At 71.7% G+C, this 57,671-nt stretch carries 41 protein-coding genes and 1 tRNA gene (1 of these 42 running past the window's edge); 13 read left to right on the top strand and 29 right to left on the bottom strand.

Going from position 1 to position 57,671, the window contains the following annotated elements:
• Positions 1-95: 95 nt before the first annotated feature.
• Together ACG83_RS15295 and ACG83_RS15290 are read left to right on the top strand one after the other, a co-directional pair.
• On the top strand, positions 96-1,145 hold the full coding sequence (locus ACG83_RS15295) for an SPFH domain-containing protein (protein WP_054566884.1): 1,050 nt from the start codon (positions 96-98) through the stop codon (positions 1,143-1,145).
• Positions 1,145-2,080: a hypothetical protein gene (locus tag ACG83_RS15290; protein WP_054566883.1), complete on the top strand. Its 936-nt coding sequence runs from the start codon at positions 1,145-1,147 to the stop codon at positions 2,078-2,080. The genes ACG83_RS15295 and ACG83_RS15290 overlap by 1 nt, the downstream gene beginning before the upstream one ends.
• Here the strand turns inward: ACG83_RS15290 and ACG83_RS15285 are convergent.
• The 6 genes from ACG83_RS15285 to ACG83_RS15260 form a co-directional block, all read right to left on the bottom strand.
• Complete coding sequence (locus ACG83_RS15285; protein WP_235497920.1) at positions 2,066-3,799, bottom strand: chromosome condensation protein; 1,734 nt, start codon at positions 3,797-3,799, stop codon at positions 2,066-2,068. The two genes, ACG83_RS15290 and ACG83_RS15285, sit on opposite strands and share 15 nt — an antisense overlap.
• Positions 3,800-3,865: 66 nt before the next feature.
• On the bottom strand, positions 3,866-8,122 hold the full coding sequence (locus ACG83_RS15280) for an alpha-(1->3)-arabinofuranosyltransferase family protein (protein ID WP_235497974.1): 4,257 nt from the start codon (positions 8,120-8,122) through the stop codon (positions 3,866-3,868).
• Positions 8,123-8,588: 466 nt separating this feature from the next.
• Positions 8,589-9,911 (bottom strand): dolichyl-phosphate beta-glucosyltransferase, encoded by a 1,323-nt coding sequence (locus ACG83_RS42390; protein WP_235497919.1) that lies wholly within the window; start codon positions 9,909-9,911, stop codon positions 8,589-8,591.
• 1,305 nt (positions 9,912-11,216) lie between these two features.
• Positions 11,217-11,702: a ribose-5-phosphate isomerase gene (locus tag ACG83_RS15270; RefSeq protein WP_054566880.1), complete on the bottom strand. Its 486-nt coding sequence runs from the start codon at positions 11,700-11,702 to the stop codon at positions 11,217-11,219.
• Positions 11,703-11,819: 117 nt separating this feature from the next.
• Positions 11,820-12,488 (bottom strand): hypothetical protein, encoded by a 669-nt coding sequence (locus ACG83_RS15265; protein WP_054566879.1) that lies wholly within the window; start codon positions 12,486-12,488, stop codon positions 11,820-11,822.
• A gap of 131 nt (positions 12,489-12,619) precedes the next feature.
• Positions 12,620-13,825, bottom strand: a complete 1,206-nt coding sequence (locus ACG83_RS15260; RefSeq protein WP_054566878.1) for an AI-2E family transporter — start codon at positions 13,823-13,825, stop codon at positions 12,620-12,622.
• A 550-nt stretch (positions 13,826-14,375) separates the two neighbouring features.
• Between ACG83_RS15260 and pepN the strand changes: the two genes are divergently transcribed.
• Positions 14,376-16,931, top strand: coding sequence for an aminopeptidase N (gene pepN / locus ACG83_RS15255; protein ID WP_054566877.1), 2,556 nt, complete (start codon positions 14,376-14,378; stop codon positions 16,929-16,931).
• 111 nt (positions 16,932-17,042) lie between these two features.
• Here pepN and ACG83_RS15250 read toward each other — a convergent pair whose 3' ends face one another.
• The 6 genes from ACG83_RS15250 to ACG83_RS15225 all read right to left on the bottom strand — a co-directional run bounded on the left by ACG83_RS15250 (position 17,043) and on the right by ACG83_RS15225 (position 24,598).
• Positions 17,043-17,456, bottom strand: a complete 414-nt coding sequence (locus ACG83_RS15250) for a DUF5130 family protein (RefSeq protein WP_054566876.1) — start codon at positions 17,454-17,456, stop codon at positions 17,043-17,045.
• A complete protein-coding gene (locus ACG83_RS15245) occupies positions 17,443-17,895 on the bottom strand; it encodes a hypothetical protein (protein WP_054566875.1) in 453 nt (150 codons plus the stop codon). The genes ACG83_RS15250 and ACG83_RS15245 overlap by 14 nt, the downstream gene beginning before the upstream one ends.
• 82 nt (positions 17,896-17,977) lie before the next feature.
• Positions 17,978-20,491 (bottom strand): 4-alpha-glucanotransferase, encoded by a 2,514-nt coding sequence (malQ, locus tag ACG83_RS15240; RefSeq protein WP_054566874.1) that lies wholly within the window; start codon positions 20,489-20,491, stop codon positions 17,978-17,980.
• Positions 20,488-22,407, bottom strand: coding sequence for a HAMP domain-containing sensor histidine kinase (locus ACG83_RS15235; protein WP_054567246.1), 1,920 nt, complete (start codon positions 22,405-22,407; stop codon positions 20,488-20,490). Before ACG83_RS15235 ends, malQ begins: the two co-directional genes overlap by 4 nt.
• A 7-nt stretch (positions 22,408-22,414) precedes the next feature.
• A complete protein-coding gene (locus tag ACG83_RS15230) occupies positions 22,415-23,146 on the bottom strand; it encodes a response regulator transcription factor (RefSeq protein WP_054566873.1) in 732 nt (243 codons plus the stop codon).
• Between the two features lie 117 nt (positions 23,147-23,263).
• Positions 23,264-24,598, bottom strand: coding sequence for a mechanosensitive ion channel family protein (locus ACG83_RS15225; protein WP_054567245.1), 1,335 nt, complete (start codon positions 24,596-24,598; stop codon positions 23,264-23,266).
• A gap of 576 nt (positions 24,599-25,174) precedes the next feature.
• Here ACG83_RS15225 and ACG83_RS15220 point away from each other — a divergent pair.
• Together ACG83_RS15220 and ACG83_RS15215 are read left to right on the top strand one after the other, a co-directional pair.
• On the top strand, positions 25,175-25,711 hold the full coding sequence (locus tag ACG83_RS15220) for an HNH endonuclease (protein ID WP_006541435.1): 537 nt from the start codon (positions 25,175-25,177) through the stop codon (positions 25,709-25,711).
• A 234-nt stretch (positions 25,712-25,945) separates the two neighbouring features.
• Positions 25,946-27,610, top strand: coding sequence for an SDR family oxidoreductase (locus ACG83_RS15215; protein WP_054566872.1), 1,665 nt, complete (start codon positions 25,946-25,948; stop codon positions 27,608-27,610).
• Positions 27,611-27,773: 163 nt separating this feature from the next.
• Here the strand turns inward: ACG83_RS15215 and ACG83_RS15210 are convergent, their stop codons facing one another.
• Complete coding sequence (locus ACG83_RS15210; protein WP_054566871.1) at positions 27,774-30,092, bottom strand: SpoIIE family protein phosphatase; 2,319 nt, start codon at positions 30,090-30,092, stop codon at positions 27,774-27,776.
• A gap of 169 nt (positions 30,093-30,261) precedes the next feature.
• Between ACG83_RS15210 and ACG83_RS15205 the strand changes: the two genes are divergently transcribed.
• Positions 30,262-32,292 carry a glycoside hydrolase family 13 protein gene (locus ACG83_RS15205; protein ID WP_054566870.1) on the top strand — a complete coding sequence of 677 codons (2,031 nt, stop codon included), beginning with the start codon at positions 30,262-30,264 and terminating at the stop codon, positions 32,290-32,292.
• 134 nt (positions 32,293-32,426) lie between these two features.
• Positions 32,427-32,846, top strand: coding sequence for a globin (locus ACG83_RS15200; protein ID WP_054566869.1), 420 nt, complete (start codon positions 32,427-32,429; stop codon positions 32,844-32,846).
• Between the two features lie 220 nt (positions 32,847-33,066).
• On the opposite strand, the gene ettA is transcribed toward ACG83_RS15200, so the two are convergent.
• Positions 33,067-34,749, bottom strand: coding sequence for an energy-dependent translational throttle protein EttA (gene ettA, locus ACG83_RS15195; protein ID WP_054566868.1), 1,683 nt, complete (start codon positions 34,747-34,749; stop codon positions 33,067-33,069).
• A 180-nt stretch (positions 34,750-34,929) separates the two neighbouring features.
• Between ettA and ACG83_RS15190 the strand changes: the two genes are divergently transcribed.
• A complete protein-coding gene (locus tag ACG83_RS15190; RefSeq protein WP_054566867.1) occupies positions 34,930-36,408 on the top strand; it encodes a DUF1254 domain-containing protein in 1,479 nt (492 codons plus the stop codon).
• A 114-nt stretch (positions 36,409-36,522) separates the two neighbouring features.
• On the opposite strand, the gene ACG83_RS15185 is transcribed toward ACG83_RS15190, so the two are convergent.
• On the bottom strand, positions 36,523-38,697 hold the full coding sequence (locus ACG83_RS15185; protein ID WP_369812888.1) for a phospholipid carrier-dependent glycosyltransferase: 2,175 nt from the start codon (positions 38,695-38,697) through the stop codon (positions 36,523-36,525).
• A 160-nt stretch (positions 38,698-38,857) separates the two neighbouring features.
• A complete protein-coding gene (ssb, locus tag ACG83_RS15180) occupies positions 38,858-39,811 on the bottom strand; it encodes a single-stranded DNA-binding protein (RefSeq protein ID WP_083473269.1) in 954 nt (317 codons plus the stop codon).
• 420 nt (positions 39,812-40,231) lie between these two features.
• Here ssb and ACG83_RS15175 point away from each other — a divergent pair, with 420 nt between their 5' ends.
• Together ACG83_RS15175 and ACG83_RS15170 are read left to right on the top strand one after the other, a co-directional pair.
• Positions 40,232-41,113: an aldo/keto reductase gene (locus tag ACG83_RS15175; protein WP_054566865.1), complete on the top strand. Its 882-nt coding sequence runs from the start codon at positions 40,232-40,234 to the stop codon at positions 41,111-41,113.
• 243 nt (positions 41,114-41,356) lie between these two features.
• Positions 41,357-41,432 (top strand) — tRNA-Arg (locus tag ACG83_RS15170).
• Between the two features lie 66 nt (positions 41,433-41,498).
• Here ACG83_RS15170 and ACG83_RS15165 read toward each other — a convergent pair.
• The 7 genes from ACG83_RS15165 to ACG83_RS15130 form a co-directional block, all read right to left on the bottom strand.
• Positions 41,499-42,767, bottom strand: coding sequence for a site-specific integrase (locus ACG83_RS15165; protein ID WP_054566864.1), 1,269 nt, complete (start codon positions 42,765-42,767; stop codon positions 41,499-41,501).
• Between the two features lie 247 nt (positions 42,768-43,014).
• Entirely contained in the window at positions 43,015-43,314 is a 300-nt protein-coding gene (locus tag ACG83_RS15160; protein ID WP_054566863.1) for a hypothetical protein, read from the bottom strand.
• Between the two features lie 138 nt (positions 43,315-43,452).
• Positions 43,453-43,641 carry a helix-turn-helix domain-containing protein gene (locus tag ACG83_RS15155; RefSeq protein ID WP_054567243.1) on the bottom strand — a complete coding sequence of 63 codons (189 nt, stop codon included), beginning with the start codon at positions 43,639-43,641 and terminating at the stop codon, positions 43,453-43,455.
• A gap of 30 nt (positions 43,642-43,671) precedes the next feature.
• Positions 43,672-45,405: a replication initiator gene (locus ACG83_RS15150; RefSeq protein WP_054566862.1), complete on the bottom strand. Its 1,734-nt coding sequence runs from the start codon at positions 45,403-45,405 to the stop codon at positions 43,672-43,674.
• A gap of 223 nt (positions 45,406-45,628) precedes the next feature.
• The gene (locus ACG83_RS15140; protein ID WP_054566860.1) at positions 45,629-47,200 is read right to left on the bottom strand and encodes an FtsK/SpoIIIE domain-containing protein; all 1,572 of its coding nucleotides are present in this window, start codon (positions 47,198-47,200) and stop codon (positions 45,629-45,631) included.
• Between the two features lie 81 nt (positions 47,201-47,281).
• Positions 47,282-47,581, bottom strand: a complete 300-nt coding sequence (locus tag ACG83_RS15135) for a hypothetical protein (protein WP_054566859.1) — start codon at positions 47,579-47,581, stop codon at positions 47,282-47,284.
• Complete coding sequence (locus tag ACG83_RS15130) at positions 47,578-47,982, bottom strand: hypothetical protein (RefSeq protein ID WP_054566858.1); 405 nt, start codon at positions 47,980-47,982, stop codon at positions 47,578-47,580. Before ACG83_RS15130 ends, ACG83_RS15135 begins: the two co-directional genes overlap by 4 nt.
• 184 nt (positions 47,983-48,166) lie before the next feature.
• On the opposite strand from ACG83_RS15130, the gene ACG83_RS15125 reads away from it, so the two are divergent.
• A complete protein-coding gene (locus ACG83_RS15125; RefSeq protein ID WP_054566857.1) occupies positions 48,167-48,595 on the top strand; it encodes a helix-turn-helix transcriptional regulator in 429 nt (142 codons plus the stop codon).
• Between the two features lie 85 nt (positions 48,596-48,680).
• Here the strand turns inward: ACG83_RS15125 and ACG83_RS15120 are convergent, their stop codons facing one another.
• Positions 48,681-49,166, bottom strand: a complete 486-nt coding sequence (locus ACG83_RS15120) for a hypothetical protein (protein WP_054566856.1) — start codon at positions 49,164-49,166, stop codon at positions 48,681-48,683.
• Positions 49,157-49,432 carry a hypothetical protein gene (locus ACG83_RS15115; protein ID WP_054566855.1) on the bottom strand — a complete coding sequence of 92 codons (276 nt, stop codon included), beginning with the start codon at positions 49,430-49,432 and terminating at the stop codon, positions 49,157-49,159. Before ACG83_RS15115 ends, ACG83_RS15120 begins: the two co-directional genes overlap by 10 nt.
• A 230-nt stretch (positions 49,433-49,662) precedes the next feature.
• Between ACG83_RS15115 and ACG83_RS15110 the strand changes: the two genes are divergently transcribed.
• Positions 49,663-50,511 (top strand): helix-turn-helix domain-containing protein, encoded by an 849-nt coding sequence (locus tag ACG83_RS15110; RefSeq protein WP_054566854.1) that lies wholly within the window; start codon positions 49,663-49,665, stop codon positions 50,509-50,511.
• A gap of 6 nt (positions 50,512-50,517) precedes the next feature.
• On the top strand, positions 50,518-50,988 hold the full coding sequence (locus tag ACG83_RS15105; RefSeq protein ID WP_054566853.1) for an NUDIX hydrolase: 471 nt from the start codon (positions 50,518-50,520) through the stop codon (positions 50,986-50,988).
• Here ACG83_RS15105 and ACG83_RS15100 read toward each other — a convergent pair.
• The 4 genes from ACG83_RS15100 to ACG83_RS15090 form a co-directional block, all read right to left on the bottom strand.
• On the bottom strand, positions 50,976-51,524 hold the full coding sequence (locus ACG83_RS15100) for an HD domain-containing protein (RefSeq protein WP_054566852.1): 549 nt from the start codon (positions 51,522-51,524) through the stop codon (positions 50,976-50,978). The genes ACG83_RS15105 and ACG83_RS15100 overlap by 13 nt on opposite strands.
• Positions 51,525-51,901: 377 nt before the next feature.
• Positions 51,902-55,543 (bottom strand): NB-ARC domain-containing protein, encoded by a 3,642-nt coding sequence (locus tag ACG83_RS15095; RefSeq protein ID WP_083473268.1) that lies wholly within the window; start codon positions 55,541-55,543, stop codon positions 51,902-51,904.
• Between the two features lie 366 nt (positions 55,544-55,909).
• Complete coding sequence (locus ACG83_RS45405) at positions 55,910-56,068, bottom strand: hypothetical protein (RefSeq protein ID WP_161934764.1); 159 nt, start codon at positions 56,066-56,068, stop codon at positions 55,910-55,912.
• Between the two features lie 132 nt (positions 56,069-56,200).
• A protein-coding gene (locus ACG83_RS15090; protein WP_054566850.1) for a recombinase family protein crosses the window boundary here: on the bottom strand, positions 56,201-57,671 show its 3' portion. The gene runs 494 nt beyond the window's last position; 1,471 of the gene's 1,965 nt are visible here — the last part of the coding sequence; its start codon lies off the right edge, out of view; its stop codon occupies positions 56,201-56,203.

The raw sequence follows: 57,671 nt of genomic DNA, 5'->3' as shown, positions 1-57,671 counted from the left end.
TCCCCTTATCGTCACTTCGACGAGATCGAGCGACACCGGGCCTGACCAGCCGAGACACCGGCCATCAGGCCGGCCGTGAACACAAGGAGACCCCCATGGCCGACATCAGCCGCGCACTGTTCCTGCGCCACCTGCGGGGCACCCCGACGGCGTACGTCCGCCACCTGCGCGGCGGGCGGGCCCGGCACGAGGGGGTCGGGCTGACCTTCTGGTACCAGCCGCGCACCGCGGTGATCAGCGAGGTTCCGGTGGAGGACCGGGAGCTCCCGCTGCTCTTCCACGCCCGCACGGCCGACTTCCAGGACGTCACCGTGCAGGCCACCGTCACCTACCGGGTGGCCGAGCCCACGCTGGCCGTCAGCCGCCTCGACTTCGGCATCGACCCGGAGACGGGCGCCTGGCGCACGAACCCGCTGGAGCAGCTCGGTGGGCTGATCGTCGAGACCGCCCAGCAGCACGCCTTCGACCTGCTGGCCCGCACCACGCTGACGAACGCGCTGGTCGACGGGGTGCCGGCCGTCCGGGAGCGCATCGCGGCCGGGCTCGAGGGCGACCCGCGGCTGGCCGAGACCGGGGTGGCGGTCGTCGGGGTCCGCGTCGTAGCGATCCGCCCCGAACCGGAGCTGGAGAAGGCGCTGCGCACACCCACCCGGGAGCAGGTGCAGACCGAGGCCGACCGGGCGACCTACGGCCGGCGCGCCCGAGCCGTCGAACAGGAGCGCCGGATCGCCGAGAACGAGATGCAGAACCAGATCGAGCTCGCCCGCCGGGAGGAGGAGCTGGTCGCCCAGCGCGGCACCAACGACCGGCGGACCGCGACGGAGAAGGCGGCCGCGGCACGGATCGCGGTGGAGGCACAGGCCGAGCACGCCCGCCTCACCGCGGCCGGCGCCGCCGAGGCGGCCCGGCTGGCGGCCGCCGCCCGCGCCGAGGAGATCGAGCGGGTCGGCGCGGCCGAGGGCACCGCCGAGCGGGCCCGGGTCGAAGCCCTGCGCGACCTGGACAACCGGGCGGCGATGACGCTGGCCGTGCGTGACCTGGCCGGCAGGCTCCCCGACATCCAGGCGCTGACGATCACTCCGGACGTCCTCAGCGAGCTGCTGACCCGGCTGGCCGGCACCGCCCGCCCGGGCGGTGGCGCCTGATGGCGACGCTCGCCCCGCGAGTCGTTCTGGTGCATCGCCGCACCGAGTACGCCGAGCTGCTCGAACGGCACGGCACCGCCGGCCAGGCCGCGTTCTTCCTGGCCAGCCGGGGGCGTGACCTCACCGAGGTGCGGGCGCGTGACGCGGCGGTGACCGCGGCCCGCCGGGCGGCGATCGCGGCCGTCCCGGCCGACTGGCGCCACGGCGAGGTGGAACGCGCCGACCTCGACCGCTTCCTGTTCGCCCCCGACGACCTGATCGTCTGCGTCGGCCAGGACGGGCTGGTCGCCAACGTGGCCAAGTACCTCGACGGGCAGCCGGTCATCGGCATCGACCCGGAACCCGGGCGCAATCCCGGGGTGCTGGCCCGGCACCCGGTCGGCAAGCTCGGAGCCCTGCTCCAGATGGCGGCGGACACCCCGGCCGCGACAGCCGCGACAGCCGGGACCACCTCGGCCGTCCGCGCGGTGACCATGGTCGAGGCCAGATCCGATGACGGCCAGCGGCTGCTCGCCCTCAACGAGATCTACGTCGGTCACGCCTCCCACCAGACAGCCCGCTACGAGCTGGCCGCACCGGACCACACCGGCACCGTCCATCTGGAGCGGCAGGCGTCCTCGGGGCTGCTGGTCGGGACTGGCACCGGCTGCGGCGGCTGGTGTCAGTCGGTGTGGCGCCAGCGCGGCAGCCGCCTGGCTCTACCCCGGCCCGATTCGCCCGGTCTGGTCTGGTTCGTGCGGGAGGCCTGGCCGTCACCGAGCACCGGCGCCAGCATGGTCGAGGGCCTGCTTCCCGCGTCGGCCCGCATCGAGCTACGGGCCGAGTCCGAACGCCTGGTGGTCTTCGGGGACGGGATCGAGTCCGACACGATCACGCTCACCTGGGGGCAGCGGCTGTCGGTCGGCGTGGCCGAGCGCCGCCTACATCTGCTTTGACACCGCCGTGGCCAGTGCGGCCAGGCCCTCCTGGTAGATCTCCGCGAACCGGGCCACCCCGGCGGGGTCGAACAGGCGCCGGTGGTGACAGAAGGTCAGCCGCAGGCGGTCGCCGTTGCCGGCCACACAGATGATCAGTCCCTGTGGCATGCCGCTCGTACCGATGAAGGACAGGCTCCTGATCCGTGGGCCGCCCGCCGCGGCCGCCGCGTGCAGGTCGACCGGCCCAACGTTGCTCACCGCCAGGTGAGGCGTGAGGAAGGGGCGAGCCAGTGCCACACCGCCGCGCAGCACCGTCGTCCGCAGCGAGCTGGGCGTGGCCGCCGTGACGGCCCGCACCGCCGCGGTCATCCGCGTACCGGCCCAGCCTGCCGGGCCGTCCTTCGCCGCCGCGGTCTGATCCACCACGGCGGTCGCCAGCCGCAACGGCTCCCCTCGATCCGCCGCGGTCGAGGTGATCATCACCTGACCTGACCGGTTTCCCAGCTCTCGGGGCTCGGTCAGACCGGCGTCCCGCGCGGCGAGTGGCATGCGAACCCGCACGGTGCCGCTGCGGTGTCCGCACTCGCTGTTCCAGCGTTCCGCCGCCAGATGCGCGGCGGCGAGCAACTGATCGTTGACGGTCATCCGCCGCCCGTCCGCCAGCCGCAGCGGTCGCGGCACCGGCAGATCGACGGGGTACACGCCGTAACCCTGCGCGAGGCTCGGGCCGCGGGGAACAAGATGCCGTGCCAACGGCCGACGGCCGGATCCACCACCGGAGCCGGCCGATCCGACGCCATCCGCCGATCCCGCGAATCCGGCGGATTCCACGAATCCCGCGTGCGGGGGAGGCTCGGCCGCGGCCGCCGTCACGTCCACCGACGGCGTGCGCCGCGAGGTGTCCGCGGCGGGCTGCGGGCTGTTCCCCTCGCGCCGGGGAGTCAGCCCCGGCTGGGTCCGCTGCTGATGGGTCCACGCTCTCTGCTGGGTACGCGACCCCGGGTTCGGACGCCGGGCCAGCCGTCCACCGGCAGGTTCCGGACCGTCCACCGCGCAGCCGGCGAGGATCTCCTGGAACAGGGCCAGGGCGCTCATTCCGTCCAGCGCCGTGTGGTGCGCGACGATCCCGAGCACGTCCCCCTGCGGCCGGTGGGCGAGCAGCAGCCGCACCGGAGGCTCCCTGCGCAGGTCGAACGGGCGCGAGCACAGCGACTCGGCCGCCCGCCAGCTCGCGGGGTCCACGCCCGGCCCGTCGGTCGCCTCAACATGGATCTCGGATATTAGATCCACTGGTAGCCCTGATTCGGCCGGGAACTCCCACGCGGACGCGGTACCGAGACCGCCCGCGAGCCGCGCCCGGGCGATCGGATGGTTACACAGGGCGCGGTACAGCGAGCTGCGCAGCCGGGCCGGGTGGATGGCGGCGTCCGTCTCCGCGACCACTCCGACGGTGAGCGGTGAATGGCTGCGGTCGGAGGCGAGGATGAGCTCCTCGTCGAGGGTCAGCGCCCGCCCCTGCCCGGCACTCGACAGCCAGACGGCGGCAGGTTCCCGGTCGCCTCCCTCGGCGCGAGCACCGTCGGAGCCACGGTCACGCCCCCCGCCCACGCCCCGCGACCGGCCCCCACCGGCGCCGGGAACGGCCGCGGCACAGGACGGCTGCCGGGCGGCCGACGGCCCCTCCGAGGCTCGGTGGACGTCCTGGTTGCGGAGCAGGTTCCACGGACGCGTGGTCACGCGTCCGGGCTGGGACTCCGCTCCCGGCACGTCCCTACTGAGCGGGAACAACATCCATCCGACCCTTCAGCTCGGCCTGTGATCGTTTCCCCATGACTGCCGGGGCAGCCGCGATCTGGAGGCATGATCATCTGCAGTCATGAAACGCCCGAGATCCCGGCCTACGGGCGCGTCAGCCCCCGCCGCCGATCGCCGCGGCGCGCCGTTGCCCGCCGCGTGCGGCGCTTGTTCCTCCTGCGGCTCCTCGAGGGCACGCAGCCGCGGCGCTGCCGGCCGCAGGGCGAAGGCGGAGATCGTCGCGGCGAAGGCGAGTGCGCCCAGAGCCTGTGCCGGCCAGCTGAACGCGCCTTCGTCCGAGAACGGGATGGCGTCCGGAACGGTCGACACCACGATTCCGGAGCCGACCATTCCGGCCAGTGCCAGCAGGCCCGGCAACCAGCGCAGCCGCCGACCGAGCAGGATGATCACCGGGACGGCCAGCGCGACCGGGCCCGCGACCAGGAACACCGCCAGCATCGCCAGCGCCAGACCCGCCCACAGGGTCGGCAGCCGCAGGCGGCCCAGGGCCGTCATCCCGGGTAGCCGGGCTGGGCTGAGGCGGGCGAAGCGATCGGCCAGCCGGCCGGCGCCACCCCCGCGCTCCTGGCGTCGACGCCGGCGCTCGGCGCCGACGGAGTCCGGGACGACGGCGATCGCGACGAGGATGAGCACCAGACCGAGCCCGACGAGCAGGTTGCGGCGGAAGGTCTGGCCGGGATGGTTCTCGATGACGATCGTCCCGCCCTGGCCGGCGGGGACGATCCAGCCCTGTGCCCAGCCGTCGATGCGCGCCGCCGTGAGCTCCGTGCCGTTCAGCGTCGCCGTCCAGGAGGCGTTCGCGTTCTCCCGCACCGAGACGAACGAGGCGGCGCCGGCGCCGATGTCGATGGTGCGCAGCTCGGAGTCCCAGTGCCCGATCGCCGTCGTCCGGGGCTTCTCCGCGCTCACCGCCGTGCTCTCGCCGACCATGCTGATCGAGTCGACGACCATGGTGGAGCCGCCGAGGTCGACCGACAGCAGGTGCGAGCCCGCACCGAGCCTGATCTGGCTGTTGTCGGTGCACAGCTTCAGCTGGAACGGCTTGGCCGTGGAGATGTTGCTGTAGACGCCGGAGATCTCCAGGTCGTACCGGACACCGTCGATGATCAGTGACGGGCCCTGCCCGCAGGGGATGACCAGCGGCGCGTTCGAGGTGTTGACCGCAGAGCCGGCCGGCGGTGGCAGGGCGGTGACGGTGCCCTTGACGCTGAAGGTCATCTCGCGCGGGGAGTCGAACTTCCGCGCGAACGTCAGCTCCTCGGAGCCGCCGAAGGGCTGCAGCGGGTCGACCCGGTAACGCTCGAAGGAGTAAGCGACGAGGCCCTGGCTCAGGGACTCGAACGCGCTCGTCAGGTCGGACGGCGTCTGCGCGTACCGGTGGAAGCTCGCGCCGGGGATGTCGATCTCACGGATACCGGCGCCGAGCGACGGGTCGCCCTCGTTGGTGACCTTCTCCAGCGTGATCCGGAACCAGTGGCTCTCCCCCGCCGGCACGGCGAGCCGCTGGATGTCCTCGACCGGCTTGACCTGGGTGACGACGGAACCGTGTTCGGTGGTGACCCGCAGCGCGTGCACCTCCGGCCGCCAGTCCCCCTCCGCCAGCAGCCGGACGTCGATGTAGGGCGCCTCGAGCTGCCGGCCGACGTCGAGCTGGATCCACTCACCCTGCGAGGTGGCGCCCTGCCGGCGCATCGCCGTCCAGGATGTCGACGTCTGGCCGTCGACGGCGGCCTGCGGGGCGAAGTCGGGGGCGGCCATCAGCTCGTAGCCGTAGGACGACGCGGTGACCGACATCCCGTCGGCGTAGCCGGCGACCGTCTGGTGGCCCGCCGTCGGCCGGTCGCTCCACTGGCGGGGCGGCTCGTTCTCGCCGGCGACGCTCTCGTCCGGGCCCAGCAGGTAGGACGTCCCGTCGTGCACGATGCCGAAGGTGAAGTCACGGCGCGTGTTCGTGTCGGTCACCGCGAGCGCGGTCGTCGGGGTGATGACCTTCGAGGCGGGTGGTGGATCGGCGATCGGCGCGAGCGTGGTCGTGGGGTCGGCGTCGGAACCGCCCGCCGCCGCCGAGTACTCGTCGGCCTCGGCGAGGTCACTCGCCAGGACGGTCGCACGGTCCTGCCCGAGCAAGCCCTGGTCGGCGAGCTGCACGGTCGCCTCAGGCCCGCCGGAGACGACGACCCCGGTGCTCAGCGGGTAGGCCTGGACCATGCGGGCGCCCCCGGGCACCGTCCAGACCTCCAGGGCGGCCACCCGCTCCTCCGACCGGCGCAGCGACTTGATCAGGCGGGCCTTGGAGCTGGTGCGGGCCTCGGTGGTCGGCCCGAAGGAGGCCGCCAGCTGCAGGCCCGAGCTCTCCAGCGAGCGGTGCAGCTGGTCGGTGGACGGGGGGATGTCCCAGTCCTTGATCTCGATGTCGTTGCGGATCAGCACCATGCCCACACCGGCGCGGGCCAGCGTCGTCGACAGCCCCGGCGTGTCGCCGGTGGCCATCATGTCCTCGATGCCGTCCATCAGCCGGGTCGTGCCGACGCCGCCCAGCGGGATCAGGTTGCGCACCCCCCAGGGGGAGTCGGCGAGCCACTGCAGTGGTTCGTCCAGCGGGCGGCCCCACTCGTACTCGCCGAACGGGGCGCCGGGCAGCACCAGGGCGCGTCCGTTCTCGGGGTGATCGGCGAGCCAGTCCGCCGCCGCGGACCAGTAGTCCGGCACCTTGTCGAACGGTCTGGGCTGCAGGCCTTTGCCCTGCAGCAGCGGGAGCATCGCGACGACCAGGGCGGCGACCGCGGTCAGCGACACCATCACGGGCAGGACGCGGCGCCGGGAGGCGGCCCCGCCCGTACCGGCTGCCGCACCGCCCGCACCGGCCGTGCCAGCCGTGCCGTTCGCCGCACCGGCGGTCCGGCCCGAGGCCCTGGCCGCCGGCGAGATCACCAGCGGCATGGTTTCCTCATGCCGCGCGGGCTGGCCGGCCGCGCCGCGGCCGCGCCGCAGCAGTGCGCCGCCACGCAGCCGGCCGCGGCCGGGATCGCGCCCAGGTTCCCGCTCGGGTGCCTGGCCAGGACGCCAGGCCAGGGCCACGGCGAGGATGTGTGCCAGGCCCAGCGCCAGCGGCAGTCGCACCACCGGCTGGAACTTGTAGACGTTGCGGAGGAACCCGAAGGGCTCCGACAGCAGCGAGCGCAGGCCACTCGCCAGCGGGCTGACCGGTTCACCCGAGTAGGACGAGGAGACCGCGACGACACCGACAGCGAGGCTGACCAGCAGGAACCGTCGCGCCGGCAGGTCGCGGCGGGCGAGGCCGACCAAGCCGAACCCGGCCACCAGCGCGGAGGCGACGATCGGCGCGGCGCTGGACACGTACTCCCTGGCCGCGGGCAGCCAGGCCATCGGCAGCGCGAGGTAGGCCATCCAGTCCGCGGCGCCGCGCAGGGTCTCCCCGACCGAGGTCGTCGCGGTGGTCGTCTGGACGGTCTCGGTGAAGGGCAGGAAGTTGATTCCGTACCGGCCCTGGACCATCAGCGACAGGACCCACCACGCCGTCGCCAGCACCACGCACAGGCACCACCAGCCCCGCAGTGCCCAGGCCCGCCGCCCACCGCCCGCGAACACCAGCACGACAGCCGGGCAGAGCAGGACACAAAGGGTGACGGTCGCGTTGATGCCTCCGGTGCCCAGCACAGCCAGGCCGGACAGCGCCGCGGCGCGCCGCGGGGAGAACCGGGCCGCGGTCAGTGCGCGGGCATGCTCGCTGTCGTCGTCGTGGTGGCCGGTGTCGGCCCCGCCGGCGCCGTCGGGGCGCAGCGCGAGGATGAGCGGCACGACCATCCAGGGCAGCATCGAGGCCCCGGCCAGCGCCACGGACGTCGCGCCGACCTTGCCGAGGAACATCGGCGACAGCGCGTAGCTCAGCCCCGCCAGGATGCGGGAGGCGTGGCCGCCGATCCCCAGCACCTCGGCAAGCCGTACCGTTCCCCAGGCCGCCAGGGTGAGCAGGACAGCCATCCACAGCCGCTGGGTGATCCACGGCGGGATGTTGAGCAGGTCCCCTATCCCGAAGAACGGCCCCATCGGGAACAGGTAGCCGGCGTACTGGTTCGGCAGGTAGCCGAAGTCGGACGTCGAGTTCCACAGATGGGTGGCCGCCTCCATGAAGCGCCACGGCTCGAGCGGTACGTCCAGCTTGGTGTCGGCGGTCAGCTTGCCCGGTGCCTGCAGCAGGAAGAGGGTGGCGAAGCCGACGAACATCGCGGCCAGCGACCAACGCGACGCGCGGTCCGGCCGCGGCCCTGCCTGGCCCGGACGCAGCCGCAGCGACCCGGGGAGGACCCCGAACCGCCGCCCCCGGGACCGCACGGGCTCAGGGTCACCGGCCGGGTCGGACAGACCCGGCCGAAGGGCGCTGTCGGCCGGGATGGCAGAGATATCAGGCTCCAGGGCGGTAGTCGGGACTGACCCGACGTTCATACATCCTCACGCGAAACCGTACGGTACCGGTCCCGTCCGGGTGGTCGGGCGGTCGTCGGGCCTGGTCGGGCGGTCGTCGGGCCTGGTCGGGCGGTCGTCGGCGCTGGTAGAGGGCCGGGCCCTGGTGGCAGGCCTGATCCTGGTGGCAGGCCTGATCCTGGTGGCAGGCCCGGTGCGGGTGAGCCGACCACGCCGCGCCGCCTGGCGCGGCCTCCACGGCCGGGTGAACCGCCCGTCTGGGCCATCCTCACGGCCTGGTGCGCCCTGGGAGGTCGCCCGGGTCCCCGGGTGGGACGAGCCAGCTGGACGCGCAGAGCACGGAAGGCTCCGGCGCCGCCAGTGGACCGCCCGCGGCGACCCTGGGCCCCGGAGTCTGCAACGCAGCCGGTGCCGCCGGTGCTGGCACTGCCACTGGTGCCGGCGCTATCGCTGGTGCCGGCGCTATCGCTGGTGCCGGCACTATCGCTGGTGCCGGGCTGGCGACGGCCGGCGGCGTGACCGGCTCGGTGGGGCCAGAGCGCCCGGCCACCGCGGGTCGGGCGACCACCACCGGCCGGGCGAGCGGTTCGGGACGGGCGGCCGCGGCTGGCCGCCGGGGCGACGCCGGCCGCGGGGACGACGCCGGCCACGCCGGCCGACCCGGGCGGGTAGGCGCCTGGCGCGGCGGCGCCGCATTCGACGGTGCCGCGCCCGATGCCGCGGCACCCGAGGGCGCCGTGTTCGAGGGCACCACACGCGACGGCACCGCACCCGCCGGCGGGACGTTCGACGGCGGGACGTTCGACGGCACGGCTCGCGGGGGCACAGGAGCGCCGATGAGGTCCGAGGCGTCCACGACGCCCAGCTCATCGAGTCGCTCCCGACGGGTGACCGGCGGCAGCCCAGCCCGGCTGAGATAGCGCCGGGCCCGCACGACGTCGACGATCATTGCCGGGGTGTGTCGGGTCATCCGGAACGTCCCGCCGGGGGTCTCGTTCCAGCGCACCGGAACCTCCGCGATGCGGTAGCCCATCGAACGCGCGATCGAGAGCACCTCGACGTCGAAACCGAAGCCGGTCGACCGGGCGAGGCTGAACAGGATCTTGGCTTCGGCATGCCGGAAGGCCTTGAAGCCGCACTGGGTGTCGGCCACGTCCAACGCGGCCAGCGAACGGGTGAGCTGGTTGAAGGCCCAGCTCCCGGCCTTGCGGCCGCTGGTCCTGGTCGCACCGTCACCGATGCGGCGCGACCCGAGCGCGACCTCCGCGTGCTCGAGTGCGGCGAGCAGCAGCGGGAGGTCGTTCACGTCGGAGGCGCCGTCGGCGTCCATGAAGACGATCGACTGGCCGTGGGCGGCGGCGACACCGGCCCGCACCGCGGTGCCCTTCCCGCAGTTCCACGGCAGGCGCACGACTCGATGGCTCGGATGATCACCGAACAGGTCCTCGGCGATGCCGGCGGTGCCGTCGGTGCTGCCGTCGTCGACGACGATCACCTCGACCCTGGGGATCCGGCTCACCACCGCCAGCAGGTGCGGCAGCGACTGTGGAAGTCGCCTCGCCTCGTTGTAGGCGGGGATGATGACGCTCACGGGCACTCGGTCCACTACTCACCCCTCGGCTGCGACGACAGGTGTGATGACCGGACTCTCATCGGATGGCTTCTGTCCGTGGCGACCAGTCTGAATTGCCGAGTTTCGGGGGAATTGTGTTCCCTGTCAACTTCGCACCATCTTGGCATGGCCAGCGCGCCTGAAGGCCACCGGGGCCCACGCTTACCACCCATGCCGGCACAACAACGGCAACAACTTGATCGTCAGCACACGGACTACCCCGGAGGTCGCACTTTCGGAGCGGTCATGGCCGGTCGCCGGCACACCCGCAACCAGAAGGGCGGGACCCAAAGAAACCGCCCCGTCACCCAACGCCATTGCCACCTCCCGGGAGCGTCCGTCCTGTCACCTGCGGAAACGGGACTCGGTGAGGCGACCGGTCGAACGGTCACCGCCGCTGTCGACGTAGACACTTGCACGACAGGTCAGCTGGTGCGCCGCCCGCAAACCGCGCACCGGGCCCCCGCCGGGCCTCACCGGCGCTCCACATCCGCCGCCCGCGAAGCGCCATACCGGGCGGCGCAATCGCGTCACACCCACTGTCACCAGCGGTTTCACCGGTGATGTCGAACCGCCGAACCAGGCCCGCTCATCATCACGAAATGCAGGTCGTCACTGCGGCAACGGAATAGCACCATCGAGCAAACGGACGCTGAGCCACCGGATCGGGCGGAGAAGTCCACCCGCTCGCGGGGCGCCGCGACGCGTCCGGGCGTCGTCTCGTGCACCATACGGACAGGCACCGCGCGGACGGCCACAGCGGCCACAGCGACCGGATCGGCCACCGGGTCGGCGCCGCAGGTACACCGGCCGTCCCAGCCACCCGACCAGCACGCCGGTACGCCCGGATCCGAGGGGGCCCGCATGCCAAGAGATGATCAGCATCGAGCGGACGCGATGTTGCGGGGGCTCGTCGGCGGCGGCCGCTCGCGACTCAGCCTCAGCGCGGCGATGCGGGCACGGGACGTCGCCCAGCTCACCGACGCCGATCTCGCCTGGGCGGAGGCGACCGTGGTGCTACGCCACGCCTATCCGGCGCCACCGCGGCCCGAGCCCGCAGCCGGAGCCGGAGCCGGACCGGCCCAGGGGCCCGGAGCGGTCACGGACCCTGGCGAGGCGCGCAGGCGCCCGACCACGCCGCCCGGCGACCAGGCAGAGGCCTCCCGGCGCGCGGCGTCACCGCCGAACGTGCACCCGCGGCCGCCAGGCACCGCGGACGGGCGGGGCGGGTCGGGGCACCCGCCCCCGACCGGGCAGCGCCCGCCCCGGGGCGGGGCGGGGCGGTCAGGACGCCGGCGCGGCCGGCGACGCCTCGGGGAGCTCACCCGAACGCTCGTAGGACGAGATCATCCGCAGCCGGCGGACGTGACGCTGCTCCTCGCTGAACGGCGTCGTCAGGAAGGCCTCCACGAACCCGATCGCCTCGGGCACCGAGTGCATCCGGGCACCGACGCTGACAACGTTCGCGTCGTTGTGCTGGCGGGCCAGTGTGGCGGTCTGCTCGCTCCACACCAGCGCCGCCCGCACCCCGGCGACCTTGTTCGCGGCGATCACCTCGCCGTTGCCGGAGCCGCCGATCACGATCCCCAGGCTGTCGGACTCGGCGGCCGCCGCGGCCGCGGCGGCCATCACGAAGGGCGGGTAGTCGTCGTCGGGGTCGTACTCGGCGGGCCCGTGGTCGACGGGGGTGTGGCCGAGCTCGGCGAGCCGTGCGACGAGAGCTTCCTTCAGGTGGAACCCAGCGTGATCAGAACCAAGATGGACGCGCATGATGCGCCATCATGCCTGCTCGCCGCCCACCACCGCGCGGCCGGTGACGTACCGCTCGCCCCAGCCGCGCCTTCACCCCACCTCAGGTCGCACCTCGGTCACGCTCCGCGGACCGGTTCAGTCGAAGACCGGGTCCTGATCGCGGGTGCGCTTGAGCTCGTAGAAGCCGGGGGTCCGGGCGACGAGCAGGACGCCGTCCCACAGCCTGCCGGCCGCCTCGCCCCGGGGCGCCGGGGTGACCACCGGGCCGAAGAACGCCGTGCCGGCGACGGCGATGACGGGTGTCCCCACGTCCATGCCGACCCGGCTGATGCCGTCGGTGTGGCTCGCGCGCAGGCGCTCGTCCCACTCGGTCGAACGCGCGGCGGCCGCCAGCGCCGGGTCCAGGCCCGCCTCGACCAGGGCCGCGGCGAAGGTCTCCTCGGTCAGCTCGGCCTTCTGCAGGTGGCGGCGCTCACCGAGCGCCGTGTAGAGCGGGAGCAGCACCTCGTCACCGGCGGTGGCCGCCGCGGCGATGCAGACCCGGACGGGCCCCCAGGCCTGCCGCATGGCCTCCCGGTACTGCTCGGGAACGTCACGGCCTTCGTTGAGCACGGCGAGGCTCATGACGTGCCAGCGCGTCCGCACCGGCCGGACCTTCTCCACCTCCAGCATCCAGCGCGATGTCAGCCACGCCCACGGGCACAGCGGGTCGAACCAGAAGTCCGCGTCGAGGAGCGGCTGGTCCGCCGCGGAGCCGGAATCACTGTTGACGGAGTCGACCGCGAGGGCGGAATCGGCTGTCATGGATCCTCCTGTACGGCGGTACGGCTGAACGGACAGGGCCGCGCGGGCGGGGTCCTGCCCGCGCGCATGGAACGTGACCGCACCGTGACCGGACCATTTCTCGGACCGGCCGCAGCGATCCCCTGCACACCTCAACCGTCCGCGGGCGTCGGATCCTTCCCTTCTGAGGCGAGATAGGTCGCGATCCGGTTCACCACCGCCACGAAGGGCACCGCCGCGATCGCCCCCGGAATGCCGGCGAGCACGGTGCCGGCCGACAGCGCGATGACGATGGCCAGCGGATGCAGTCGCACCGCCCGGCGCATGATCAGCGGCTGCAGCAGGTGGCCCTCCAGCTGCTGCACGGCGATCACCACACCCAGAATGATCAGTGCGTCACCCAGCCCGTTCGACACGAGCACGACGAGCACGGCGGCGATCCCGGCGACGGTCGCACCGACGATCGGGATGAACCCACCGAAGAACGTCAGCAGGGCCAGCGGCGCCACCAGCGGCGCACCGACCGCGAGCAGCCCGATCGTGATGCCGATCGCGTCCACCGCGGCGACGAAGACCGTCCCGCGGATATAGCCGGTGATCGTGTTCCAGGCCTCGCGGCCGGCGCCGCGGACCCGGTCCTCCGCGCCGGCGGGGAACCGGGTGACGATCCAGTTCCAGATCCGCTCACCGTCGTAGAGGAAGAAGAAGGTGGAGAACAGCGCGACGAGAATGCTGGTCAGGACCTCCGCGGCCACCGACGCCGTCGAGAGCACGCCGGAGACCACCTTCCCCCGGTTGTCGGTGATGCTCTTGCGGATGTCGTCGACCAGGTCGTCGATCTGCCCCTCGGACAGGTGGAACGGCCCGTCCGTCAGATAGTCACGGATCTGGTCGATGCCCTTGCTGACCTGGTCGGCCACGGCCGGGATCTCGTTGGCGGCGTTGAAGCCCACGGCCACGCCGGCCCCGGTCACGATCAGGAAGAACACGATCAGCGCCGCGAACGCCGCGCCGAGCCGAGGCAGGCCCATCCGCTGGAAGCGCTGCGCCAGCGGATGGATCAGCGCGGCGATCAGCAGGCCCGCGATCACCGGGATGACGACGGTGCGCACCCTGCCGACCATCATGCTCAGGATGTAGACGGCGGTGCCGATGACGATCAGGCGCCATGACCACCCGGCGGCGACCCGCAGGGCGACCGGGACGTGCTGCTCGGCGCGGCGCACCGTCGAGCTCGCGTGGGCTCCGTTCACGATCGTCCGCCGGCCGGGCGCCGAGGAGTCACCCGCGCCGTCGGCCCCGGACAGCCGCCGCTCACCCCGCAGGGGCACCCGCCCCAGCCCCGCAACCCGACGCACGGCCCACCCCCTCGCTCCGGCGTCCGACGATCCGCCCACCGGCCCCTGCGCCCTCCGGCACATGCACCCACGGCCCTGCACCCACGGCCCTGTGACCGCCGGCGCGTTGTCCGCCGGCCCCGGGCCCGCCGGCCCGTCAGGTGCTGTCCTCACGGACATCCAACCCGACGGGCCGGGCCGAATTCCACCAAGTCCCCGAAGAACCCGCGCTCCGTACGCGGTCGGGAGGCAACCGGCGTGCCCGCGCGCGGATCGGAACATCCCGGGGCCGCGGCGACGTCGCGCCGTTTCCGCACCAGAATTCGACGGCCTCCGGCGAGGCCATCCGGCGCTGTGCGGCGTAACCCGTAGGTGGACGGAGCCCACCGCCGGGCGTGGGAGACTGACCAACGAGCAACGCCCGTCCCAGCTGACACCGTTCTTCCAGCTGGCACCGTTCTTCCAGCTGGCACCGCCGTCCCAGCTGACACCGCCGTTCCCGCCGACACCGCCGTTCCCGCCGACACCGCCGTTCCCGCCGACACCGCGGCGTTTCCGCGAAAGGATCCGGGTGCCTCACAACCTCACCCGCGACGAGGCGCGCGAGCGCGCCCGCCTGCTGGCCGTCTCGTCCTACGACGTCGAGCTCGACCTGACGACCGGTGACGAGACGTTCCTGTCCAGCACCACCGCCACGTTCACCTGCGGCGAACCAGGTGCGTCGACCTTCGTCGAGCTGGCCGCGCCCGCGGTGCGCGAGATCGTGCTCAACGGCCGCCCACTCGACCCGGCCGAGGTCTTCGACGGCTGGCGGATCGCCCTGCCCGGCCTCGCCGCGACGAACGAGCTGCGGGTGGTCGCCGAATGCGCCTACTCCCGGACCGGTGAGGGCCTGCACCGCTTCGTCGACCCGGTGGACGGCGCGGTCTACCTGTACACCCAGTTCGAGACGTACGACGCGCACCGCATGTACACCTGCTTCGACCAGCCCGACCTGAAGGCGGCCTTCACCCTCGCGGTGACGGCGCCGGCCGACTGGAAGATCATCTCCAACAGCGTCGTCACCGGAACCGCCGCCGGCACCGGGCCCGCCGACGGGGCCACCCGGACCTCCTTCGCGCCGACCCCGGTGATGTCGACGTACATCACCGCGCTGGTCGCCGGGCCCTACCACGAGGTGCGCGACCACCACGACGGCATCGACCTCGGCATCTACTGCCGCGGCTCGCTGGCCGAGTTCCTCGACCCGGACGAGATCTTCCAGATCACGAAGCAGGGCTTCGACTTCTACCACCGGGTCTTCGACTACCGGTACCCGTTCGGCAAGTACGACCAGCTGTTCGTGCCGGAGTTCAACGCCGGCGCGATGGAGAACGCCGGCTGCGTGACCTTCCTGGAGGACTACGTCTTCCGGGCGAAGGTCACCGAGGCGCGCCGGGAGCGCCGCGCCGAGACGATCCTGCACGAGATGGCGCACATGTGGTTCGGCGACCTGGTCACCATGCGCTGGTGGGACGACCTGTGGCTCAACGAGTCGTTCGCCACCTACATGTCGGTGCTCGCCCAGGTGACGTCCACCCGGTTCACCAACGGCTGGACGACCTTCGCGAACGCGGAGAAGGGCTGGGCGTACCGCCAGGACCAGCTCTCCTCCACCCACCCGATCGTCGCCGACGCCCCCGACATGGACGCGGTCCGCACCAACTTCGACGGCATCACCTACGCCAAGGGCGCCTCGGTGCTCAAGCAGCTCGTCGCCTGGGTGGGCCAGGAGGAGTTCCTCGCCGGGCTGCGCAGCTACTTCCGCCGCTACGAGTACGGCAACACCTCGCTGCGCGACCTGCTCGTCGAGCTGGAGAAGGCCAGCGGGCGCGATCTGGCGCCCTGGTCGGCCGACTGGCTGGAGACCACCGGGGCGAACACGCTGCGCCCCCGCTTCAGCACGGATTCGTCCGGTCTGTTCACCTCGTTCGAGGTCGTCCAGGAGCCGGCGAGCGCGCCGGCCACCGCGTCACGCACGCTGCGGCCGCACCGGGTCGCGATCGGCCTGTACGACCGGGGCGCCGACGGCCGGCTGGTCCGCCGCGAGCGGGTCGAGCTGGACGTCGTCGGTGCGAGCACCGAGGTCGCGAAGCTGATCGGGGTGCGCCAGCCCGATCTCGTCCTGCTCAACGACGACGACCTCACCTACGCGAAGGTGCGCCTCGACGAGCGGTCGCTCGGCACCCTGATCGACTCGATCGGGACGATCTCGGAGTCGCTGCCACGGACGCTGTGCTGGGCCGCGGCGTGGGACATGACCCGCGACGCCGAGCTGGCCGCGCGTGACTACGTCCGGCTCGTCCTGTCCGGGGTGGACGCCGAGGACGACATCGGCGTCGTCCAGTCACTGGTCGCCAAGGCGGCGCTGACCGTCGACAGCTACGGCGATCCGGCGAACCGACCTGCGGCACTGCGGGAGCTGACGGCCCGTGCCGAGCAGCTGATGCGCGCCGCGGAACCGGGCAGCGACCTGCAGCTCGTCTTCGCCACCGCGTTCGCCCAGACCGAGCAGCCGGAGCAGATCGCCCGGGTGAAGGCGATCTTCGAGGGCACCGACGTGGTGGACGGGCTCGTCCTGGACACCGAGCTGCGCTGGACCCTGCTGATCCAGCTGGTGGCGCGCGGGGTCTACGGCGACGCCGAGATCAACGCGGAGCTGGCCCGGGACAACACCGCGACCGGCGAGAAGCGAGCCGCCACGGCACGCAGCGCCCGGCCGACCGCCGAGGCGAAGGCCGCCGCCTGGGCGGCGGTGATGGAGTCGGACACGCTGTCGAACCATCTGGCGGTCGCCACGATGAACGGCTTCTGGATCAGCGACCAGCTGGAGCTGACCCGGCCGTATGTCGACCGGTTCTTCAGCGAGATCGGCGGCATCTGGGCGACCCGGACGTTCGACAGCGCCCAGACCATCACCCAGATGCTCTTCCCCTCCGACGTCATCGAGGAGGAGACGGTGCGGCGGGTGGACGCCTACCTGGCCGAGCAGGAGCCGGTGCCGGCGTTGCGGCGGGCACTGATGGAAGGCCGGGACGGTCTGGTGCGTGCGCTCGCCGCACGTGCGAAGGACGCCGCCGCGGGTTGAGCGGCCCGTCGGCGAAGGGCCGGTCCTGAGAGGGGCCGGCCCTGGGTGAATGGACCATCCGGAGGGATCGGGTCCGCCGCGCCGGGCATGACAGCCGGCGCGGCGGGCGGCTCAGCGACGAGCAGCGGCGTGGCCGGCGGGCACGCGGACAGCGGCCGGCGCCCCGGCGGCGTCGGCCAGCTGGCGCAGGCCCGTGACCAGACCGCCGACGAGATCGCCCAGCGCGAAGCTGGACGTCATCGCCAGGGTGGCGAGGCCGGCCGCGGCGTCACTGACGCGCTTCCTCGCGGCCGGCGTCGTCACGATCTGGACGAACCGCTGCCCAGGCGAGACGGCGATCAGGACCGCCTCGTCGTCGTGCCCATCAGCGAGGCCCCCCAGCAGACGCTCGGCGGTGAGCAACGGGTCGTCGCCCAGACCACCGATGCGGACGGCGAACCGGATGCCGGACTGGCTCTGCGCCGCCTGGCGGGCGCGTTCGAGCCGGTCAGCCTGCTCGGAGGTGAAGGCCTCACCAGGTGCCACTGGCACCACCCGTGCCCGGCTTCGCCGCCGAGCGCTTGTCGTCGAGGTCTTCCGACTTCTCACCGATCCAGGTCGTGTCGTGCTCCCACGGCTGACCCGGACGGTAGCGCGACGGCCGGCTCAGACGGCTCGTCAGCGCGGTGAGGATGAACGCCAGCAGGAAGCCACCGACGACCGTGCCACCGTAGATCGTCCAGGCATGGACGGCCGACAGCGGGTCGGGGTCGTAGGTGGTCCCCACATCCTGCGCGGACGCGGACACCGCCAGGAACGGCACGGTGAACAGGGACAACGCGGCAACGGTCAGAGCGCGGCGCGCGGCGACCCGTCGGCCCGACCGGGAGGTCGAGGACAGGTCGCTGGCCGCGACGGACCGCCGAGACGTACGGCGCGGACGACGTGGAATCACGACCGGAAGGGTACCGGGAACAGGTGTCACGGTCCGACCTCAGGGGTGCGAGCTAGCTCGCCGAGGCCGCCGACCGGCCCGACCTCGGCGCCGCGAGGTGGGACACAGCGGTTCAGGGGCGCCGGGGGGTGCCGGTGCCCGCCCGATCGACGGTGCGTGCGCCGCGGTCGGCCGGGCGTGCGCTGTCAGCCGGACGCGCGCTGTCAGCCTGACGGGCGCCGTCGGCCGGACGCGCGCCGAGGGCCTCGGCGAGGCGCCGGGGCCGCGGGTCGGTGAGCAACCGCTCGACGGTGACCGGCCTGCCGTCGCCGTCGAGCACCGGCAGCCGCCAGTTCGGATAGCTGTCGACGGTGCCGGGCAGATTCGGCTGGCGAAGGTCACCGAACGCGTCACCGGGAGCGATCAGGACGACCCGGGCCCGCGACCGGCCGAGCACCGCGTGCATCCCGAGCACCACATCCTCGTCGGCCGGTCCCTTCTCCGCCAGGCCCGCGTCGGGAAGCAGGTTCTCGGCGGCGAGCAGCCGCAACAGGTCGGCGCGCTCGGCGAGCCAGGCCGCGCGCTCGGCGTCCCCCGAACGGGCGAGCACCCCGAGCCGCTCGCGCACCCGCACATGCTCGCCGTCGAGAAACCCGGCGGCGGTCGGCAGGTCGTGCGTGGTGACGCTGGCCATGGAACGCACCCGGTACTCATCCGGCCGGCGCGGCGACCCGTCCGCGGCGCGCTCGAACCAGAGCACCGAGGAGCCGAAGATCCCGGCCTCGTCGAGGGCGGTGGCGACCGACGGCTCGACGGTCCCGAGATCCTCCCCGACGACCAGGGAGCCGGCCCGGGCCGCTTCCAGCGCGAGCAGCCCCAGCAGCGCCGACGCGTCATACCGGACGAAGGTCCCCCCGGCGGCACCGGCTCCGACCGGCACCCACCACAGGCGGAACAGCCCGAGGATGTGATCCACCCGGATACCGCCGCCCCGGGCGAGCACCGCGCGGACCATCGCCCGGAACGGGGCGTAGCCCGCCTCGGCCAGCGCCGCCGGCCGCCACGGCGGAAGGCCCCAGTCCTGGCCCTGCTGGTTGAAGCCGTCCGGCGGGGCTCCCACAGAGGCACCGGCGGCGAGCACCGCACGCATCGCCCACGCGTCCGCGCCACCCGGATCGACGCCGACGGCCAGGTCGTGGACGATGCCGACCCGCATCCCCGCCGACCGGGCGGCCTCCTGCGCCGCCGCGAGCTGCTCGTCGCATCGCCGCTGCAGCCAGGTGTGGAAGGCGACGCGGTGCGCGAGCTCGGCGCGCGCAGTGGCGACCGCGGGAGCGGCGGGGTCACGCAGGTCCTCCGGCCAGACCCGCCAGTCCCGGCCGTGTCGCTCCGCGAGCGCCGACCAGAGCGCGAAGTCGGCCAGCGCGCCACGCTCACCGCCCGGGGCACCCGAGGCGTGCCCGCCACCGCCCGCGCCGTTCGGCGTCTCCGCGCCCGGCGCGGCCGGCGCGCCGGGAGCAGCCGGGGCGCCGGGAGCGGCCGGGGACTGGCTCGCGAACAGCAGCTCCAGTGCGGCCAGCTTCGCCCGCCACACGACGTCCCGATCGATCAGGCCGGCCTGGATCCCGTCGGCGCGGGCCTGGCCCGCCAACCGGTCGACCTCCGCCCGCACCGCGCCGTCCGCGGCCAGGTACTCGGGCGTGATCTCGGGCCGCAGGTACAGCGGCGAGACGAAGCGACGGCTCGACGGCGAGTAGGGCGACGGCTCGACCGGGAACGTCGGTGCCGCCGCGTGCAGGGGGTTCACCAGCAGGACATCGGCGCCGTTGCGGCCGGACCAGGCGGCGATGGTGGCGAGGTCAGCGAAGTCACCCATCGCCCAGGATCCGGCGGAGGCCAGCGCGTACAGCTGGATCATCCAGCCCCAGGCACGCCCGCTGGCGGCCCCCTCGAGAGCGCGCCCGCCCGGACCGCCCACGGCGGGCAGGCCATCGGCGTCGCCGAGGACGTCGGGTACCCGGTCCGGCACCACGATCAGCGGGCACTGTGCCGTGTCCGTGCCGAGCCGCAGCACCAGCTGATGATCGCCCAGCGGCAGGCCGGCCGGGAGATCCACCAGCCCGGCCTGGACCCGGTTGCCGTCCACCTCCCGCGCGTCGTCGGTCAGCCGAACCGCTGCCGCGACCTCGCCGCCGTCCGCCAACGCGACGAACGCGGTGGCGGCGGGGACGGGCGCCGGGCTGGGGCTGGGGCTGGGGGTGCCGGCGACTGTCCCGGTGGTCTGCGGGCCTGCGGGCAGGTGCACCGCGACCGGCTCCGGAGCCGAGGACCGGGCGACCGCCACCGGCGGCAGCGGTCGCCGCCAGCGGGCCGCGTGGGTGTCGTCCAGGGCCCGGGCCGGATCACTGGTGTCGACCCCGAGCAGGTTCAGCACCGCCTGGACCGCCGACGGCGCGACCGTGACCGGCGCGCCGTCCTGCCCGTCGTAGGACGTCGCGACACCGAACTCGGCGGCGAGCCGCGCAAGGTCACCGAGGCCGGACCAGACCGCCTCGGCCTGGGCACCCGCAGCGGCGGGTTCCTGGTCCGGTTCGTTCTGGGCCACGGAGGGATCGCGTCGTCGGGAGCCTTCGTCTGCGGACGTCACCTGCCAGATATTGCCCGTTGATCGGGCTGCGCCCATGCACCTGGGGACCGCTCGCCTTCCGGACCGGCTGTGGTAGGTGGATCACCACCGCCAGGCGACGGCGCGGCACCCGGCGCAGGGGGCGAATGCGGCGCCGGAGGCGAATGCGGCGCCGGAGGCGAATGCGGCGCCGGGTGGGTTGGGGGCGCGGGGGGCGCCGGCGGGCGCACCGGCGGCGAGGCCGGGCGTTGCCAGGGTGACTCCGGGCCGACTGGACCACCTGGACCACCTGGGCTGCTCGGAGTGCCCGGGCCACCAGGCGCGGCTGGTGGGGCCGGATGAGCGAGACCCACGGGCATCGCGCTCCCAGGCGGCCCGGCGGACCCAGGCGGCCCGACAGGACCGGGCGGCCCGACAGGACCGGGCGGCCCGGCCGGGCCCTCCCACGGAAGCCCGACCGACCAGCCGGGTGCCGCGAGCGGCAGCGTCATGCGCATCAGCGCCCCGCCGGACGGCGTGGCCTCCGCGCGAACGGTCCCGCCGTGCATGGCGACCGCGTCCGCCACGATCGCGAGCCCGAGGCCGGAGCCCGGCCGGCCCCTGGCCGACATCGCCCGGTAGAAGCGCTCGAACACCTTCTCCCGGTCGGACGGCGCGATGCCCGGCCCCTCGTCGGAGACCGTCACCTCCCCGCCGCGGCTGGCCACCCGGACGGTGGAAGACGCCGGGCTGAACTTCACGGCGTTGTCCAGCAGGTTGGTCACCGCCCGTTCCAGCAGGCCGGGGCGCCCGGCCACGATCGAGGGCTCCGTGACCACCTCGATGTGGATGTTCCTGGACTTCGCCCGCCGCCGCGCCCGCTCGACGGCGGAACGCACGATGCCGGCGAGGTCGAGCCGTTCCACTTCCTCTGTGGGCGCCTCGTCCCGAGCGAGCTCGATGACCTCGTTGACCAGATCGGTCAGTTCCCGCATCTGCGCGTCGACGTCGCGCAGCAGCGCCGCCCGGTCCTCCGCCGGCAGGGCCCGGTTCGGCGTGGACTCCGCCCGCAGCAGCAGCTCGATGTTGGTGCGCAGGCTGGTCAGCGGGGTGCGCAGCTCGTGGGCGGCGTCGTCGACGAGCTGGCGTTGCCGCAGCCTGGAGGCTTCCAGCGCCCGCAGCATGCTGTTGAGGCTGCTCGCGAGGCGCGCGATCTCGTCGCTGCCGGTCACGGGTATGAGCGCCGACAGGTCCTGGGTCCGCGCCACCTCCTCCGCGGCGGCCGCGGCGGCGTCGACCGGTTTCAGGGACGCCCGTGCGACGAGCCGGCCGGCGATCACCGAGCCGATGACGCCGACCAGGCCGACGACGAACAGCACGACGCCGAGGTCACGCAGGGTCCGGTCGACGTCCGAGGTGGGGCGGGCGAACTGGAGAGCACCGGTGCCGTTCAGCGGCGGCGGGTAGCGCAGCGGGACTGTCACCACCCGGTAGCGCGCGCCGTCGACCGTCACCGTGTGCAGGTTCTTCCGCCGCAGGCCTTGGGCGACCTGCACGTCCTGCGCGTCCACGGGGATCGCGACCCTGTCCAGCGAGGGGAACTCCTTGCGCCGTGGCACGCCGTCGGAGTCGAGGAACTGGATCTCCATGCCGAAGGTCAGCGCGCCGACGTTGATCTCGCTCGTCTGCAGGTCCACGATCGCCTGCACGTTCGCGGCGGAGGCTCTGGCCTGTTCCAGCAGCTGGTCGTCGATCGCCTGGTTGAGCACGATCCTGGTCACGCCGAGCGCGACGCCGGCGACCACGGCGACCGCCGCCGCGACGGCGACGCCCGCGAGCAGGGACATCCGGGCCCGCAACGTCAGCCGCGACAGCAGCCCCGACCAGCCGGGCGGCCGGTGCTCGGGCTCACGAGGCGCCGCGGACCCGATCCGCCGCCCTTCCGCCTCCAGGTTCATCGAATGCTCACGCCCGGTCGGCGGCGGGCAGCTCACGCAGGACGTAGCCGACACCGCGCACGGTGTGCAGGAGCCGGGGCTCGCCGTCCGCCTCCAGCTTGCGGCGGAGGTAGCTCACGAACACCTCCAGCGAGTTGGAGGAGGGGCCGAAGTCGTAGCCCCACACCTTCTCCATGATCGTCGAGCGGGAGAGCACCTGGCGCGGATGGCTCAGGAACAGCTCCAGCAGCTCGAACTCGGTCTTGGTCAGGGTGAGCTCGCGCGGGCCGCGCAGGACCTGGCGGCTCACCGGGTCCAGCCGGACGTCCGAGTACAGCAGCACCGAGGCCGCGTCCCGATCGGCTGCCTGGCCCTGGCCGGCCGCGCCGCGCGTCGTCAGCGTGGCGCGGCGGATCAGGGCGCGGAGCCGGGCGAACAGCTCCTCCAACGCGAACGGCTTCACCAGGTAGTCGTCGGCGCCGACGTCGAGGCCGCTGACCCGGTCGGCGAGGCCGTCGCGGGCGGTCAGCATGAGGACCGGCACGTCGTTGCCCCGCCCGCGCAACCGCCGGCAGGTCTCCAGCCCGTCCATGCGGGGCATCATCACGTCGAGGACGACGATGTCCAGCTGCTCACGCCCCACCAGATCGAGAGCGTCCACGCCGTCCGCGGCGGTACGCACCTCGTACCCCTCGAAGCGCAGCGACCGCTCCAGTGACTCACGGACAGCGTCATCGTCATCCACAACCAGTACGCGCACGCCCCCAGTGTGCCTGCCACCGCGGACAGTTCCGGGCTTTGGACGCGCCTGTAAGCAAGACCTTCCGGGATCCTCAGCCCAGCTTCAGACAAGAAGGCCGACGCGGCGCGAACGGGGTCAGCGCGGACCTCCCGCGCCGGTTCCGGGACCCGGGCCAGCCCCCGCACCGGCTCCGGCGCCAGCGCCCGCACCGGCACCGGCCTGGCCGCCGCCGGATGTCGACGAGGACGGCAGCGGCGGGTCGATCCGCGGCGCGGGCAGATCGCCACCGCCGCGACCGGAGGAGTCGGTGGAGCCGTCGTTCGAGCTCGTCTCGTCCTCCTCCGCGGCCGCCCCCTCCTCATCGTCGTCGTCGACCACCACGACCTCACTGCGCTGCACCGTGCCCAGCGCGATGCCCGCGGCGCTGAGCACGGCCCGGACCCGTTCACGAAGCTCGCGGGCCACGTCCCACTGCTTGAGGGGCTGGGTCTTGATCGCGATCCGCAGGGTGTAGCCGTCGGCGGTCATGGTCTCCATGCCCCAGACCTCGGGCTCGTCGAGGATCAGGGCCGACCACTCGTCGTCCTGCCACAGCTCGTCCGCCGCCCGGCGCAGCAGGCGCTTGGCCTCGGTGACCTCGGTGTCGTAGTCGAGCGGAACGTCGAGAACCGTGCGGGCCCACTGCTGGCTCTTGTTCCCGACCCGGGTTATCTCGCCGTTACGCACATACCAGACCGTGCCCTCGACGTCCCGCAAACGCGTCATCCGCAGGCTCACCGCCTCGACGGTGCCCGAAATCGGGCCGACGTCGATCACGTCGCCGACGCCGTACTGGTCCTCCAGAAGCATGAACATGCCCGACAGGAAGTCGCGCACGAGGTTCTGCGCGCCGAAACCGACCGCGATCCCGAGCACACCGGCGCTGGCGACGATCGGCGCGAGATTGATCCCCAGCTCGCCGAGGATCGTCAGGAAAGCCAGCCCGAAGATAAAGATTGACGTCACGCTACGCAGCAGGGAACCGACGGTCGCGGCACGCTGGCGGCGGCGTTCGATCAGCACCGTCGGATCGCCGAATGCACCGAGCAGAGTGTTGGAGCGCAGCCCTCGCAACGGCCCCGAACTGCGGCCGGACGCAGCCCGCCCGGTGGCCCGCCGGATGAATCTGTGCAGGAGCGATCGCACCATCAGCGCGATCATCAGAATGAGCAAAATCTTGATCGGAGTACCGAGAAACACCTCGGCACCAGACGCAAGATAGTCACTGTGAGTGACGTTGTAGACCGTCCGGCAGGTGATGCTGGCGTCGGTGCCGCAGGCCTCTCGCAACGCCTTGCCTACCCCCTCGATCGAGACGATCGGATCGTCCGTCGCACCGGGTGACACCGACACCGAGGGAATCGGGGTAGGCGAGGCGGACCCGGCCGCCGTGGTGGGCGCGGGCGTCGGGGACAGGAACGCACCGAGCATCGGGATGACCGACTTGGCCGTCACCGGCGGACCCGGCCCTGCGACACCGCATGACACCCGGGCCCACGGCGGCTTGACGCGAAGCACGCCGAACCGGAAACGCTAGATGGGCACACCGTTGGCCATCCTCCGTAGCTGGTTCTGTCGGTCAGATCTGGCGCATCGGCGCCGGCTCGGGACCCGCCCGGCGCCACCCGCGACCTGGAGGGTCGGCGGAGGCCAGCGGACGGCCAGCCGTGGACGAACGCCCACGCTCCCGCACACGGCCACCGATGTCGACCTTGACAGTGTCGCCCATCGGCGACCTTCGACGGCCGGACACCCCCACCTCGACCACGAACAGACACAACGCTACACGCGATCACGCAACGTAATTATGCGGTCACGACACATGACCTGATGGGCTTGTTGTTGGTCACAAACCGGGCCGGATATGCACATCAGCGCTTAGGCCGGGCCGATGACCATGCAAACAGGCTCGCGTTCCGACGCAGAAGAAGGTTGACTGTCCATTGTCACCGGAGACGCTGGGTAGGACGGTCCGCGAGGACCCTCGGGTGGGCAGGAGGTCGGCGCGTGGCAGAGGCGCTGGTTCTCAATGCCACGTACGAGCCTCTGTGCGTGGTGTCACAAAGAAGAGCACTGGTGCTGGTCCTGACCGACAAGGCCGTCATGGTCGAATCCGCCGGTCAGGTACTTCGTTCGACGACGAGCTCGGTCGAGGTGCCGATCGTGGTGCGGTTAGCGCGGTTCGTGCGCGTGCCATACCGTTCCCAGGTTCCGCTAACCCGCAAGGGCGTCCTGGCACGTGACCATCATCGGTGTGTGTATTGCAACGCCCCGGCAACGTCGCTGGACCATGTCATCCCCCGCTCTCGCGGCGGGCCGCATGTATGGGAGAACGTCGTGGCGGCCTGCGGCCGCTGCAACCATGTCAAAGCCGACCGAGCGGTTGCCGATCTCGGTTGGCGGCTTCGCACGGCACCTCGAGCGCCGAGCGGAGCCGCCTGGCGCATTCTGGGGTCCCGGCGGATGGATCCACGGTGGTCGCGCTACCTGAGCACCGTGTCCGACGTCCCCACCGACATCTCGGGGGCGGCCGCCAGCGCCTGATCGTGCTACACCGAGCCCGCTGTCGGGTGCCTGACACGCCGCCCGCACGGTCCCGAGCCATCGGCCCGGTGCCTGCGGGCTGACAGGCGCCCGACGCGCGGCCGCGTCGGCTGGCACGCGTTCGCCCGGTGGCGCGCGTGCGTCTTCACGCGTCCGCAGGCAGGTTCCTGCCGGCATGCGTCCATACTCGCCGAGGCGTGGTAGCGCGCCGCGGCACCGGGGCAGGTACACCGCGTGCGCGTACTCGTCACCGGCGCGACCGGCTACATCGGCGGCCGGCTGGCCCCCCGCCTGCTCGCGGGCGGTCACCACGTCCGCTGCCTGACCCGCGATCCGGCCCGGCTCGCGGACGTTCCCTGGGCACACCACCGCAACGCCGAGATCATCCGCGCGGACGCGCTGGATCCGGCCTCGCTGCGCCCGGCCCTGGCCGGCGTCGACACCGCCTACTACCTGATCCACTCCATCGACAGCGGGGGTGACTTCTCCGCCGTCGACCGCGCGGCCGCCCACGCCTTCGCCGACGCCGCGCGGGCCGCCGGCGTGCACCGGCTGATCTACCTGGGCGGTCTGAGCCCCGCGACACCGGCGGAGGCGGGCAGCGGGGCGACGGCCAGCCAGCCGAGCGGCGGGGTCTCGGAGCATCTGGCGTCGCGCCAGGAGGTGGCCCGCATCCTGCTCGGCTCCGGCGTTCCGACCGTCGTCCTGCGGGCCGCGGTCATCATCGGCAGCGGCAGCGCGTCGTTCGAGATGCTGCGCCATCTCACCGAGCGACTGCCGATCATGGTGACCCCGCGCTGGGTGCGCACCCGCATCCAGCCCATCGCCGTCCGGGACGTCCTCTACTACCTGATCGGATGCCTGGACATCCCGGCCACGGTCAACCGCTCGTTCGACATCGGCGGCCCGGACATCCTGACCTACGCGGACATGATGCGGCGCTTCGCCGCCGTCGAGGGGCTGCGCGAACGAATCATCATCCAGGTTCCCGTGCTTTCGCCCGGCCTGTCCTCACTCTGGGTCGGCCTGGTCACGCCGGTGCCCAGGGCGATCGCGCGCCCGCTGGTCCGCTCGCTGCGCACGGAGGTCGTCGCGGGCGAGCACGACATCGCCGCCTGGGTGCCCGATCCACCCGACGGACTCGTCCCGTTCGAGACCGCCGTGGCCTACGCGCTGGCGAAGGTGCGTGACCGGGCGGTGGAGACACGCTGGTCCACCGCCCGCTGGCCGGGCGCCCCGATCAGCACCCCCTTCCCACAGGCCATCGCCGCGCTCGTCGGCGTTCCGGGACCGCCCGGCGAGCCCGCCGTCACCGATCCGACCTGGGCCGGCGGCTCGCTCTACACCGACGAACGCACCCGCCCGGTCGCGGCGTCGGCGGACCGCCTGTGGGCCGTCATCGAGGGCATCGGCGGCGAGAACGGCTGGTACAGCTGGCCGCTGGCCTGGTCGGCGCGGGGATGGGTGGACATCCTGGTCGGCGGGGTCGGGCACCGGCGCGGCCGGCGAGATCCGCGGCAGCTCAGAACCGGCGAGGCGATCGACCTGTGGCGGGTCGAGGAGATGGTTCCGGGCCGGCTGCTGCGGCTGCGCGCGGAGATGAAGCTGCCCGGCCAGGCCTGGCTCGAGCTTCGGGTCGAACCAGCTGACGGCGGTGGCGGTGGCGGCGGTGGCGCTGGTGGCGGCGGTGGTGGCGGTCAGCGGGGCGTCGTCTACCGGCAGCGGGCGCTGTTCCTGCCCCGCGGGCTGCCCGGGCATCTCTACTGGAAGGCGGTCAGCCCCTTCCACGCCGTGGTCTTCGGTGGCATGTTGCGGACGATCGTCCACCGAGCCGAGGCCGACCAGCGCGCCGAGGCCGACCCAGGACGTCCCATTCCCGCAGCACGCGGCCATGCGTGATCGAGCGGTCCGGTAGGGAGCTGTCGGCGCACCGGTAGGTGCAGTCGGCACGGCAGCCCCGGCCGGCACGGCAGGCCCAGCCGGCACGGGAGCCACGGTCAGCCAAGGAGCCACGGCCAGCAGAGAGCCATGGTCGGCACCGCAGGCGCCGTGCGGCGGGCCGTCAGGCCTCGTCCGGGATCTCCATCTCGAACCAGACCCGCTTTCCATCCGGAGTCGTCTCGACGCCCCAGGCCTGGGCGAGTGCTTCGACGAGCAGCAGGCCCCAGCCGTGCTCGGCGTCGATCTGGTCGGTCGACTCGTCACCGGGCCTCGGCAGCGCCGATCCCTCCCTGTCCTCGACGCTGATCCGCAGCCGCCCGGGCTCCAGCGTCGCCCGCAGCACAAGGTCACTGCGCGCATGCAGGACCGCGTTCGTGACGACCTCGCTGACCAGCAGGATCGCATCATCGAGGGAGCTGATGCCGGCGTCGTGCAGGGCCGCGCGCACGGAGGTGCGCGCCTGGCCCGCGGAGGCCGCCACCGCGGGCAGCGCGAGCTGGATCAGGGGTGGGCGCACCGGCCTGGTCACCAGCACCAGCAGCGCGATGTCGTCATCCGTGCGGGCCGGCAGCTCGGCGGCGAGCAGACAGCGTTCGAGCACCGTCCGCGCGGTCTCCTCGATGGGGCCGGGACCGTCCCACGTCACGGCGTCGGGGCCGGACCAGCTCCGGGCGGCGAAGGAGCCCGCACGGCGGCGGTCACCGGCGGTGCGTGACCTGCGGTAACCGCCGCGGCGGTCCCGGCCGGACCGGCGCTCACGGATCCGCCGCTCAGGCAGCACAGCGGACGCCGGTGCCGTGGTCGCCGGGCCACCGACCGGCGTGCCGTCGGCATCAGCACCGTTGGCATCAGCACCGCTGGCCGCAGCACCGCTCGCACCGGTACCGCCGGCCACAGCACCGGCCACCGAGGCACCGGCCACCGAGGCACCGGCCACCGAGTCGGCTGGCAGGACGTCCGCCGCGGCCCCGGTGTCGGCGGCCTCGTTGTCGGCGGCCCCGTTGGATGCCGCCTCGTTGGATCCCGCCCCGTTGGACGAGGCTCCGTTGGACGAGGCAAGGTCGCGTGCGGCCCGCGGGCGGGTGACCTGCTCGCCCAGGCCGGACCGCAGGTGTTCCAGGCCGTCGGCCAGTGAGCGCCGACGGGACTCGACGAGCCCGTCGGTGAACAGCACGAGGGCGGAGCCCGGGGGCAGCGTGATGGTCGTCTCGGAGAACGCGTCCGCCTCCCCCGTCCCGAGTGGCAGACCGGGTTCGAGGACGAGGTAGTCCGGCTGCTCGTCGGGCAGCAGCAGCAACGGCGGCGGGTGACCGGCGCTGGCGATCGTCGCGCGGCCGGAGTACGGGTCGTACACGGCGTACATCGACGTGGCGAGCTGCAGCCCGGGCAGCGAGTCGACGACCCGGTCCAGCCGCGCGAGCAGTTCGGCGGGGCCCCAGTCCTCCAGCGCGTAGGCCCGCAGCGCGGCCCGGAGCTGGCCCATCACCGCCGCCGCGTGCAGCCCGCGCCCCATCACGTCACCGATGGCGATGCCGGCACGGCCACCGGGCAGCGGAATGACGTCGTAGAGATCGCCGCCGACCTCCGTCCCGGCCGTTCCTGGCCGGTACTCCAACGCGATCTCCATCCCGTCCAGGGCCGGCGGGTGGGCGGGGAGCAGGGAGCGCTGCAGGGTCAGCGCGGACTCCTCCACATCGCGGAAGAGCTGCGCGTTGTCGAGCGCCGCGCCGCCGCGCCGCGCGAGCTCCTCCACGAGATGGATGTCGAATGCCGAGAACGGCTCCAGTCCGGCCCGGTCGACCGTGAGAGCGCCGAGCACCCTTCCGCGCGAGTGGATCGGCACGGTGATCGTGGGTCCGGAGGGGAACTCCCAGAACCTGTCGTAGGCCTCGCGGGCGAACAGCTTCCCGACGATCTTCTCGGTGTATTTCGGGACGTAGTACGACTGGCCGGTCCGGACGACGGAACCCGGCGGGATGTCCTGGTCGACGGTGGCCGGACGGATCTGGAACGCGGCCCGGACGAAGCCGGCGGCCTTCGGGTCCAGGAAGGACGACGCGGCGATCGGGACGGAGTTGCCCTCCCCCCGCAGCCAGACGATCGCCGCGCTCCCCAGCCGGGGTACCGCCAGCGCCGCCGTCATCTCGACGATCCGCTGCGGGTCGAGGGAGGTGCCCAGGACCATGCTCGCGTCGATGAGGAAGGAGCACTGCCGCAGCGCCGCCTCCTCCGCGGACCGCGAACGGTGCCGCCACGCGCCGGACAGCTCCCGGACCACCGCGCGCCCGACCGAGGCTGTCGTTGCCGCCCAGCCACCGTTGGCCGGATCGGGCCCGGCGCGATCGCGGCCGGCCCGATCGGCACCGGCGGGGTCCGCGCAGGCCCGATCCATATCAGCCGCGGCCATATCGGGCACGGCAGTGCCGGGACGTTTCGCCACCAGGCCACCTCCACCCCATGGAAGCAATCCATAACGGACTGTGACGTCATCCACTCGCGGAAGTGTAGGCCGGTAGTCGGATATCGCGCCCGACGAGCAGCTCGGCCACCACTTTCCGTAACCATGCACCCCGTTTACTTCACACCCACGGAGAGGGTTTGATGCGGTCATGGATCCCGTTGTCACGGACCGTGCGGACGCTCCGACACCGACCGACGGCACCTCGACGAAGCCGGGCAGCGGTGCAGGGCCGGGCGACGGCGGCGGCGAGCCGGGCTCCGGTGCGGCGCAGGCTCCCTGGTGGCGCGACGCCGTGATGTACGAGGTCTACATCCGCAGCTTCGCCGACACCGACGGCGACGGGGTCGGCGACCTCGAAGGCATCCGGGGCCGGCTGCCGGACCTCGCGGACCTGGGCGTCGACGGGATCTGGATCAGCCCGTTCTACCGCTCCCCCATGGCCGACCACGGGTACGACGTCGCGGACCACACCGACGTCGACCCGCTGTTCGGCACGCTCGACGACCTCGACGCGCTGCTGCGCGACGCGCACACCTGCGGGTTGAAGGTCATCGTCGACGTGGTCCCCAACCACTCCAGCGAGCAGCATCCGGCGTTCCAGGCCGCGCTCGCCGCCGGGCCCGGCTCACCCGAGCGGGAGCTGTACCTGTTCCGGGACGGACGCGGGCCCGACGGCGCGCTGCCGCCGAACAACTGGATCTCGGTCTTCGGCGGCCCGGCCTGGAGCCGCGTTCCGGACGGCCAGTGGTACCTGCATCTGTTCGCCCGGGAGCAGCCCGACTGGAACTGGCGGCATCCGCAGGTGCGCGCGGAGCACCGGGAGATCCTCCGCTTCTGGCTCGACCGCGGCGTCGACGGGTTCCGTATCGACGTCTCGCATGGCCTGGTCAAGGACGACGCGCTGCGCGACCACCCCGCCCTCGCCACTCACCCCGCCAACCCCATTGCTGTCCCCGCCACCCCCGCTGCCGACGGCCACGCCGGCGACCGCGAAGGTCACGGAGAAGGCGACAGAGGAGCCGACGGTGTGGGCACCGGAGCTACTGGAGCGGCTGGTGCGGCTGGTGCGGTCCCCACCCCGGAGACGGGTTTCCGGGAGCTGTTCGAGCCCTACTCCTGGGATCAGGACGGCGTCCACGAGATCTACCGCGAATGGCGGGCGATCCTGGACGACTACGACCGTCGCGACGGGCGGGACAGGGTGCTCGTCGGCGAGACCTGGGTCGCCGACCCCGAACGGCTCGCCCGGTACGTCCGCCCGGACGAGCTTCACCTGACCTTCACGTTCTCGCTGCTGTACGCGCCGTTCTCGGCACCGGCGTGGCGCAGCGCCATCGACGCGGCTCGGGCCGCCACGGCCGCGGTCGGCGCGGTGCCCACCTGGGTGCTGGCGAACCACGACGTCATCCGGCCGGTCAGCCGGTACGGCGGCGGCGCGACGGGCCTGCGCCGGGCCCGGGCGGCCCTGCTGGCCATGCTGGCGCTGCCCGGGACGGCCTATCTCTACCAGGGCGACGAGCTCGGGCTGCCGCAGGTCGACGTACCGCCCGACCGGCGCCGTGACCCGGTGTGGGAACGCTCCGGGCACACGTCACCGGGGCGGGACGGGACCCGGATTCCGATGCCGTGGTCCGGCCAGTCACCTCCGTACGGCTTCACCGCAGACGAGGTCGAGCCCTGGCTCCCGCAGCCGCCGGACTGGGGTGCGCTGACCGCCGCCGCCCAGTCCGAGGACCCGCTGTCCACCCGGGTGCTCGTGCACGGCGCGCTGGCGCTGCGCCGGGCGCTGCCGTTCCTCGGCAGCTCGGCTGGCCCGGACGAGGCTCAGCCCGGGTTCCGCTGGCTCGCCGACCTGCCCGTCGACTGCCTCGCCTTCGACCGCACAGCACCACCAGCCCGCACACCACCACCGGCCCACACAGCACCACCGGCCGGCACAGCACCACCCGGCGACACGGCGCCGCCCGGCCGGACAGCACCACCCGACGACACTCCCCCGCCGGCCGCGGGTGCTCACCCGCTCGGTTCCGCGCTGACCTGCGTCATGTCGACCGACGAGGAGGTGCGCCTCGCGCTGGCCGGGCGCCTGGTCCTGGCGAGCAGTCCCGTCAGCTACGACGGTGCGACGCTCGTTCTCCCACCCGCCACCACTGTCTGGGTCGTCCCCCGTTCGGGTTGACTCGGCCGACAGAGAACAGATCCGCACCTGCGGATCTGATTGACTGTTTGACCTGCAGATGCGGGATACCCGGCGCCGTTGTATGCCATGAAGGCCAAAACCGGACGGTGCCACGGCGGAGACGTCGCCCTCTCGTGGCGCAGAATGGATGGGTGAACCAACCGTCACCCGTACGACCACGAGCAGACTTCTACGAGGCCGTCGGCGGCGAGGCGACGTTCCGGGCGCTGGTGGCACGGTTCTACGAGGGTGTGGCGAGCGACCCTGTCCTGCGCCCGCTCTATCCGGACGAGGAGCTTGCCGCCGCCGAGGAGCGGCTGCGGATGTTCCTCATCCAGTACTGGGGTGGGCCGTCGACGTACAGCGAGCTGCGGGGGCATCCGCGGCTGCGGATGCGGCACGTGCCGTTCGCGATCGGCCCGGCGGAGCGGGACGCCTGGATCCGGCACATGAGGGCGGCCGTCGACAGCCTCGACCTCGCTGCGGACCTGCACAAGGAACTCTGGGACTACCTGCTGATGGCCGCGAACTCCCTGCAGAACCGCCCCGGCTGACCTGCCACCGGCCTGGCTGCCGACCCGCGGCCGGGCCCCACCCTGCCTGGATGTCCGCGCCTGCCTGGATGTCCGGGCAGGGTCGAGATGTCCGCCTGGCGGGGATGTCCGGTCGGCGGGGATGTCCGGTCGGCGGGGCATCGCCTGCCGCTGAGGCCGGTTGGCGTGACCGGCCTCAGCAGGCGGGTGGTGCCCACGGGCGGCATGCGCCGCCGGGCGGTCAGTCTCGGGTGAGCTTGCGGTAGGTGACCCGGTGCGGGCGCGCCGCCTCGGGGCCGAGGCGTTCGACCTTGTTGGTCTCGTAGTCGGCGAAGTTGCCCTCGTACCAGAACCAGCGGGCCGGGTCGGTCTCGGTGCCCTCCCAGGCCAGGATGTGCGTCGCGACACGGTCCAGGAACCACCGGTCGTGGGAGACGACCACCGCGCAGCCCGGGAACTCCAGCAGCGCGTCCTCCAGGGAGCGCAGGGTCTCCACGTCGAGGTCGTTGGTGGGCTCGTCGAGGAGCAGCAGGTTGCCGCCCCGCTTGAGGGTCAGCGCCAGGTTCAGCCGGTTGCGCTCACCACCGGACAGCACGCCGACCGGCTTCTGCTGGTCAGGCCCCTTGAACCCGAAGGACGACACATACGCCCGGCTGGGGATGTCGGTCTTGCCGACGACGATGTGGTCCAGCCCGTCGGAGACGACCTGCCAGACGTTCTTCTTCGGGTCGAGCCCGGCACGGCCCTGGTCGACGTAGGCGATGTCGACGGTCTCGCCGACCTGCAGCTCGCCGCTGTCCGGCGTCGCCTCACCGGAGATCATGGTGAACAGCGTGGTCTTGCCGACACCGTTCGGGCCGATCACGCCGACGATGCCACCGCGAGGCAGGGTGAACGACAGGTCACCGATGAGGATCCGGTCACCGAAGCCCTTGGACAGCTTCCTTGCCTCGATCACCAAGCTGCCCAGACGCGGGCCCGGCGGGATCTGGATCTCCTCGAAGTCGCGCGGCCGCGCCTTGTCCGCCTCGGCGGCCATCTCCTCGTAGCGGGACAGCCGCGACTTGCTCTTGGCCATGCGCGCCTTCGGGTTCGACCGGACCCACTCGAGCTCCTGGGCGAGCATGCGCCGCCGCTTGGCGTCCTTCTGGCCCTCGACCTTGAGGCGGGCAGCCTTGTTCTCCAGGTAGGTGGAGTAGTTGCCCTCGTACGGGTGGGCGCGGCCGCGGTCGAGCTCGAGAATCCAGCCGGCGACGTTGTCGAGGAAGTACCGGTCGTGGGTGACCGCCAGCACCGCCCCGGCGTAGCGCGCCAGGTGCTGCTCCAGCCAGGCGACGCTCTCGGCGTCCAGGTGGTTGGTCGGCTCGTCGAGCAGCAGCAGGTCGGGCGCCTCCAGCAGAAGCCGGCACAGCGCGACCCGGCGGCGCTCACCACCGGACAGCGGAGCGACGTCGGCGTCACCCGGCGGCAGACGCAGCGCGTCCATCGCCTGGTCGATCTGGCTGTCGAGCTCCCAGGCGTTCGCCGCCTCGATCTTGTCGATCAGGACGGCCTGCTCGGCCAGGAGGGTGTCGAAGTCCGCGTCGGGCGCGGCCATCTTCTCGTTGATCGCCTCGTAGGCGGCGAGCACCTCGCGGATCTCGCGGACACCGTCCTCGACGTTGCCGCGGACGTCCTTGCTCTCGTCGAGCACGGGCTCCTGGGCCAGCATCCCGACGGTGTAGCCGGGGCTGAGGATCGCGTCGCCGTTGCTCGGATGGTCGAGGCCGGCCATGATCTTCAGCAGCGACGACTTCCCCGCGCCGTTCGGACCGACGACACCGATCTTCGCGCCGGGCAGGAACGCCAGGGTGACGTCGTCGAGGATCACCTTGTCGCCGTGGGCCTTGCGGGCCTTGCGCATCTGGAAGACGTACTGCGCCATGTGCCAACCCTAGGGCATGGTGCCCGGATACCTCACGGCGGTGATCCGAGGGATGACCAGCGGACACATCTACCCGTGTTCACCCCACCCCCAGCCGGGTACTAACCGGAGTCGGACGACCACCATCAGACACCATCGAACATCGGCCACCATCAGGCACAGGGTTCGCTGGGAGGCGGCATGCGCGCGGATGACCAGCGGGTCGGGCTCGCGGCGGAGGCATTCAGCTTCGGCTATCCGATGGTCTGCGCGGTTCGGCAGATCATCCGTGCCGCCGAGGAGGGCACCGGGCCGATCAGACCGGTCGGTTTCAACGCGTTCGCCCACCAGACCGACCCGCCGGGGCCGCTCTCGCCGTTCCTGAACGTGAACCCCGACGTCCTGTTCTCGATGGCCCAGGTGGATCTCGGCCCGGGCCCGGCGGTGCTGCGGGTCCCGCCGGCGCCGGACAGGTATCACGTCCTCGCCTTCTACGACCCCTGGCTGAACGTGTTCGCCTATCTGGGCACCCGCACCGACACCAGGACCGAGAACGGCGACGGCGACGGGCAGGGCCACGAGGTCCTGCTGGTCCCACCTGGCGGCGACGCCGATCTGGATGCGGATGCGGATGCGGGCTCGGGCGGCCGGCTTGTGATCGAGGCTCCCGCGCGGGTCTTCAGCATCGTCGCCAGGTTCGCCTTCCGGGGCCGACAGGACCTGCCCGCTGTCCGCGCGCTTCAGGACCAGCTCGCCGTGAGCCCACTCGACCCGGACGCACGCCGACCGGAGGGGCCACCGGACCGGTCCAAGCAGGTCTGCGACGACCTGCGGTTCTGGGAGGAACTGCGCACCTGGATGCGCGCATTCCCGCCGCCGCCGATGGAACGCGAGTACGCCCGCAGGTTCGAGGCGCTGGGCCTGCTCGCCGACCCGTCCCCCTACATAGATCCTGATCCGACGCTCGCCTGGTCGCTGCGCACCGGTCTGCGCACCGGTCGGGACGAGCTGGAGCGGCTGGCGGACGCCGGCCGGCGGACCAACCTGGGATGGGCCAGCACCCTGCATGAGGCCGACTACAACCTCGACCGGTTCGGCCCCGGCGTCCGCGACGACCGCGCCTGGGAGATTCCGGACCGGGCGCAGGCCCGCATCGCCCGGGCGCTGGCCGCCCGGCGCCCGCTGGGCATCGTCCACGCCTACGAGGAGACCGCCGCGCACTGTGCGGTGGACCTGGAAGGCCATCACCTCACCGGCGCGCACGACTACCGGCTACGCCTGCGGCCGCCGCCCGTGGACTCCTTCTGGACCCTCACCATGTACGACGAGCCCGACGGCTACCTCGTCGACAACCCGCTGGGCCGCTACTCGATCAGCAGCCTGGACGATCTCGTCCACGAGCCGGACGGGTCCATTCCCGTGCTGATCCAGAGCGAGCCCCCACGGCCGGAAGCACTGTCACAGTCGTCCGCTGCGCCGTCGGGGCCACAAGGACCTTCGGCCTCGGCACTGCGACCGGTGTCGACGCCCCGATCGACGTCCGCGGCGGGTGCTGCCGGGACGGCGAACTGGCTGCCGGCGGCCGGCGGCGACTTCCGCCTGGTCCTGCGCATGTACTGCCCGGGTGAGGAGGTCCTGCGCGGCGCCTACTCACCACCGGCGATCCACCGGCTCGACTGACCCACACCACCCCTGCCGGGGGCACCACGCACGGCTGCCGGGCGCTGTGGCGCCCCGAGGCTGGCGCGTCGCCCTGGGGAGCGTGCCGTCGCCCCCGGGGTGCGTCCCGACCGGTCAGGGCAGCGTGATGCGTACCGGCAGCGTGCTGCCGGTTCCGACCTCGTCGATCTGGGCGCTCGGCGCGAGCACGGCGATGTCCGCGCCCTCCTCGACCAGGACGGGGAGCACCTGGCGGTCGATGGTCCGGGCCCGGCCTCCCGACGCCGGTGTCGCCAGCAGAGACACGGTGATGGACGCCCCGGCACCGGGCACCGTGCTGATCCGCGGCCTGCCGAGTGGGCTGCCGGCCTCGCGCCCGGTGGGGGATCCGCGGGTGCGCGCACCGTCGTAGCTGACCGCGTCGGTGACATCGTCGGCATCAAGTCCGTCCGCGTCGACGGTGAGCCGCGCGGCGGACTGCCCGGTGACGGGCACCGGGTAGGACAGCCTGGTTCCGCCGGCTTCGAACACCAGCTGCGCCGCCCGGCTTCCGGCGGGAGCCGCACCGACGCTCACCTCGACGTCGACGGTGCGGCCCGTCGCGAGGGTGAGCGCGTCGACCCGGGACCGTGTCGGCGACTGGGGCGAACGGTTGTAGGCGGCCGGCATCCGCAGCAGGTAGGGGGTTCGGTCGGGGTGATCGGCCACGACCTTCAGGTCCGCGACCCCACGCGAGACGGCGAACAGCAGGTCACCGTCGCCGTCCGCACCGTCGAGATCCGGGCCGTTCGCGGTGACGGCACTCGGATGGCCCAGGTAGGCCGGGGTGGCCGAGACCAGCACCAGGGACCGGTCGGGCAGCGAGCGCAGCATGCCGGCGAGCTCCCGGTCGTGCCCGGTCATCGTCGCGTTCGCGTCGACCGCGCCGACCAGGATGAAGGTCGTGAGGCTGACGACGCCCGCGGTTCCCACCCCGGTGAGGCCCCGCGCGACCCGGCGCCGGGACCAGGTGGCCAGGTCGACGACTCCGCGGGCACCGAGATGCACCAGCCCGATCATGACCGGCATCAGGTAGAAGGGCCCGACGTACCGGATCCCACCCCACAGCTCCGCCGCGTTCCAGGCGCCCCAGAAGCCGAGGTAGCCGATCAGGAACAGCACCGACCCGAGGCCCAGCAGGTAACCGGGTGCGTCCAGCCGCCGGCGGGCCACCGTGACGACCGCGGCGACCGCCAGGAGGACACCGCCGCAGGCCCAGCCCCCGAGCAGCCACAGATGATCACCCACGGACGCCAGCCCGTCGCCGAGGCCGAAGTCGTGCCCGCCATCCGACGGGTACAGCCGGCGCCAGCCGAACCCGAGCTTGTCATCGGGTTCCAGCAGCGCGAACGGCAGCCTGAACGGGCTTCCCGTGGCGGCGGCGTTGAAGGCCAGCAGGAGCCCGGCCGGCAGGGCCAGCCCCGCCGCCGCCCAGCGCAGCGCCCACCCGAGCCGGGCATCCCGGCGAACCTTCACCACCGCCCAGATCACCACCGGGGTGAGCACCAGCACCACGTCGTAGGGACGCACCGCCACGGCCACCCCGGCGGCGAGCCCTGCGCCGGCGAGTGCCACCCCGCCACCCCGCCGGCCCCTGCCGCGCAGGCTCCGCAGCAGGCCGAGCAGGATCAGTTCCAGCAGGACCAGCACCGGCAGGTAGCTCAGCACCAGCGCGCTCTGCACGATCATCAGCGGGGAGAACGCCAGCAGGGTCGCCGCGAGCGCCGCGACCCTGCGATCACCCGACAGCTCGACGCCGAACAGGTACGTGACGACCACCGCGGCCGCCGCGACCAGCGCGAGCACCGGCGAGATGCTGCCCGTCAGCAGCAGGCCGAGTGCGAAGAGCCCGGGGACGAACGGCGTGTACTTGAGGACGTAGTGACCGTCGGACACGGCGGCCAGCCAGGGCGCGTAGGAGGCCGCCGGGTCGGGCGCCGCGGGGAACAGGTGCCCGCCGGCCATCGCCCGGGCCTGGGTGAGGTAGATGACCTCGTCGTTGTTGATCGACAGGTAGGGGAACAGGTTGTGCCGGAGCACGACCGCGACGGTCGCGCTGAGCACCGCGAGCACGGCCACGTAACGACCTGGGGCGCTGATCTCACGGGCCCGCCGCCACAGCCGGTCGAACGACAGCCCGGCCGCCCCGGTGGGAGCCGGCGGCGGCACCGGGCTGCCCGTCTCCTGCCGGGGGACCGCGGCGCCCGGCTGCCCGGACGGTTCGTCCAGCGCCGGGCCCGCTCCGCCACGGGGTTCGTTCGCCCTGCTCACCCTCGGCACGGTACCGAGCGGAACATGCCCCGATGCCGCAGGTGGGCCTATCGGTAACAGCATGTCGGCGGCCTCACACAGCCCGCGACCACTGCGACCACCCCCCTGCCGCTCGCCGGGCGCGCCGTGCCGACCGACATCACCGCGGATCGGGCCACGATCAGCCCGCGGCGCCCCCCGGCCCCAGCAGGCGGTGCTCCCCCACGACATCGGCAAGCCCGAAACCCGCCGCCCCCAACCGGCCGGTCACGCCGCGGGAAGGCGCGGACGACCTCCGGCTGGACACCCGGTGCCCGACGGTCCGCCGCCCCTCGATCAGAGGCGGCGGAGAGGGGACCACCCGCTCCCCCTGATCCGTCAGCGGGGCCGTGCAGTCGGCGCTCTCTGGCCCTGCGCCGCCCCCGACCGTCTGCTCGGCCCCGATTACTCGCTCGAGATGGACCTGACCGGCCTGGCCCTGCTCCGCCGCAAGGCCGTGCCCTGCCGGCTGCCCCGACGGATCCGCCAGGGCCGCAGAGATCGTCTGGGCGGCCCCGCCACCCGCCGCGCCGCCGGAGCCGGCAGCACCACCAGAACCGGCGTCGTGGTGGACGGCGTCGGCCGCGCCGGGATCGCCGGGATCGGCGGCCTCCTCCGCGTCGAACGCCGAGTCATCGTGACCGAACGGATCCATCTGGGCCGCCCCGGGATCAGCCAGCGGGTCGGGGTAGCCCGACGACGTGGCGAGCGAATCCGTGGGCCCGGGCGACGAGCGTGCCACCCTGCGCACCTCGACAGGCCGCCATGTCAGCTCCGCCGCGACTGCTTCGGCGTCGACCTCATAGCTGACCCGACGGTCACCGTCCTGCGTCTCGTAGTTGTTCTGGCGCAGGCGGCCGACGACCAGCACCCGGTCGCCCCGGGAAAGACTGGCCGCCACGTTCTCGGCGAGCTGACGCCAGCAGGACACCCGCATGTAGAGCGTGTTCCCGTCGACGAAACGCTGCTCGGCACGGTCATAGCGACGCGGCGTGGACGCCACGCGGAAGCCGCAGACGGAGACCCCGCTCGCGGTGATCCGCAGGACCGGGTTCTCGACCAGATTGCCGATCATCGTGATCTCGGTGTCAGGCATGGAGCACTCCTCGGAGAGCATCTCGGGGGCAGGGAGACGACTCGGTGACCGCTGGCCAGCCCATCCGCCGCCCGTGCGCCGCACGTGAGGCGGATGGAGACTGGTCCGCAGCCACGCCACGACTCTGCGCCACCGACTCCGAGTTGGGAACAACTTCTTCGCTCACTGTGGATAACTGCGTGCTTTCCACAGGACGGCGACCCGACTGGTCTGCGCCGCATCCGTCCACGATGCTCGAACCTGTCGCCACCCGCCGCACCACACAACGCACCGACCTGGAACGCGGTCGCAGCTTGAGGCCAAGCTCCATGAGCTCTCGGCACGCGCGGACACGGGAACATCGAGCGTGCGTGCCAAAGTTGCTCCCAGACGGGCTGACGCTCCGCAGCAGAACCCCGCGCCTACACAGAATGGGACGGTATGTCGACACAAGCGGCAAGCTCCGACGTGAACGCGGCGGCGAGCGGAACCTTCCAGCTCGGCGGCGACCTGCCGGTCAACCGGCTCGGCTTCGGCGCGATGCGGATCACCGGCCCAGGCGTCTGGGGCCCACCCGCCAACCACGACGAGGCCATCGCCGTGCTGCGGCGCTCCGTCGAGCTCGGCGTGAACTTCATCGACACGGCCGACTCGTACGGGCCGGAGATCAGCGAGGACCTGATCGCCGAGGCCCTGTACCCCTACCCCACAGATCTCGTCATCGCGACGAAGGGCGGCTTCACCCGGCAGGGCCCGAACAAGTGGACCGCGGTCGGGCGCGCCGAGTACCTCCGCCAGCAGGTCGAGATGTCACTGCGCCGACTCAAGCTCGAGCGGATCGACCTGTACCAGCTCCACCGCATCGACCCCAAGACCCCCGTCGAGGAGTCGCTCGGTGAGCTGCGCGCCCTCCAGCAGGAGGGAAAGATCCGCCACATCGGCCTCTCCGAGGTCAGCGTCGCCGAGCTGGAGCACAGCCGGACCCTCGCCGACATCGTCAGCGTCCAGAACCGATACAACCTCGCCGACCGCGCCTCCGAAGACGTCCTCGACTATGCCACCCGCGAGAACATCGGCTTCATCCCCTGGTTCCCGATCGCGACCGGCACCCTCGCCCGCCCGGGCGGAATCCTCGACGAGGCCTCGAAGCGCCACGGCAGCAAGCCCTCCCAGCTCGCGCTGGCCTGGCTGCTGCGCCGCTCCCCCGTGATGCTGCCCATCCCCGGCACGTCCTCGGTCGCCCACCTGGAGGAGAACGTCGCCGCCGCCGGCGTCACCCTCACCGACGACGAGTACGAGGACCTCGCCAAAGCAGCCGGCTGACAGCCAGCCAGCGCCTCACCGCGGGCCCTCGTGGTCTGTGGGTGGATGCGGATCGGGCATCCACCCACCGGCCGCCCGCGCAACCCCCGGCACATGCGGCAGTATGTGGGACGGTGGCCCCACCCTGCGGCGACACGGCCACCACCCACGACAGACCGGGGGCCGATTGCGACATCAGATGACGTGAGGTGGACACTGTCCATCCCACCCGGGATCCGTCCGCGGACCCCACAATGGAGTAGCGCGCCCGTAGCTCAGCGGATAGAGCGAGTGCCTTCTAAGCACTGGGTCGCAGGTTCGATCCCTGCCGGGCGCACCAGCCAAAACGCCCCCACCGATCTTGTCGGCGGGGGCGTTTTGTAGCAACGGGTGCAGCAACGGCCCGTCAGCCGCGGGGGTCGGTCAGGTGCCCGTCGAGCTTGCCCAGCGCGCGCCGCTTCTCCCCCATCGACGCATGCGCGTAGATCGTCATCGTGACTTCGATCGCCGAGTGGCCCGCGATGTCCCGGACGATGTGCGGCGGAACGCCGAGGTCCAGGAGCAGCGTCACGCAGGTGTGGCGCAGCCCGTGGAACACGACCCCGTCGAGCCCGACCGCGCGCCGTAGCGGCGTCCAGAACCGGCGCAGGTTGTCCGGTTCGATCGGCGTCCCGATCTTCGTGGTGAAGACGTGATCGGTCTGCACCCATCCGCCTCCGGCAGCCGCACGTTCCGCGTCCTGGAGCTTGCGATGTTCCGTGAGGGCATCCGCCACCAGGCCCAGCAGCGGGAGCGTGCGTTCGGAGTCCTCCGTCTTCGGCGGGCACAGGAGCAGCTCCCCGCCTACCCGCAGAAGCGTGTGACGGACGGTCAGCGTCTCCCGCTCGGTGTCGATGTCCGACCACTGCAGCCCGAGCAACTCCCCGCGCCGCATGCCGAGAAACAGCGCCAGGACCAGCAGGGCGTACAGCCGGTCGCCGGCCGCCGCGTCGAGGAGCTGATGCGCCTGCTCGACGGTCAGGCCCTTGTCGACGCGGTAGCGCGGAGTCGACACCTGCACCAGCTTCGCGACGTTCCGCCGGATCAGCTCCTCCCGCACAGCCGCCTGGAGTGCGTTGCGGAGCACGGCGTGAACGACCTGAACCTGACGCTTCGACGGCAGCCGTTTGCAGCACCGGCCGACCGCACAGCAGCGCCGCTCATTCTCCGGCCGCGCCTTGTCCACGCCCCGGGCACAGCACCGGCAGGTGGTCTCCGTCCGCCGGATGAACTGCCGGACCTCCGCAGCCGTCAGCCTGTTCAGCCGTTTCTTCCCGAGCCCGGGAACGAGGTAGATCCGGACCGCCTTCTCGTAGGTGACATACGTGTTCGGCTGACGGTTCGGCTTCACCGTCTGGGTAAGCCAGACCATCAGGAAGCGTTCGACGGTCCACCCGGTCGCGTCCGCCGGAATACCCTGATCCGAGTTGGCCTGAAGCTCCGTCAGCTTGCCGCGGACGATCTCTTCTGACTTGCCGTAGACCGGCCGCCGCTTGGTCGTCCCATCTGGCATCAGGACGTAGGCCGCTCCGACCCACAGGCCGTCTCCGCGCTGGTAGATGGAGCCTTGGCCGTTGGCGCGCTTCGTGCGCTCCTTGCGCCGGCCGTTCGACGAGCCGGGGCTGTTGCTGGGCATGGGTGGGTCTCCTTGCCGGAAAAACGGGACAGGTTCACGCCGGCCGCGGGCGACGTTGCCCGGTTCCGGTGAGTTCCGTTCTCTGGCGTTGGAATGGTCTGTCGGGGCGCCGGCCGCATCCAGGGCGCCTACGGCGTCGCTGACGCGATCGGCCTGCGGCCGACCCTGGACACGTCCGACACCCCGACAGCTTTAAACGCCACCAGAGAACGGAAGAAAAATGGGGGTAGAGCAGGCAGGACTTCCGTTACGGACGGGTGATGCCTGCCGCCGCCGGGTCCGCTGAGGGCTTCCCGTTCACGGGGACCGTTGCCGGAAGTCCAGGCACCTGGCGAAAGACGAGAACCGCGTCCACGTCGCCGAAGTGTTCGGTGAAAAAGGCGTCCGCGGGCAGGGTCGCGAGGATCGCCACCAGGTCCCCGACATCCGCGCCGGGCCGGATGGTCAGCTCGTGGTCACCGGCGTGGGTGGTGTGGGACGTGACGAGCGGAGAGTCTCCGCCGGGGGTGCGCCACGCGCCGAAACTGCCAGACGAGAAGATGTCCATTAGAGGCTTCGCTTCCTGTCGCAACCAGGAGTGGGGTCTCAGGTCCCGGTCGGGTGTTCGAGCACCCACCGGGACCGCCTTGCCGAAACTCCGGACCACCCGGAGGCCCGCGCGCCGACCTGCCGGTCGGATGGGCCATCACGCCGCTTCTCCGTCGCCGCGCAGCCAGTCGACGTAGGCGAGAACCGCGGCGCGGGGAACGCGGCGAGAGCGGCCGATACGGACGGATTCGAGCCGGTGGCCACGGATCAGGTCGTACACGGTGCTCCGGCCGACGCCGAGCAGTTCGCCGGCTTCGTCGACCGTCAGCAGAAGCTTGCTGGTCACGGTGCTCTCCACGAGTTCAGGGCGGAAAGATCAGGCAGCGCGAGCCGTAGCCGCGGGTGGTCCGGTTGCCGGAAGTTCACCGGCCATGGCGCGCCGGGCCGCGTCGAGCTGTGCGCGCCAGGCGTGGCGTTGCGCGACGGCCTGCAGCAGCAGGTGTTCGCGGCGCGGTGCGGCCGGATCACCGGGCCGGAGCAGCGCCCACGCCGTCCGAGCCGGGTCCGGGCCGTTGCCCGAAGCCGCCGAACCGGCCGGACCGGTGTCGGTCTGGCCGAGTGCTTCGAGCTGCTCCCGGACCCAGGCGACCCGATCCTGCCTGTGGTCGGTCAGCGTCTTGCCTGACCACTTCCGGCTCACCAGGACCCGCCGGCCGCCGAACCCGAGCGTCTCCCGCCGATGTGCCTTCCCCCTGCACCGTCCCGGAGCGAGACCCGGTTTCGGGTTCTTCGGCTGCACACCGAAGCGCAGCCAGTTCGCGCAGGTAGGCGAGCACGGTTCGTAACGCAGCGCCGCCGCCAGCCTGTCGACGTGGCGCCGTTGCGCGTCGGACGTGGCCGCGTGGCAGGCGTCGAGGCTCTTCGTGAGGTACTTGGTCAGGTAGCCGATCATCCGGCCGGTGTTCGCCGAGTTCGCCGTGACGCCGTCCGCGCGCAGCTGCGGGCCGAAGCGGACGACGTGCGACGGTTCGTCCTCCTCCCCGATGGCGTCGACCGCTTCATCCCAGGTGGGCAGTGGACGAGCCGAGTCCGGGTCGAGGTAGGCCCCGGCATCGCCGTCCCAGACAGGAAGATCGCCGTCGCCGTAGACGAGCCGGTCGACCGCAGGCCACCACACCTGGTGGTACGTCGCCGCCGCAACCTGGCGAAGAAGCAGCCGCGGGACGGTGCCGCGGATGGCCGCGTGCAGATGTGGGGCGAGTCGCCGTTGCGGTTCGAGCGCGGCGAAGTACTGCACATCCCAGCCCACGGCCCTACGCAGGTTCTGCCAGAAGCGATCGATCAGCTTCGGGAAGTGGATCGCGTCCCGCGCCGCCTGCCGGTAGTCGTACGAGCCCGGATCCACCGGCGTCCCGTCGGAGTTCACCCGGCCGTAGGTGTCGCAGGTGAGCGTCAGGAACATCGACGGCCGCCAGGTCGTGCCGTCCGCCGCTTCGTACGTCCGGCCGACTGTCCGCTTCTCCACCGGGAGCCGGGGCAGGTCGGGGGCGTCCTGCCGCCGGCGGGTCGAGCGGGCGCGGCGAGCCCGGTCCCGGTTGTCCGGAGCAGCCTTGCCCCGCACACCCAGGGCGTTGAGTTCCTCGTCCACCTGGCCGATAAGCGTGTCGATCTCCGCGACACCGGCCGGGTCACTGTCACGCTCAGCATCCCGCCGGACGACTTCGAGATCCGCGCGGAACCCGGCAAGAATCTTCGCTTCGTCCGTCGGCTGGTCCGGGTCGGGAAGCGGTTCGTCGTCGAGATGCCAGCCTGCCTTGCACTGCGCCATCCGCAGCCGCCGCGCCTTCTCCGCACACGGCGGGCACTTGCTCGCCAGGGTGGCGCCGCAGGGCACGGGGATGATCTCTGTTTCGCCGGTGTCGAGGTTCGTGCGCCGCATCGCCATCGGCCGGACACACACGCCGTTCTCCACGGCGACGGCTTCGACGACCGCACGGGCGAGCGGCATCCGCATCCGGGCAGCCCGTGAGCCAGGACGATCGTCACGATCGTCACGGCCGGTGGATTCGGCCGAGCCTGCCGGTTCGGTGCCGAGTGCGGGAGTGCTCACGCGGGCGGGCCCTCCGTGACGTCGGGGTCCGGGTGGTTTCCGCCGGCCGGAGCGGACGACGGTTCGGTGAAGCGGGTGCAGCTGCAGCGACCGAGCCGGCCGCCGTCGCGTGCCCGGCATCGGCGCCGCCGGTGGGTGATCCACAGGTGTCCGCAGGCCACGCACACCGGCAGCGCCGGAATCGGTGCAATCGGATCCGGAGAGCCGGCCGGGTCGGCGGTTCTCATGCCGCCGGGTCGAGGTGCTCGCCGTCCGGCCACTGCTCGTCGCCCAGAAGGACGAGATGATCGGGCACGTCTGGCACCCAGCCGCCCGCAACCGGCCGGTAGCTGTGGACCGTCCGGGCGATCTCGCCGTCGTCGACGTGAGCGGCGCGGACACGGACCGGATCGGGATCACCGTCGTGCAGGACGTAGCCGACCCCGGGCAACGACAGCGGGATCTCGTCCGCCCGCGCCCCACGGTCCCGAGCGCCGGAGCCGAGCACGAGATCGGCCTGTTCCGGTTCGGTCATCCGCAGCGCCACCCGGACCGGGAACAGGTCCCGGAACGGCAGCACCTCCTTACGCGGGTCCTGCACGGCTGCCAGGACCACGACCCCGGGCGCACGTCCCTGGGAGAGCAGCAGCGGCAACGCCGCCCCGATCCGCTTCTTGACGTCCCGGTCGGTGACGTACGCCGTCAGGGAGGCGATCTCATCGACGACCACGACGATCAGCGGTTCGACGACCGTCGGTGCGTGCAGCCGGGTGTTTCCCGCGAGCCGGGCCGTCCGGGACTGCATCACGGTCACCGCGTCGTCGAGGAGATCAGCGATCGTGTCGGACGTGGTGGCGAACCGGGTGAACATCTCCCGCCCGAAGGCGAGTTCCATCCCGCCCTTCGGGTCGCACACCCACAGCTCCACCAGCCCCGCCCGCACCGCCGGGCCCAGGCCGCGGATCACCGACCACAGCACCGAGCCCTTACCTGCACCGGTCGCACCGGCGACGAGCACGTGAGTCCCCCGAACCGGCAACGTCCAGCACCGGCCGTCCTCACACAGCCCGACGGGCACCGCGGACAGCCCGGCCACGAGACGAGCCGCACCCACCCCACCGCGGACGACACCACGGGGATCGATGCCGGCAGGGTCAGAGCCGGCACCGTCAGCGGAGTCGTCGAGGTTGGGCGGCCTGACCGGGCGGGTGAGCGTGTCGCGGTGGTGGAAGGAGACCCGGACGAACCGGGATGTCTCCGCCTGCACCTGGCAGCACCGAGCGCGGAACACATGCCGTAGCGCCTCAGCCTGCTCCGCCCACTGTTCCGGCGTCTGCCCCGGCAGCAGCTCCACCCGCAGCACGTCCACCGACCGCGACGAACGGATCTTGCGGATCCGCGGGAAGTACTCGTCGAAGTTCACCTGATCACCGGTCGACGTCGGCATGCGGATCGCCAGGTCGGTGTGCACCATCGCCGGCTTCCACCGCCACCGGTAGACGAACGTCAGCCGCGCCCGCCCCCACAGCCACCAGAGCACCGGCCCGCATGACCGCGGATGCACCTGCCACCACGCGACCGCCACCAGGACCAGCACCGCGACGAGCGCGGCTAGGCCGACGAGCCCGACCCGATGCACGATCAGGAACAGGCCGACCACGGATGTCACGCCGACGCGATGGCGCCAGCAGCCCCGCAGTGCCAGCCACAGCACCTTGCCGGCCACCGCCAGCAGCAGCATCCACACCGGCACGCGCATCTTGTCGGCCCGCGATGGAACCCGCGGGAAACGCTGGTCACCGTTGATTCTGGACATGGAAATACCACCTGTTTTCGAGCGCACGAAATACAGATCGAGGGAATTGGCGAAAAGGAAAGGAATTGACGAACAGGAAAACTATGCGGCGTGCGGCGCGGTTACGTCGTCAGCCGCTGCGGCATCCGCGACGTCCTGAGATTCGAACTGGAACCTCTCGTAGGCGATCAGGTAGTCGTTGACCGCCGCGAGCAGCTTGTACGCGAAGTCGACGTGCCGGGCGTCCGGAGCGTCCCCCCGAGCCGCGATGCTCATGCTCACGTTTCCCGTGTCGACGACGAGGATCGGTGGCCGGTGAGGGTAGGTGTGGCAGAGCACGGACCAGTCCGCGCCGACGAGCAGCCCGAGCGTCGTGTACGACTGCTTTGGCTCGCCGCTCACGCCGCCGCCCCCGTCCGACGCATCGGACCGATGGCCCGCAGGCTGACCGCACGCAGGGCGTATCCCTGCTTGGGGAACTTCCCGTTGGTGTCGACCCACGGCGTGATCGTCAGTCCGTCGAACAGCACCGGCCGGAACGGCGTGCCCGGCATCGCTTCCGGCAGGACCGGCTGTACCGCGGCGGCAACCTTCACCTTCAGCTCCGCCTGCCGGGCCGCCGGGTCGGGGTCCAGCACGCGCACCGCCCAGACCCGTTCGCCGGTGTTCGGGTCGCGTTCCTGCGGGTCGGGAGCGTTCGCCTTCACCTTCTCGTAGTCGTTCGCCGCCTCCACCCCGAGGACGAACGCCCCCGCGGGGAACACGTCCTCGAAACGCACCGGAATGCGCCGCGGTACCGCCATGGTTTGTCTACCTCCGTAGGGTCAGCCCCGCCGCCGGCACTCCGGCTGCTGTCGGGCAACACCTACTCTGAACCGCTCACGAACCGATCGCCAAGCGCTTTCGTATCTATGTATACGGACTGCGGATGGAGATTATCCGGTCACCGTCTCGAATACACACCCACGACAACGATATCTTTGTCAGGTGACAAACACGCGGGGGGTTCCGCCGTACACGGCACGAGGCAAAGTCGAGGGTGAGGACTGGCAGGCAGTCGCCGACGCCCTCAACGAGAGGATGAGCCAGAAGCGGATGGGTCAGCAAGCGCTCGCCACCGCGTCGGGCGTGTCCGTCGCGACGCTTCGCCAGCTCCAACGCGGAGCCCACGGCCGCCGGGTCCAGGACGCCACGCTCACCGCCGTAGCCCGAGCCCTGGACTGGCCGGACGACCACCTGGTCCACGTTCTCGTTCGCGGCGAACAGCCCGAGGAGGCGACGTCAGGCCGCCGCGCGAGCCGCAGGGGGTCGGGAGCGGGCACCGACCGGCAGATCCTCGCCGTCCTGCTGCGGATCGAACAGCGTCTCGCCGACCTCTCGGAACGCATCGCACCCGCCGGGCCGCCTCAGTCCTGACCGCGCCCGCGGCAACGACAACGGGCCGACCCCGGCGGAGTGGTTCCCGCCCGAGCCGGCCCATCCAGGTCCGGAACAGCAACGATCAGCCGGACGTCCTGACCGCCGGCATTCCGATCACGTCGAGCACGGTCCGGCGGACGGCTTCGAACGCCTCCGTCTGCCCGGCCCGGAAGGCAGCCCGCTCCCCGCGAGTCATCCACCGCGAGTCGGGCCGGGTCGGGCCCAGGGTGAGCGCCATCCGCACCGCCGCTCCCCCACACTCCCGCCGCGACGGACCCGGATTCTCGTTCCCGAGCGCCGCACGGTCACCAGCCGGTGCCCGGTAGACGAGCACCACGTCGACATCGCCGAACGATTCGGAGAACTGCAACCCGCCCGGCATCCGGGCCGCCGCCCGCACGAGGTCCCCCGGGTTGGAGCCTGGCTGGACGACGACCGCCCACTCGTCCAGGCCCCACGGCATCATCACGGCCGCCGGCAGTACCTCGCCCGCAGCGTCCGGATCGCCGACGTCCGCCGGCACCGGAGGCAGGAACGGGCCCGACCTGTCCGCCCAGGTCACGGCCACCGCCGACGGTCCGCGAAGCGGGTCGCCAGGTCGTCGAATCTCGCCAGGTCGACCGCCTGTGGCCGCAGGTCGTGGACGAAGAACCGGAGCGGGGTCACCTGGTAGTCGTGCCAGCCGTGTTCGATGGCGAACAGGTCCGCCGCGGTTGGTTCGTTGAAGGTGATGACCGTGTCCTGCACCCGGCGATCCCCGCCGGCTTCGAAGCGGACGACACCGAACAGCACCGGACCCGGCTCACCCCCGCTCCCGCTCCTCTTGTCGAACATCACGATCCGTCCTCCCATGGTCGGTGGTGTGCGACGAAGCGCCGGAGCCGACCTGCAACGGGTGTTCGTCATGCAGCGGAACCGGCGCCCGCCCACCGTCCAACCGGACACCCGGTGACGTAAGGCCGCCAGGCGTATACACCGAAGCTTCCGATCTATACGGAGACCGGATATGCTCTGCGCGCCCGATCAAGTACCGACGGTCCTGTACCTACCGTCCGGAGGCAGCCATGGTGTCCGTCCGCCGCCCGTTACCCCAGACCCCGCCGGGACTCTGGGACCGGCCCGAGATGGCCGACGCACTCGCCCGCCGCGACATCGGCGCCGTCTTCAAGATCTACCGCCAGTGGACCGGCGCGACCCAGACCCAGATAGCCGCCGTCTGCGGACTCCCGCAGTCCCACGTCAGCGACATCATGAACAGCCGCCGCCAGGTCACGACTCTGGAGATCTTCGAGCGGATCGCCGACGGCATCGACCTCCCCCGCGGACGCATCGGCCTTGCCGAAAAACCGGGCACCGTACCCGAGCCCCGCAGCGAGCCCGGGACGCCGGCCGCGGATGTGCCGAGCGACATCGTGCGCGTCTACCCCAGCCGCGCCGCCGTCCCCGGTGATCTGTGGCGGACGTTGTTCGCCGGCGCGCGCCACCAGGTCGACGTCCTGGTGATCGCCGGGCTGTTTCTCCCCGACGGGCACGCCGACTTCACCACCGTTCTCCGCCGCAAAGGCGCCGAAGGCGTGCCCATCCGCTACGCCCTGGGAGACCCCGACTCCCCCGCCGTCGCCCTGCGAGGGGACGAGGAAGGCATCGGCGACGGTCTCGCCGCCCGGACCCGGATCACCCTCACCTACCTGGCATCGTTGCGCGATGCCCCGGGAATCGAGCTGCGGCTACACGCCACGACGCTCTACAACTCCATCTACCGTTTCGACGGCGACATGCTGGTGAACACCCACGTCTACGGCGCCCCCGCCGCGCACTCCCCCGTCATGCACCTACGCGCCCAGCCCGGCGGACTGTTCGACCACTACGCCGCCAGCTTCGAACGCATCTGGGCCACCACCGAAGGAGCGTGAACCCTCTTGGCACGGATCGACTACTTCAACGACCCGAACGCCCCCAAGGCCAACAGCGTCGTCCCGTCCGTCACCGCCGTCGTCATCGACGAGGCCGGGCGGATTCTCCTGGTCCACAAGACCGACAACAACCTGTGGGCCCTGCCCGGCGGCGGCATGGACCTCGGCGAGTCCATCACCGACGCCGCCGTCCGCGAGACCAAAGAAGAGACCGGAATCGACATCGAGGTCACCGGACTCATCGGGGTCTACACGAACCCCCGGCACGTCCTGGCCTACGACGACGGCGAGGTCCGCCAGCAGTTCTCACTCTGCTTCACCACGCGCAATCTCGGCGGCCAGCTACGGACCTCCAGCGAGACGAAAGAGGTCAAGTTCGTCGCTCCCGAGGACCTCGACGGGCTGAACATCCACCCGTCGATGCGCCTCCGCATCGATCACTACCTGGAGAACCGGACCACGCCCTACCTCGGCTGAACCACCACGAGCCGCGCCGTCGTGCGCTCCACGGTGGCTTGCAACTCCGGCCGCGCCCGGGTGATCGACCGGTGGACGATCGATCCGTCGCCGTAGCGGGACAGGATCTCGGCGATCCGTTCGTCGAAGGTGAAGCGTTGGCCCTGCGGACCCGTCGTCATGTCCGCGGCGCACAGCGCGTCCATCACCGGCGACACCTCCAGCTCCCACGCGGAGAGCTCCGTCGTCAGCCCCCGTTCCTCGGCTTCGTACCGGGCGCACGAGTGATGCGCGACCAGGGCGCACAGCCGCTTCGGAGCATCCTGGGATTCGAGGAACCGGGCACCGTCCACGGGGTGGAACCGTAGGTGACCTATCGGCGGGGCGTACCCGATGTCATGCAGCCAGGCTGCCGCGACGAGCAGATCACGCTCCGCCGGATCGACGGCCGCGGACACCTCACGGGCAGCCGCAGCCACAGCCTGCACATGCCGCCATCGATCCCCCAACGGGGTCAGAAGCTCGCTCGCCAACCGCTCAGCAACCGCTACCTCCACCCGATCACGGTACGGCGAGCACCACCAGGCCGTCAGCGAGAGCCCGAGACTGCCGAATTGCCCCAGTTAGGATCAAGCCGCGGTGCGGGTTGCACCGCGCGACCGGCTGCGCGCGGCCTGGCGGCCGTGCTCGCCGGGCCCGTCGCGTCCCGCACCGCGTTGACCGTTCGGGATCTTTGGTGAAGGCCGGCGGTTGTCAGGGTGGGGTGAACCAGCCGGGGCACGGAACACGGTGGTGTGGGTGTTCGTCGCGCACGCCGGTGGGCAGCCGAAGAACGAGCAGGGGGCACGCCAGCCGACAGCTCGATCACCAATGCCAGGGCGCTTCGCTCCCTGGGCAGCCTTCCTGCGGCTACCAGCGGCGAGACTTTCTGTGGTCACCGCACTACTGCGCCGGTCAGATCGAAAAGGTAGAGCCCTGCGTTACCTGCCAGCGCAACCATGCTGCCGTTAGCGCCCAGTGAACAGCTTGAGAGAGGGCTCGCGACCCGCATTGTTGCTTTACAACTCGTGTTGATGGTGGTCGTATCCCAGATCCGCACCGTCCCGTCGCCGCCGGCGCTGGCGAGCCAACTGCCGTCCGGGGCGATCGCCACCGCCTGCACCGAGCCGGTGTGGCCGGTCAGGCGGGTGCGTACCGTGCCCGTAGCCATATCCCAGATCCGCACCGTCCCGTCGCCGCCGGCGCTGGCGAGCCAACTGCCGTCCGGGGCGATCGCCACCGCCCACACCGAGCCGGCGTGGCCAGTCAGGCGGGTGCGTACCGCGCCCGTAGCCATATCCCAGATCCGCACCCTCCCGTCGCCGCCGGCGCTGGCGAGCCAACTGCCGTCCGGGGCGATCGCCACCGCCCACACCGAGCCGGCGTGGCCGGCGTGGCCAGTCAGGCGGGTGCGTTCCGCGCCCGTAGCCATATCCCAGATCCGCACCGTCCCGTCGCCGCCGGCGCTGGCGAGCCAACTGCCGTCCGGGGCGATCGCCACCGCCCGCATCTCGCCGGTGCGGGCGGTGCGGGCGGTCAGGCGGGTGCGTTCCGCGCCCGTAGCCATATCCCAGATCCGCACCGTCCCGTCGCCGCCGGCGCTGGCGAGCCAACTGCCGTCCGGGGCGATCGCCACCGCCCGCACCGAGTCGGTGTGGCCGGTCAGGCGGGTGCGTTCCGCGCCCGTGGTCGTATCCCAGATCCGCACCGTCCCGTCGTAGTCGCTGGTGCTGGTGCTGGTGCTGGCGCTGGCGAGCCAACTGCCGTCCGGGGCGATCGCCACCGCCCGCACCGAGTCGGTGTGGCCGGTCAGGCGGGTGCGTTCAGTAGCCGTATCCCAGATCCGCACCGTCCCGTCGTCGCCGGCGCTGGCGAGCCAACTGCCGTCCGGGGCGATCGCCACCGCCTGCACCGAGCCGGTGTGGCCGGTCAGGCGGGTGCGTACCGTGCCCGTAGCCATATCCCAGATCCGCACCGTCCCGTCGCCGCCGGCGCTGGCGAGCCAACTGCCGTCCGGGGCGATCGCCACCGCCTGCACCGAGTCTGTGTGGCCGGTCAGGCGGGTGCGTTCCGTAGCCGTGGTCGTATTCCAGATCCGCACCCTCCCGTCGTCGCCGGCGCTGGCGAGCCAACTGCCGTCCGGGGCGATCGCCACCGCCCACACCGGGCTGGTGTGGCCGGCGTGGCCAGTCAGGCGGGTGCGTTCCGCGCCCGTAGCCGTATCCCAGATCCGCACCGTCCTGTCGTAGTCGTAGTCGCTGGTGCTGGCGAGCCAAGTGCCGTCCGGGGCGATCGCCACCGCCCGCCACGAGCCGGTGTGGCCGGCGCGGGCGGTCAGGCGGGTGCGTTCCGCGCCCGTAGCCGTATCCCAGATCCGCACCGTCCCGTCGCCGCCGGCGCTGGCGAGCCAACTGCCGTCCGGGGCGATCGCCACCGCCCGCATCCCGCCGGCGCGGGCGGTCAGGCGGGTGCGTTCCGCGCCCGTAGCCGTATCCCAGATCCGCACCGTCCCGTCGCCGCCGGCGCTGGCGAGCCAACTGCCGTCCGGGGCGATCGCCACCGCCCGCATCTCGCCGGCGCGGGCGGTCAGGCGGGTGCGTTCCGCGCCCGTAGCCGTATCCCAGATCCGCACCGTCCCGTCGCCGCCGGCGCTGGCGAGCCAACTGCCGTCCGGGGCGATCGCCACCGCCCGCACCGAGCCAGTGTGGCCGGTCAGGACACGTCGGATAGCGGGGTCAGGAACGTCCGGGAGCGGCCAGCGGTTCACCAGCCGGGTCCTGGTGGACAACGCGGCCTGAGCCTCCGTGACCTGCCCGGCCCAAGCCGGCTCATGGTGCAGGCGGCTGTGCAGAACGTCCACCACGGAGTCCGGCGGGTCGGTGGGTGTCAGCAGGTGTGTGGCGCGGGCAAGCCCACCGGCTAGCGACCTGGCCCGCTCCGTGGGCACCCGGGACAGGTCAGCGAACGGCGCCACCGGCCCGAACCGGCGCAGCCGGGCCGCGACCCACCGCACGTCACCGGCGACCGCATCCGCCTCGTCCTCGCGGCCCGCGGCAAGGAGATGCTCCACCAGATGATCCCACAGATACGGCGGCTCCTCCCCAGGCGGAAAGGAGCAATCCCGGTCAAGATCCCACCACGCCATCGCCGGGACAGGTACTCTCTCCGCCATCGGCGTAGCCGCCGCCAACCGACCCGCAACCACATCCAGAAAACGTGCATTGACCGCCGCCAGCCGGTCCGAGCCCAGTCGATCCCGCAGGAAATCCCGAACAACATCATGCAGCGACACCGTCTCCTGCTCACTGTTCAATACCAACAGTGACAAGTCGCCCATCTTCTTGCACAGCTGACGGCCGTACGCGGAATCCATACCGGCGGTGGCCTGCCACAGGTCAAGCACAAGAGCGACTGGAACGCCCTCATCCTCGGCGAAGATCCCCAACTCGTCCAGCCGAACCGCGCCTTCTCCCGCCAGCCGATCGATACTCGCCCGGATCGTCGCGGACGCCGCCTTCTTACGCTGCTCCGGATCATTCAGATCCAGATCCGCAGGCACACCATGGAGATCATCAGCCGCTCGCGGGCCGATCGCTGCCAGCCGCTCCAGGATGTCCCGCCCCGCTTCCAACACCGGCTGGCCCGTGTCCGCCGCAGCAACCAGCAACCGATTCACCAGCCGCAACAACAACGGCCAAGACCCCGTCGCCGCCAGCAACCCCTCCAGCACCCGCCGGTCCAACGGACGGTCCAACTCCCAGGTCAGCACCCTCTCAGCCTGATCCCGCGACATCCGATCGACCCGCACCGACTCCACCGCCCCCGACAGCAACCCCGGCCGCCGAGTAGTCACCAGACGCACACACCCGGAGCCGCCGATCAGAAACGGTTCCAGCTGCTCGGCCTCCCACACATCGTCGAGCACCAGCAACATCCGCGGTTCGTCTTTCAGTAGCCGGCCCAGATACTGACCCGCCGCGAGGGGATCAGTGAACTGCTTCTCATCACCCGTGATCAGCTTGGCTGTCTCGCAGACCTTCGCCGCCACCGCCTCCCGCCCCCGCACATCACGGCCGACCGTCACCCAGTAGACCCGCCCCTTGAACCGGCGCCGCACCCGCCGATCGGCACAGACCACCTGGGCCAAGGTCGTCTTCCCGAACCCCCCCGCCCCCGCCAGACCAGTCGTGATCCCCACCGTCCGACCAGCACGACGACACACCGCCGCCACCACCCGCTCCGCTTCCTCCGGCCGGCGCACCACCCACCCCGGAACCGGCCTCACCAACGACGGCCGCGACCTCGCGGGCGATACCTGCGGCGGAAAAACCACCACCAGCGAGGCGACCACCGCAGCCAGCAGCGTGACCAGCCCCGCCGACAGGAACAGATGGCCCTGCACCCAGCCCAGCGGCGCAGGCCACTTCTCCTGGGCCGACACCAGGTTCCCCAACACCGCACCCACGAACGCCAACACCGCCACGAACCCGGCAAGGACAACCCCCACCGAGTTCCGGACCCCCCGCACCCCAGCCATCTACACCCCACAGCCGCCGTCGGATCACGCAGAGCACCATTCAACCCGCCCACCCCGACCGAGACGACACACGGGCACGAACCCGACAACCCACCGCACAGCCACAAACCCGAAACGCCTGCTCATCGACCACCACGAACCACGACCGCACCCGAGGAGGCCGTGGTTCGACCTGAACAGCACCCCTGAGTCGAGGTACTCGCCGCGGCAGACGGCAGCCAGAGCGGCAGCCAAACCCACGAACACCAGCGGACAGTCACGGCACCGGACGAACGAGGCCCAAGCCCACGACCCGCGCCGGCAGACGTCCACGGACACCGGTCGACGAACCACCAAAAATCTCTTAATCCGCTGGTCGTACACCACTTACGGCGTCACCGGGTCGGCCTCCTCCGTACCGCGGTAGCTGTAGATCCAGGACGAACGCTCCCGCGGCTCGACTTCGAGCACGTAGACATGCCAAATGGGTTCGGCGCGCCGCCCACGAGTCCGTAGCGGCGGAATTCCACCCTCGTCCAATTCCATGATCCGAAATTGACCGTCGAACGGGCCTCCACGCACCCTGATTCCGACCGTATTGTCGACAACCTCGCCACGGAGCCACCGAGCTACCAGCTGCGAATGATCCGACTCGTTCTGGGACACAAGGGGAGCCCATCACATTGCCCTCGCTGTTGCATTGCCGGACCGAGTCGCCGTCGCGAAGTTTGTCTTCTCGGCGCTGGCGCACCTGCAGAACCGACCGGCTTGCCAGATGATGACAGCGATAACGGCGGACCAGGGCGGATGCTGGCGGCCCGCCCGTGGACGGAGCACACCAGGTCGGCGGAGGTGCTGGACGTTCTCCCGGGCGGTACCGGTACGCCCGGCTTGGTGTAGCAGCGCATGTAGCAACGACCGTGGACATCGGCGGACGACCATAGACGTCGGTGGACATTGCGACCTGGACACGTCCCGCCGCCGCAGTGATCGAGCCGTGCCTTCTAAGCACTGGGTCGCAGGTTCGATCCCTGCCGGGCGCACCGATCCGTGTATTGCGCGAACCTCCGTACCGTCGCTGGATGGTTGCGTTCCGTCCTGCCCGCTGTCGCTGCCGCCCGTGGGTGCGGCTGGCTGGGTGGGGATGCGGAACGTGGGCTGGATGTGGGCGCGGCTGGTCACGGTGATCTCAGCCACGAGGGCCTCGGTGAGCCGGCGCAGTGTGGCCGGCGCGCCGTCGTGGATGGCGTCGGCGATCTGGGTGGACAGGCGGGTCAGGTCGGCGGCGGTGGGTGGGACGGGCTGGGTGGCGTCGTCGGCGAGGTGGTCGACGAGTTCGGCCCGGCGGCCCTGCAATTCCTTGATCTTGATGGTGAGTTTCTCGATGCGGCCACCGGCGAGGGCGTCGGTCATGGTGCCGGCTTCGAAGGCGTTGAAGTAGCGGTCGATCGCGGTCTCGGCCTTGCTGATCTCGCTGTCGACGGTGGCGAGTTCGTCGCGGTGGGCAGCGCGGGTGTCGGCGATGCGGCCGGCGAGCGAGGCAGCGGCTTCGGTGACCAGTCCGCCGCCGGCATAAGTTTCGATCATGGCATTGAGGATGGCGGTGTCGACCTGTTCGGCGGGCAGGCGCTCGGCGGGGCAGATGCTGGTGCCGTAGCGGTTGCGGGTCCAGCAGCTGTAGTAGCGGTATCGGTAGAGGTTTCCGCGAGCGGCGGTGCCGATGTAGTGCCGGCCGCAGTGGGCGCAGCGGATCTTTCCGGTGAGCAGGTAGTCGGAGCCGGACGCGGCGCGTTTGGTGGCGGTGGATTTGGCGCGTTCCGTCAGGATCTTCTGGGCTTGGCCGAAGAGGTCGGGGTCGATGATGGTGGGGTGTGGTGCGGCGTGCTCGACATCACGGAAGCTGATGTAACCGAGGTAGACGCGGTTGCGCAGGATGGTGAGGATCGCGGCGGGAGACCAGGGAAGGCCGGTTTTGGTGCGCAGGCCGTCGCTGGTGAGTTTGCGGGCGATGGCCTGGCTGCCGAGGCGGTCGTTGACGTACTCGGTGAAGATGCGGCGGACGATGGGGGCTTCGACGGGGTCCACCGTCAGGTGATCGGTGGTGGGGTCGATCTGGTAGCCGTAGGGGCGGGATCCGCCTTGCCATTGC

The organism is Frankia sp. R43, assembly GCF_001306465.1.
GTDB lineage: Bacteria > Actinomycetota > Actinomycetes > Frankiales > Frankiaceae > Parafrankia > Parafrankia irregularis.
The sequence above is the reverse complement of the archived record's forward strand: the minus strand, read 5'-3'. Positions and strand labels throughout refer to the sequence as shown.

Coding starts and splice junctions, on each gene's coding strand:
- ACG83_RS15295 (WP_054566884.1), top strand. CDS start 96: ATGGCCGACATCAGCCGCGCACTGTTCCTGCGCCACCTGCGGGGCACC.
- ACG83_RS15290 (WP_054566883.1), top strand. CDS start 1,145: ATGGCGACGCTCGCCCCGCGAGTCGTTCTGGTGCATCGCCGCACCGAG.
- ACG83_RS15280 (WP_235497974.1), bottom strand. CDS start 8,122: ATGTTCGTCGGCTTCGCCACCCTCTTCCTGCTGCAGGCACCGGGCAAG.
- ACG83_RS15270 (WP_054566880.1), bottom strand. CDS start 11,702: ATGCGCGTCCATCTTGGTTCTGATCACGCTGGGTTCCACCTGAAGGAA.
- ACG83_RS15265 (WP_054566879.1), bottom strand. CDS start 12,488: ATGACAGCCGATTCCGCCCTCGCGGTCGACTCCGTCAACAGTGATTCC.
- ACG83_RS15235 (WP_054567246.1), bottom strand. CDS start 22,407: ATGAACCTGGAGGCGGAAGGGCGGCGGATCGGGTCCGCGGCGCCTCGT.
- ACG83_RS15225 (WP_054567245.1), bottom strand. CDS start 24,598: ATGCTCGGTGCGTTCCTGTCCCCGACGCCCGCGCCCACCACGGCGGCC.
- ACG83_RS15205 (WP_054566870.1), top strand. CDS start 30,262: ATGGATCCCGTTGTCACGGACCGTGCGGACGCTCCGACACCGACCGAC.
- ettA (WP_054566868.1), bottom strand. CDS start 34,749: ATGGCGCAGTACGTCTTCCAGATGCGCAAGGCCCGCAAGGCCCACGGC.
- ACG83_RS15190 (WP_054566867.1), top strand. CDS start 34,930: ATGCGCGCGGATGACCAGCGGGTCGGGCTCGCGGCGGAGGCATTCAGC.
- ssb (WP_083473269.1), bottom strand. CDS start 39,811: ATGCCTGACACCGAGATCACGATGATCGGCAATCTGGTCGAGAACCCG.
- ACG83_RS15175 (WP_054566865.1), top strand. CDS start 40,232: ATGTCGACACAAGCGGCAAGCTCCGACGTGAACGCGGCGGCGAGCGGA.
- ACG83_RS15165 (WP_054566864.1), bottom strand. CDS start 42,767: ATGCCCAGCAACAGCCCCGGCTCGTCGAACGGCCGGCGCAAGGAGCGC.
- ACG83_RS15160 (WP_054566863.1), bottom strand. CDS start 43,314: ATGGACATCTTCTCGTCTGGCAGTTTCGGCGCGTGGCGCACCCCCGGC.
- ACG83_RS15140 (WP_054566860.1), bottom strand. CDS start 47,200: ATGTCCAGAATCAACGGTGACCAGCGTTTCCCGCGGGTTCCATCGCGG.
- ACG83_RS15130 (WP_054566858.1), bottom strand. CDS start 47,982: ATGGCGGTACCGCGGCGCATTCCGGTGCGTTTCGAGGACGTGTTCCCC.
- ACG83_RS15115 (WP_054566855.1), bottom strand. CDS start 49,432: ATGTTCGACAAGAGGAGCGGGAGCGGGGGTGAGCCGGGTCCGGTGCTG.
- ACG83_RS15110 (WP_054566854.1), top strand. CDS start 49,663: ATGGTGTCCGTCCGCCGCCCGTTACCCCAGACCCCGCCGGGACTCTGG.
- ACG83_RS15095 (WP_083473268.1), bottom strand. CDS start 55,543: ATGGCTGGGGTGCGGGGGGTCCGGAACTCGGTGGGGGTTGTCCTTGCC.
- ACG83_RS45405 (WP_161934764.1), bottom strand. CDS start 56,068: ATGGAATTGGACGAGGGTGGAATTCCGCCGCTACGGACTCGTGGGCGG.